Origin of the sequence: Streptomyces abyssalis, from assembly GCF_001751365.1 — a bacterium.
Classification (GTDB): Bacteria; Actinomycetota; Actinomycetes; order Streptomycetales; family Streptomycetaceae; genus Streptomyces; species Streptomyces abyssalis.
On record NZ_LJGT01000036.1, the window covers coordinates 115,344 to 173,014 of the forward strand.

Here is a 57,671-nt window from a genome sequence, read left to right on the forward strand (position 1 = left end):
CGCCGGTCCTCGGGGTCGAAGTCGAGCACCTGGCGCATCCTGGCGAGGGAGATCACCACCCCCTGCGCCACCGGCACGGCGCCACCCGACAGCCCCGTCCCGGCGCCCCGGGCGACGAAGGGCAGCCCGGCCTTCGCGCACAGGGAGACGGCGGCCGCTACCTCTTCGGTACTGCGCGGCAACACGACCAGAGCGGGGACTTCACGGAAGCCGGTCAGCCCGTCACACTCGTAGGTCCGCAGCTGGAGCGGATCGCTCAGTACGGATTCCGTTCCGAGTGCGGCTTCGAACTCCCGGCGCAGTACGGTGTCGATCATGGCACCGTGCCTCCTGACCCGTAGATCCTCCGACGGAACGGCAGTTCAGCGAATTCCGAAATCCGGTATTCAAGAACCGCGTCACGGAACCTAGGGTCCTTGCATCTATGGGTCAACCCTTCGTTGCATCTATGTTTCACAACTTCCGCGCCACCGCCGCGGCACCGCCACGCGTCCGTACGTCCCGTCCGGCGTGAGCACCCCGGGCCGCCGAGGGCAGGCTGCGACCGGGATTTGAGACTTCACGAGCGTCTTCGTGCCTCTGCCTTCGGGTGCGCCCGGGAAACCCTCAAATAGCACTTCAATGAGACGATTGAAGCATGCTCGTGAAGGCCTGCTCCGGGCTCCGGAGCAGGCGCGTGGATCCGGCGGGGAGGCCAGGGTGAAGTTCGTTCTCGAAGTCGACATGGGTGACACGGCGTTCGACGGCGACGCGGCAGCCGAACTGGGCCGCATCCTGCGGTACTGGGGCGGCAACCTCCGCCACTACGACCTCAAGCCGGGCACCGGCGAAGCCCTCTACGACTCCGGCTACCACGAAGTGGGCCGCTGGGCGGTCGTGACCGCGGACGGGTCCTGACCGCCGCGGCGGCGGCGAGCGGCGAGGGACCGAGGAACAGCGAGTTGCTCCGGGGCGCGTCGCGGGGAAGGTCACTCACGCGGCGCGGGCGCGGAACGACGCGCGGTAGGAGTGCGGCGTGACGCCGGTGACGCGCTTGAACCGTTCGCGGAAGGCGGTGGGTGAGCCGAACCCCGAGTGCGCGGCGATGCGCTCGACGCCGTGGTCGGTCGTCTCCAGCAGGAACTGCGCACGCCGCACCCTGGCCCGCAGCAGCCACTGCAGCGGGGTCGTGCCCGTCTGCTCCCGGAACCGGCGGTTGAAGGTCCGCTCGCTCAGTCCGCTGCGCCCGGCCATCTGCGCGAGGGTCAGCTCCTGTCCGAGGTTCTCCTCGATCCAGGACAGCACCGGTTCCAGCAACGACCCCCGGGGCACGGGCGGTTGGGCGTGCACCATGAACTGAGCCTGGCCGCCCTCCCGCTCCAGCGGCATCACCGCCAGCCGGGCCGAGTCCGCCGCGACCGCCGATCCCAGGTCCCGCCGGATCAGGTGCAGGCACAGATCCAGGGCCGCGGAGGCGCCAGCCGAGGTCAGGATCTGCCCGTTGTCCACGTAGAGCACGTCGGGGCGGACGTCGACGCGGGGGAACGCCGCGGCCAGCCGGTCCGCAGCCATCCAGTGGGTGGTCGCGCTCAGCCCGTCCAGCAGGCCGGCCGCGGCGAGGACGAAGGCGCCCGTGCAGACGGAGGCGATCCGGGTGCCCGCCTCCGCGGTCTCGCGCAGGGCGTCCAGCACGTCTCCGCCCGGCGGCGCGGCCCGCTCCGAGCACCCCGGCACGACCACCGTGTCCGCCTCCCGCAGGGCCTCCAGGTCGTGCGGGGCGACCAGCGTGAACGCCTCACTGGCCACCTGAGGCGTCGCCGCGCAGACCTGGACGCGGTAGGGACGGCGCCCGTCCGCCAGCCGGGCACGCCCGAACACCTCGATCGGCGTGGCCATGTCCGCCGCCACCACATGATCCAGTGCCAGTACCGCCACCTTGTGCATGAGGCCACGGTAGGCGAGAACGCGCCAGTCGTGAATGCGCACGTCACAACGGAGCTTGCGCTTCCCCGGCGGCCCTGCGCTGCTGGCGGGAATCCGTTGGAAGTTGTCGATCCAGCCACTGGGGAGCGCCTGGTCACCGGCCTAGCGTGACGCTGCGAGATCCCGGCCGTCCCATGAGACCGAGCCGGGAACCGGCGATCACACAAGGAGCAACAGCAGCCCATGCACGTACAGATCATCCTGTTCGACGGCTTCGACCCGCTGGACGTCATCGCCCCGTACGAGGTCCTGCACGCCGCCGGGCAGGCCGCGGAGGGAGCCGTGACCGTCGAACTGGTCGCCGCCGAGGGCACCCGTGAAGTCCCCAGCGGCACACCCCCGTTGAGCCTCCGGGCCGTCGGTGCGCCCGACCTGGACCGCGCCGACGTCATCCTTCTGCCGGGCGCCGCGGGCCGTCACACGCCCGAGCCGGAGGACACCGGTGAAGGGGGGCAGTGGGGAAGGAGAAGGGCCCGAACCGCAGGACACGATCCCGGCGCTCCTCGCCCGTACGCTCGGAACCGGCCTGCCCGCCGTGGCCGCGGAGGCGCTGGCACGTGAGGACACGCTGGTCGCGACGGTGTGCGGCGGCTCGCTGATCCTAGCGATGGCCGGGCTCGTCGAGGGCCGCCACGTCACCACACACCACCTGGGCATGGAGCTGCTCGCACCTGCCGGAGCCCGTCCCGTCGCCGCCCGCGTCGTCGACGACGGGGACCTGATCACCGGCGCGAGCGTCACCTCAGGGCTGGACCTCGCCCTCCACCTCGTCGAACGCGAGACCGGGCCCCGCGTCGCGCACGAGGTCGGGACGCTCTTCGCCCACGAGCGCCGCGGCGTCGTGTGGTCCCCGCGCGGGCCTGTCCCCGCCGGTGAGCGTGCCAGTGGGGCCGCGGGGCAGCGGACCGGGGCCGCCCGATGACGAAGTTCCTGCTCGCCGTCCACGTCCTGGCAGCCATCGTCGCGGTGGGGCCCGTGACCGTGGCCGCCAGCATGTTCCCCGCGGCGGCCCGCCGCGCACAGGCACAGGGCCAGGCTCAGGCACAGGGCCAGGGCCAGGGCCAGGCAAGGGCCGCCGGACCGGACGCCGGTTCCCTCGCCGCCGTACGGGTCCTGCACCGCATCTGCCGCGTCTACGGCGTGGCCGGCGTGGCCGTCCCGGCGTTCGGATTCGCCACCGCGAGCAGTCTCGGCGTCCTCACCGACGCCTGGCTGATCGTCTCGATCGTGCTCACGGCTGCGGCGGCCGGCGTCCTGGCGCTGGCCGTCGTCCCGCGCCAGGAGACGCTTCTGGAACAGCTCGACGGCACCGGCCAGGCCGGCGGTGCCCCGTCCCCGGCCGGGACAGGCCCGGGAGCCACCGCGCAACTGGCCATGCTCACGGGCCTGTTCAACATTCTCTGGGCCACCGTGACGGTACTGATGATCCTCCGGCCCGGATCGACCACGAGCGGGTGAGCACGCGGGCCCGGCCGCCCCGGTCCCGCCCGGCACGCACAGCAGTCCGCCCGGCGGCGGCTCCCCCGAAGTCACCGTGCATGTGCCGGAGTTCTTCCCGCTCCGGGAACCGGCGAGCGGCCCGGCCGGCCCGCGCCGCGCTCCGGACCTCCACGGTGGACCGCCTTCGCCGAGCACGTGAAGGCGCACCTGCCGGTGTGCCTCCCCACCGCTCACCGTTACTGGCGGTTACCCAGGCTCCGCACGCGGCACGGCCCGTCCTCCTGGGCCTCTGTACTGGGGTTCCGCAGGTGAGAGGCTCCCTTCCCTCACATTCCCTCCCCCGATTCCCCGCACGGGAAGATCCGTATTTCCCTAGGCAGCGGGCCGCGCAGCGAGGTAATTTTCGCCGTCAGTCACTGAACGTCGTGACAGGGAGCAGACGGGGTGAGGGCGGTGCGCTGTGCGTGACTACAGCCTTCCCCCGCTCGTGGAGCCGCTCAGATCCGGCGGCCTGGCCGACTCCGTGTACGAACTGGCCGCACGGGAACCGGGGTTGCCGCAGCTGGCCCGCCGTGACAGTTCCGACGGAAGCACCGGCGAGTGGCGTGAGATGACCGCCGCCGCCTTCGCGGCGCACGTGCTCAAGCTGGCGAAGGGCCTGCTCGCGGAAGGCATACGCTTCGGCGACCGGGTCGCCGTCATGACCCGTACACGGCACGAGTGGACGCTCTTCAGCTTCGCCCTGTGGTCACTCGGCGCCCAGGTCGTGCCGCTCTACCCGACGTCGTCCGCCGAGCAGTTGCGCTGGGTCCTGGGCGACTCGGGGGCGCGCGCCGTCATCGTCGAGCACGAGGACCACGCGATGACGGTCGGCTCGGTCGTCGACGGGCTGCCGCACCTGCGTCACATCTGGCAGCTCGACGCGGACTGTGTGGGGTGGCTGACGGAGGCGGGCCGCCCCCTCGAGGACAACCATGTGCACCGGCAACGCTGGGCCGTCACACCGGAGATGGCGGCCGCGGTCATCTACACGTCGGGCACCACGGGCCGCCCGCGCGGATGCGTCATCACGCATCGCAACCTCGCCTCGGAGTGCGACACGATCCTCGCCGGCTGGGGACGCCTGATGGGCGAGCCCGGTCAGCAGCCCTCCATACTCGCCTTTCTGCCCGTGGGTCATGTCTACGGACTGATGGTGACGGTGCTCTGCATCCGCGGCGGCTATCTGCTTGGACATCAACCGGACATCTCCGCCAGGGAGTTGATGCCCGCGATCAGGTCCTTCCGCCCGACGTGCCTTTATGCGGTGCCGTACTTCTTCGAGAAGTTCTACGCGGGTGCACGGATGATGGCCGAGAAGGCCGGCCGCGGCGAGACGTTCGACAAGGCGATGGCGCTCTCCAGGCGGTACGCGGAGGCGGCGGAGGCCCAGGCGTTCGGTGCCGGACCGGGTCCCGGCACCGCGCTGCGGGCCCGGCACGCGGTCTACGACCGCCTGGTCTACCGGCACTTGCGTGACATGCTCGGCGGCCGTACGAGGAACGTCGTCTCGGGCGGTTCCACCCTCGGACGCGAACTCGGGCTGGCGCTCGCCGGCGCGGGGATCGTCGTCTACGACTGCTACGGCCTCACCGAGACCACGGTCGCCATCACCGCGCAGCCTCCGGGCATGCCCCGGTTCGGCACCGTGGGGCGCCCCATGCCGGGCGCCTCGGTGCACATCGCCCGCGACGGGGAGGTGTGGGTCCGGGGACCGATGGTCTTTCCCGGATACACGGACGGCTCGCACGGCACCGCACAGCCGGACTCCCCGCATCCCGAGGGCGGCGGCGCCCACGCACGGCAGCCGTACGCGGAGACACTGCGCGACGGCTGGCTCGGCACGGGCGACGTCGGCTACCTCGACGACGGCTATCTGGTCATCACGGGCCGCAAGAAGGACGTCATCATCACCAGCGCCGGCAGAAGCGTCTCGCCCTTGATGCTGGAGACGCGGCTGCGCGCCCATCCCCTCATCTCCCAGGCGTTCGTGGTGGGTGACGACCGTCCCTACGTGGCCGCTCTGGTCACCCTGGACCCGGAAGTGCTCGAACAGTGGCGCAAGGGCCGTGAACAGTGGGGGCCTTCGGGCCCCGGTTACGGCAACACGCCCGCGGAGGAGCTGGAACGCGAGGTGGGGCGGGCCGTGGCAGCGGCCAACAGCGTCTTCTCACGGGCCGAGTCGATCCGATCGTTCCGCATACTCCCGGAGGAGTTCACGATGGCCGACGGCCTGGTGACGCCGTCGCTGAAGCTGCGGCGGGAAGCGATCACGCGCATGTACGCGACTGAGATCGAAGAGCTGTACCGGAGCTGACTGCTGCCGGGGACGGCACACGGCAGATACGAGTCGGCAATGTAGCAGCGTTGAACGCCGGAGGACCGGTTCTTGTCAGGTCGGGACGAAGCCTCGACCACATCCTCACACTCACGATTAACGTCCGTCGCACTTCAAAGATGAGTGTGAGAGGAGGGCGGATGGGGTCCGCCATCACGCCCGGGCGGGCGATCGGCACCGTGCTGGTCGTCCTTGGGCTCGTCGCAACGCTCTCAGCGCTGCTGGTGCCGGTGTACTTCTTCGACGGCAACCGCACCATCGCGCTGGCCCGTTCGGGATGGCAGGACGACGGTAAGGGAACCTGGAAAACGGAATACGGCCCCCTTACCCCATTGGACCGTGACTTCATACGCAAAGTGCGGGATGCCGGTCTGTGGGAAGTCCCCGCCGGCAAAGCCGCGCAGGAGCGCGGGACACGAAAGTCGGTGCGAATCGCGGGCGATCATCTCGTCGACGGACACACGGAGTTGGACCGACGGGCCATCGAGGCCGGTCGCACCCTGAAGGTCAAACTTCCGAATGAGCCTGCCAGTGCCAGCCAGAAGTCTCTGGAAGACATCAACAGCGCTCAGGGTGACGAATTCGACCAGGTTCTCGTCGACAGGCTGCGCCGGGCTCATGGCGTGGTCTTCGGCCTCGTGGGCCTTGTACGCGATCAGACCCGCAACTCAATGGTGCGGTCGTTGGCGACCCGGGCCAACGCCATTGTCCTCGATCACCTCACAGTCCTGGAGGACACCGGGCTCGTGGATTTCGAGGCGCTGAACGACGCGAAATGAGTGGAGTGAAGTCAATATGAGACAAAAAGGCCACAAACGCTCGCGCACGGCGAACAAAACGATAGCGATCGTCGCAGCGCTGGTGGTCGGTGGTGGCGGCGCGGCGGCGGTGGGTGTGACCGCCTTCGCGGGGTCGGGTGAAGACCCCGCTGCTGCCGCCAGCACGATCGACTGTCCTGATGTGAGCCTTGCACTGGGCCAGGTACCCGAGGGTGCCAAGGAGCCCGTGGGTCAGAAGCTCGCCACTCTGGACCAGCAGGTCGCGCAGGCCTACGGCCAGTGGAACTCCCAGGAGCAGAGCTCCGAGGAGGCCCTGGGCCAGTTGAACCAGCAGCGCTCGGAGACCATCCGGAGCATGGGTCAGGACATTCAGAACGCCGGCGGTGAAGCTCCCGGTGACATGGAGTCCATGGCTCAGTGCCAGATGATGCAGGACCAGGCCACGCAGGAGGGCCAGGAGGGCGGAGGCGAGGACGGGCAGCAGGTTCAGGGCCCGGTCGCCGAGGACTTCGTCAATATCGAGGACGTCGAGCCCAACGCCTCCGAGGAGGAGGCCCCGGGCGGCACCTTCACGACGGAGTGCGGCAACAACGAGGAAGAGCACTTCAACTCTGACAACGTGATCGCCGCTCCGGGTGTTCTGAACGGCGCCCACCACGTGCACGACTACGTGGGCAACGAGGACACCAACCAGGCCTCCAGCGACGAGTCTCTCGCCGCGGCGGGCACCACCTGCGCCAAGGGTGACCAGTCGACGCACTACTGGCCCGTGATCCGTTCTCTGGACGGCAACGAGGACCAGCGGGGCGCCGTTGACGAGGCCGACGTCCAGCAGCAGCAGGGCGGCGAGGGCCAGGAGGAGCAGCCCCAGGGTCAGCGCAACGGTGACGACGCCGGCCAGGACCAGGGTCAGGGTCAGGACCAGGGCCAGGAACAGCCCCCGGCCGAGGAACAGCCGCCGGCTGAGAACCAGGGCCAGGACCAGGGCCAGGAACAGCCCCCGGCCGAGAACCAGGGCCAGGAGCAGCCCCCGGCTGAGAACCAGGGCCAGGACCAGGGCCAGGAACAGCCTCCGGAGGAGGGCCAGGACCAAGGTCAGGACCAGGGCCAGGAACAGCCTCCGGAGGAGGGCCAGGACCAGGGTCAGGACCAGGGCCAGGGTGAGGGCGAAGAGGAAGAGCAGGTGGGTGGCGGTGAAGGTGCCGAGGCCCAGGTCGGCGACGGTGGGGCCAACGACCTCAACGTCGGCAGCATCCTGCAGCCCAACGCCACCCTGAAGTTCACCTCCGGCGGTGCCGAGCAGGTCGCCGAGATGCCGCGCTTCCTGCGCATCATCACCGGTGACGCGAAGGCCTTCACCAACGGCGACGAGAACGCCAACGCGTCGTGGAGCTGTGAGGGCTTCGAGGACCGCCAGCTCGAGGAGCAGTACCCGATCTGCCCCGAGGGCAGCGCCACGATCCGTACGTTCAACTTCCAGAACTGCTGGGACGGTCAGAACACGGACAGCGGCAACCACCGCGACCACATGGCGTTCTCGGACGACCAGGGCAACTGCCCCGAGGGCTTCCAGAACGTCCCGCAGCTGCAGCAGACGATCAAGTACGACATCCCTCAGGAGAACTTGCTCAACGCTGACACACCGTTCGCGGTGGACTCCTTCCCGGAGCAGCTGCACAAGCCCATCACCGACCACAGCGACTTCATCAACGTCATGCCCGAGGAGCTCATGACGGAGGCTGTGAACTGCATCAACGAGGACCAGGACTGCTGACATAGGACTCCGCCGCGGGGCTTCCGCCCCGCGGCGGAGGACTTGCAGGATCCAGGAAGCGGCCCGGACACAGATTCTGTGTCCGGGCCGCTTCCTGTTCTTCTGTGTTCTGTTGTCCTTTGTCTGCTGTGTTCTGTGTTTCTGTGTTCCGTTGTCAGTGCCTGTTGTCAGTGCCTCACTCGGAGGTTCCGGGCCGGCACCCGGTGCGTGAACACCGGGTGCCCGCGGTCACAGACCGTTTACCCGGGCCTCGCGTGCGACGCCCAGCGGGCGCACGCCCTGGGTTGCGGTGCGCGCCCTGCGGCCGGCGCGTGTGCGCTGCCGCCTGATCTGCCCCAGCAGCCGGCGGCCGCGAAGGGTCATCTCCAGTTCGAAGCGGGTACGCGGATCGCGCAGCGCCGAACCGAAGAGCTTCTCTATCTGACGCAGCCTGTACCGCACCGTCTGCGGGTGCACCTGCAACGTCTTCGCCGCCTCAGGTGCTCCCCCGCTCTCCAGCCACGCCAGCAGCGTGACTTCGAGGCGCTCACTCTGCCGCGGGGTGAGCTCGGCGAGGGGGCCGAGCCAGCGGGAGGAGAGCGCGCAGGCGAGCGATTCGTCCTGCAGCAGCAGAAGCATGGACAGATGGTCGTCGACGAAGAGGACCTTTCCGTCCGGGTTGTTTCCGATGTTCCCATTCATGCCGGCGCCACCCGGTGCCCCGGGTGGCGGTGTCAGCTCAAGCAGCCGCCGGGCCCAGCGCACCGTTGACCCCGCGTCGCTCAGCGGGACGGTGTGCCCGACCGCAGCGGTACGACCGCGCAGCACGTTCTCCAGTGCTTCGCGGTCGTCCTCGGGGTCGGGTATCAGCAGGCACAGCTCACTCTCGACGGGGCTCACCAGGGCGTTGCCGAGCGCCGCGGCGAGCTGGGGCACCTCGCTGGGTGAGGCGAGGGCTACAGCACGCACGGTCTCGGGCAGCGGCCACCTTGCTGACCTGGCCAGTTCCGTCAGTCGTGATTCCGGGAATTCCTCCTCTCCCATGAGTGCCGTGAACAGCTGTCGTCGCGCCCGGTCGATGGGAACCGCTGCTGTGACGTTGTCGGCCTGGGTTGCGGTTCCCGTGTCCGTGTTGTCCTTTGTCTCCGGGGAGTGATGTCCCAATGCGGCCAGCAATGCCTGTTCCACGGCCCATTGAGCATCCTCGCGGTCAATTTCCCGCAGAAAAGCGGACATTGCCGGTATGCTGCGCTGTAGAGCTTCCACCACCTGGTCTGCGACGGCGGGCAGCTCCTTTCTCTGAACGCGCGCCCACTCGCCACGCGGGCGAGACCGGATGCGGTTGAGAACGTCGCTCATCTCTACCTCGTTCCTGCCGGGTTGGGCCTGCCCGAGCACGGGAGGACAAGCCCGCGGAGGTTGCCTCCGGTAACCGGTATCCCGCCCCGGCCCCGGAGTTGAGGGTCCCCCTGCTTCCCCTGAAGGGGCATCATCGACACCGCGGGGTGCGGCGGCGATCCCACTGCCAGAATTTGTCACAGAGCGATAAAACCTGTGAAGGTCCCGGGGAGTTCCGAGATGCTTCTGCATCCCGACCACCGCATTTTGGTCGCGCAAAGTAGAGAGCTACACACCAGAACGTCACGGGTCATTCCCGATTCAACTGCTTTGCGGTATACGGCAGATGCGGGACCGAGGGTCAGGTCGGACTTCGGCGACAGTGCGATCGGAAGATCCGGATGCCCCCAGAACAGATCCGTGTCCCGCCGGCGAAGCGCCGTCCTACGGCGCCCGCGGCGCCCCGGCGAGGTGGCGTCACCCCTCGCCAGGGCCGTCAGCGCTCGGCTCCGCGCCCGGATCCCGGCCCCAGACTCGACGTCGAGAGCCCCGGGCGCGGCACGGCGGCACGCTTCGTTCCCCGGTACACGGCATTCGTGATCGCTTCTGCCCTGGCCATCGTCTTCGCGATCAGCAACCAGTCGCTGGACAGGCTGTGGGCGTTCATCGAGTTCGGCTCCGGGGTCTTCTCCCTGCTCCTGCTCAGCTTCTCGGTTCTGTGGGGCGTGGCTGCCGCGGACCGGCTGCTGCTGGACCCGAACCACCGGCTCATCGCCCAGGCCATCCACCGGGGCTCCGCCGTCGGCGGTATAGGTTTCCTCGGTCTGCACATCTGGTCGAAGGTCGCTCTCGGCTCCACGACCTGGCAGGCGACGGCGATACCGGGGCTCGATCCCGCCCAGCCGATCCTGATCGGACTGGGCACTGTCGCGGGTTATCTCTTCGTGGCGGTGACGGTGACAGGCGCCGTGCGGGGCGCCTTCGCACGCAAGGGACAGTCACGCATGTGGCGTGCCCTGCACATGACCGCCTACCTGGCCTGGGGCGCTTCCCTGGTCCACGGGCTGCGCGCCGGCCGCGCCGTGCAGGACTGGATCGACTGGGGATACGCCATAGCCCTGACCGGCGTGACCGTCGTCCTGATGATGCGCCTGGCTCCCGGGCGGAACGCGTCACCGGTCGACAAGCGCAAGAAGGAGCAATAGTGACATCTCTCGTGCCCTCCCCCGTCTCCGCGTCCAACGCGGACTCGGTGCCCTCCCTCGCCTCGTTCGGGCCGCCCCGGTTGCTCGCGGGCCTGGGCACCGGCGCGGGATGGACCAGGCGCCTGGACCGCGTCGGCCACCTGACGGTGCACGGAACGATGCCCGAACTGCGGCTCGAAGAACTGGTCGATCTCGCCGAGAACATCGATCTCCGCGGCCGGGGCGGTGCGGGCTTCCCCTTCGCCCGCAAGCTCAAGGCCGTCATCGAATCAGCCCACCGGCGCCAGCAAGCGCGTGCTGCCGTCGTGGTCAACGGCACCGAGGGCGAACCGAGCTGCCTCAAGGACACCGCGCTGCTCCTGTTCAGTCCGCATCTGGTGCTCGACGGAGCGATGCTCTGCGCCCGCGCGCTGAACTCGGACGAGGTCAACGTCGCCGTGGCACGCCCCGATGTGGAGCGATCCGTGCGGGACGCCGTCGCCGAGCGGGGTCCCGGCGGCCCGCGCATCCGCGTCGTCCGCATGCCGGAACGCTTCGTCACCGGTGAGTCCAGCGCGATCGTCAGCGGTCTCAACCAGTTGCCGGTGCTGCCCTCGGGCGACGGCATCCGGGCCAGCGACGCCGGAGTCGACGGCCTTCCCACGCTGCTGTCCAACACCGAGACCTTCGCCCAGTTCGCCGTCGCGGCACGTCTGGGCGCGCTGGACTTCCGCAACGTGGGACTGCCCACCGAACCGGGCACGGTGCTGCTGACCGTGGGCGGCGACAAGGTCGTGGAGACGCCGACCGGTGCCCCGCTGCCGTACATCCTGGGGCTGTGCGGCCTCGACCCGGGCCAGGGTGTGCTGATCGGCGGCTACCACGGGCGCTTTCTGGAGCGGGACTCCTGCTGGCAGGCACGGATCTCCCGCGACTCGCTGGACGCGCTGGGCTCGACTCTCGGGGCCGGCGCGGTGCTTCCGCTGCCCGAGGGCACCTGCCCCGTCGGTGAGGCCGAACTGGTCGCCCGCTGGCTGGCGGACGAGTCGGCCGGGCAGTGCGGCCCGTGCTACCTGGGGCTCCCGGCGCTCGCCGACACCGTGTCCTGGGTGGCCGACGGCGGCGGGCAGGAGGCCATGAACGCGGTGCGGGCGAGGACCAGGGGCGTCAAGGGACGCGGGGCGTGCAGCCACCCCGACGGCACCACACGCTTCGTGGAGTCGGCGCTGGAGGTCTTCGCCGAGGACTTCGAGGAGCACGCCTTCGGCCGCGGATGCGGCAGGCCGGTACTCGGCTGCCTTGCGGTGCCCGACGCGGTGCAGCTCTCGGCCGGCTACCGGCCTCCCGAGCGCACCGAACGCCCCCGGCGCGTCCCGCAGATCGAGCAGAAGCAGAAGCGGCTGGTCGTCGACTGGACGCTGTGCCAGGGACACGGGCTGTGCGCCGGAGTCGTCCCGGACATGATCGAGCTGGACATCGACGGCTACCCGGCGGGCGCATCGGCGACGATCCACCCGCACATGCACAAGCAGGCACAGCGCGCAGTGCGCCGCTGTCCGGCACTGGCGCTGCGCATCGTGGAGCGGTAGGGAGCGGGTGCAGCCGCGGGCGCGGCGGATTCACGGCGACGGCCTCAACGGGCAGCAGCCCGGGGGAACTTGGCCTGCAGCACATTTGTCCCGGTCGCGGTAGGCCGCGGTTTGGCACGATCGGACAACTTTCCGCCGCCCGGAAACCTCCTGCACCACACTCACGTCCCAGCTACACATTTCCAGTACCGAAGGAGCGGTCATGAGGAAGCAGCGTCGCGTGGCACTGGTGGGGACCGCGCTCGTCGTCGCGATGTTCGCTACGGGATGCGGTTCCAACGGCGATGACTACTCCGGTCAGAAGCTCAAGCCGGCCGGGCAGGCGGCGGACAACGACGACACCGGCTCCAGCGGCACCAGCAGGGCCAATGCCCCTGCGAAGTCCCTGCAGGTCAAGCCCTCGGCCAAGCTCGGCGACGTCGTCACCGACTCCAAGGGCTGGACGCTGTACCGGTCCGACGACGACACCGCTTCGCCCTCCCAGTCCAACTGCAACGGCAACTGCGAAGACACATGGACGGCGGTGCCCGCGAAGGACGCCAAGGCGACGGCAGGAATCGCCGAGGACCAGGTCGGCAAGGTCAAGCGCGCCGACGGCAGCTATCAGCTCACCCTCGGCGGCTGGCCCGCGTACCGCTACGCCAAGGACAAGAAGCCCGGCGACACCGAGGGCCACGGCGCCGGCGGCACATGGAACGCCCTCGCCCCCGACGGCGGCAAGGCGAGCGCCCGCAACGTCAAGCAGCTGAAGGCCGTCAAGAACCCGGAGCTCGGCGAGATCCTCGCCGACGCGGAGGGCCGCACCCTCTACCGGTTCGACAAGGACTCGGCGTGGCCGATGAAGTCCAACTGCAAGGGCGACTGCCTGAAGATGTGGGTGCCCGCGAAGCCCGTGGACAAGACCAAGGTCAGCGGCGTCAACCCCAAGCTCCTCACCACCTACGAGCGCGCGGACGGCACGAAGCAGCTGACCATCGACTGCTGGCCGCTGTACTGGTACAAGGGCGACAAGAAGGCCGGTGACATCAACGGCCAGGGCAAGATGGGTCTTTGGCACGCCGCCACCGAGGACGGCAAGAGGGCAGGCGCCTCCCGCTGATCCCCGGCACCCGACGGCACACGGCACACGGCACACGAGAAGTTCCTGAAGGGCCCGCACCCTCGCACCGTCCCCCACGGGGGGCGTCGAGGAGGCGGGCCCTGAGGAGTTCAGAGGGCCGGTACGCCCGGCCCCGCACCGCCCGGCCCCGCGCCGCCGGGCTCCGCACCGCCGAGGCAGGTCAGGGCCGCCGTCGTCATCGCGGTGACCGCCGTGGGCAGACCGGTGCGCACGTCGGGAGCGAAGCGGGGTGAGTGATTGCCCGGCGGGGGCCCGGGCGGCGGCTGCCCCGAACCGTTGCCGGACGCGCGTGACCACTCCCGCGCCCCGGTCGCCCCCACCATCCAGTAGACGGCGGCAATGCCAGTCGCTCCGTGGAGTCCCGCTCCGGCGTCGCCGTACAGGGCGAAGTCCTCGGTGGCCGCCGAAGGGAGCCAGCCGCAGACGCGCTCCGGTCCGTACAGCCTGCGGTGCGCCTCCCGCACAGCCGCGCCGGTCTCCGGGTCGGACACGGTGACCGGCGAGCGGGAGACGATCCTGATCTCCGGTTCGCGCGGGCAGCCGGCGGCTGCGCACTCGGCGGACACCGTCCGCTCCACGGCCGCGGTGAGCCGTTCCAGCGACGCCTGCGTCTGGGCGCGCACCGTGATCCCCAGCTCGGCCCGCTCCGCGATCACGTTGCTGCCCGAACCGGCGTGCAGCGACCCGGCGTTCACGACGGCCTGCTCCGCCGGGGCGGTCTCCCGCGCGGCCAGGCCCTGCAGGCGCATGACGACGGCGGCGGCCGTCACCAGGGGGTCGACGGCCAGGTGCGGGGCACCGGCGTGCCCGCCGCGTCCGTGGACGACCACCTCCATCCCGGCGCTGCCCGCCAGCACGGGGACGGACTCCCCGGCGTGGGCGACCATCCCGGCCGGGAGCGGCGCGGTGTGCTGCGCCAGTGCGGCCGCGGGGACACCGAAGCGTTCGTAAAGGCCGTCCCGCAGCATCGCGCGGGCTCCTTCGAGGGTCTCCTCCGCGGGCTGCCCGACCACCACCACGGTGCCGCGCCAGCCGCCGGCGGCCCGCGCCAGGAGGGAGGCGGCACCGGCCAGTGCCGCGAGGTGCATGTCGTGGCCGCAGGCGTGCATCGCCGGGCCCTCGGAGGCGTAGGCGAGTCCGGTGCGCTCCCGCACCGGCAGGGCGTCCAGTTCGGCCCGCAGCATCACGCGGGGGCCGTCGCCGTTGCGCAGCACCCCGACGACACCGTGGCCGCCGACGCCACGTGCGACGTCGTACCCCTCGCCTTCCAGCCAGCCGGCGAAGCGGGCCGCTGTGCGGCTCTCGCTCCCGGACAGCTCCGGGTTCCGGTGCAGATCGAGGTAGAAGGCGACGAGCGGCCGCAACAGCTCCTTCAGGGCGGCCAGTACGGGCACGTCGTCGCCGGTGAAGGCCGCGGGTCTGCTCACGGGAGCAACCCTGCAGCACTGCCGTGCGGCGGGCGCTGACACTCCGCTGACATCCGGTGTCAGCGGAGTGTCAGCGGCCTGTCACCACGACGGCGCCCGGTATGCCAGCGGCGTGGTCTGCAATGGCAGCACCGATGCCACCGGCAGTGCCCGTGGCCGACCACAAGGAGCCCCCATGGCTGACAAGTCCTCCCTCGACTCGCTCGCGGACGAGATCCTGGAGCTGGAGTCGGAGACCTTCGAGATCTCGGACTACTCGGACGCGAGTGAGGTCGTCCTCGCCGGTTCGACGAGCTGCTCGTCCACCTCGACGTGCTCCTCGACCACCAGCACCACCTCCTGCAGCGCCTGACCAACGGCCGCGCGGACACGGTGAATCCGTGAACGGCTCTCTCCCGCCCGGAGAGAGCCGTTTTCGATGTACGGGCCAATCGGCCCCCGCAAGGCCCTCAGAGAGCCTCCTGAGCCTCTTCCTGCCCCCACGTCACGGAAACGGGTGGGGCACCATCCGGATCTCTCCGTCCGGCAGGTCCGTGCCGCGCAGTCCCGCGCGGCGTGCCGCGGTGCGCAACCGCGGCATCAGCGGGGCGCGTTGGCGGGACCAGCCGAAGTCGATCGGGAGCAGCCCCGGCACGACCGTGCCGACCGTGCGCAGGCCGATACGTTCCTGCTCGGGCGTCGTCTGGTCCACCACGATCACGTCGTGTCCGGCGGCGGCCAGTTCGTCACGGCACACGGCCACGTCCTCCAGGAGGTCCCCGCCGCGCGGCCGTCGCCGCTCCTCCCATTCGGCGTACAGCACGGACAGCGGTTCCACCGCCGCCGGTTCCAGGTAGGGCCGGACGTACTCCGCCATCCGCGGCAGTCCGTAGAGCTGCGCGTGGTCCTTCAGGTGCAGCACCTTGGTGAAGTCCTCGGCCATGGCTTCCAGTTCGGCGCGGCGTTCCCGCACCTGCCGCGGCAGGTGCGGGATGTAGGTGAGCACCTCCGACAGCGCGGCCTCCAGTGCCGCGGCCGGGTCGAGGCTCGCGCCCGCGCCGAAGGAGAAGCTGCCCGGGCCGCCGTCCCTGCGGACCGCCAGCGCCGTCACGACGGGCACCGCCAGGTCGATGCGGTTGTCGAAGGCGTGCACGTCGTAGCCCTGCAGGGCGGCACGTGCCGTCATGGCGGGCACCGCGCCGCCCGCCGAGCCGAGGTCGATGGCGGTGAGCCGGGTGCCGCCGTACCAGGCGAGCAGGAAGGCGTCGCGTTCGATGAGTTCCAGCAACCCGCCCAGTACGGCCTCTTCGAGGCAGCTGCCGATGGCGCAGCCGTTGGAGCACTCGAAGACGAAGTCGTCCGCCGCGACGCCCGCGCTGTAGTGGACGAGCCGTGCCGGCACGAGGATTTCACGGTCGTCGCGCAGCGAGCGGCCCCGCACCCAGGGGATGGGACGGTCCGGGTCGAAGGGGCGGACCACCGGGTCGTCGCGGTAGGTGGCCGGCGGATAGAAACCGCATTCGGCCGGGTCCAGTGCCTCCTCGCCGAGCTCACGGTACGACCGGGTCAACAGGGCGCCACGGCGCCTGCGGTGGGTTCCGGCGTACCGTTCCAGGCCTTCCAGGAAGGCGAGTTCGCGGCTCGCGGCGAAGCTGTTGGCCTGCCCGCTCCAGGTCACGTCGGTGAGCCCGGCGTAGCCGCGCATGAAGACGCTGCCCGCGACGGGGGCGGTCGTGGGCGAGGTGACGTTGATCCAGGTGCCCGCGCCGAGGGCGCCGGCGACGGGATTGGCAAGCGCCGCCTCCGGCATCGGGTACGAGGAGGCCGGCCGCAGCCGGCAGGCGTCCGGGGCCGGTTTCCTGCGCGGGACCAGCCGGGGCGGGGCGGCCTCGCCCGCGCCGCCGCCGGGCAGCGCGCACCGGGGGCAGAGCGGTTCGGGCAGCAGCGGATGGGTGCTCACCGCGAGGGTGCGCAGGTCCAGCCGGGTCACCTGTGGCAGTTCGCGGTCGGCGGGACGCTGCGTGCCCGGAGGCGTCATCGTGCCCGCGAGGGCCGCGTCGCACAGGGCGCCGACGGCGTCGAGGACGTACGCCGGCAGCTGCGGCCACTCGCCTGCCGCCCCCGTGGCGCCGCCGGTCTCCAGAGCGTCCCGCTCGGTCCGGGTGCGCAGCCGCTGCCAGCGCATGCCGAGGCAGCGGCCGCACACCGGCGTCCCGGCGTCGCCGCCCCAGGGGCCCACCAGCACGGCCTGCGACGTGAGCTGTACGCGGGCGCGGGGCCGTACGTCCGAGTACGGGTCGCCGGAGCCCTCGCCGAGCACGTCGTGCGCTCCCAGCGGGACCACGAGCGGCGTTGACGGCTCACTCGCGGCGCCCTCCCCCTGGGCCGTCCCGGTGCGTCTGCCGCGACGGAGCGCGCCGGGTCCGTCGTGACAGCGCGCGTGGCGTTCGTCGAGGTGGCGCTGGAGGCGGGCGCGTGCCGCCTCCAGGGGTCTGCCGCCGGGGGCGGCGGTGGTGGTCATACCCGGTTGCTCCAGCGGAAGGTCTTCAGGCACACCGCGCCGAAGACCACGGTGAACACGACCAGTCCGGCGCACCCCAGGAGGACGTCACCGGTGCCGCCGCGTCCCGAAAGCGCCGCGGAGACCGCGTCGTTGAGGTATCGCAGCGGAAGCACCCGGGAGGCGGTCTGCAGCCAGGACGGCAGCATGTCCATCGGCAGGAACGAGCCCGACAGGAACGCCATCGGCACCATGAGGCAGTTGGCGATGGCGGCGACCGCCTCCGGTGTGTCGGCGAGCGAGCCGATGACGACGCCGATCGTCAGGAACGCGGTGATGCCGAGGACGAGGGCGGGCAGCGCCAGCGGCCAGCTGCCCTTCAGCTCCAGCCCGAAGGGCGGCAGCAGCGCCACCCCGGTGAACAGCACGGCCTGGACGACGCCGACGCCCAGCGCCAGCACGTACCGGGAACCGATCACGGCGGGCAGCCTCGTCGGAGTCATCCGGATCAGCCGCAGCAGGTCGTCACGCCGCCACTGCATGAGCGTGAAGGCCACGCTGAAGACGGCCGCGTTGGCCACGCCCCAGGACATCACGCCGGGCGCGATGTAGGAGATGTAGGGGCGGCCGGACTCCTGGACGTCCTGGCCGCTGAAGATCAGCCCGAAGACGACGAGGAAGATCAGCGGGAAGGCGAAGGTGAAGAAGAGGGTGGCCTTGTCCCGCACCTGTGCCCGGTAACCGGCTCCCGTCAGTGCTGCGTACGCGGTCATGACTGCTGCTCCGTGTCGTCCGTGCCGTCGGTGGTCCGGGTGCCGCCGGTGCCCTCGGCGGTGGTTCCCGCCGCCGCGCCGGTGAGTTCGAGGTAGACGTCCTCCAGGGTGGCCGTGCGGGTCTGCACCCCGGTCAGGCCCACCAGCCGGTCGACGGCGGTGAGGACCTGTCCGGACACCCGGGTCTCCAGTACGAGGGAACCGCCCCGCACTTCGGCCCGATCGACGCCCTCGATCTCCAGGGCCGCCTCGGGCGAGAGGCGCCCGGCGGGAAGCAACAGCCGGGTCGGCGCCCCTCCCGCGGCGACCAGGCTGTGCGGCGAGTCGAGGGCGGCGACCGCGCCGTCGACGAGGATCGCGACCCGGTCGCACAGGGCCTCCGCCTCGTCGAGGTGGTGCGTGGTGTAGACGATCGTGCGGCCCTGCCGTTTCAGGCCGCGCAGCACCTCCCACAGATCGCGCCGGGCCTGCGGGTCCAGAGCGGCCGTCGGCTCGTCCAGGAAGATCAGTTCCGGTTCGTGCACGAGGGCGGAGGCGATCGCCAGGCGCTGGCGCTGGCCTCCGGAGAGGTTCTCGACCATCACGTCGCGCTTGCCGGTCAGCCCGACGGCCTCCAGCGCCCGGCCCGCGGCGTCCTTCGGTGCGCCGAACAGGGCGGCGACGGTGGACAGATGCTCGCGCGCGGTCTGGCGTACGAAGAAGGCCGAGGACTGCGTCTGCACCCCGATGCGGGGCAGCAGGGCGACGTTGCGCGGCCACGGCGACCGGCCGAGCACCGTGACCGTTCCGGAGTCCGCTTCGCGCAGGCCCTCCATGATCTCCACCAGGGTGGTCTTGCCGGCTCCGTTGGGACCGAGCACGCCGAAGAACTCCCCTCGTCTCACCTCCAGGGAGACTCCGGCCACGGCCTCGTGGCCGCCGTAGCGCTTGCGGATCTGCTCGACGGAGATCGTCGTCTCCGTCCCGGTCCGGTGTGTCTCTGGCTGCAGAGCCCTTGCCTCAGTCATGTCAACTCGTGCTCCTCGTACGGGACTTCTCGCTTGTCGGACTGGAAGTACGGACTTGCGGAACTGCGGAACTGCGGATCGGCCGGACTGCCGAACCGCCCGGCGTCCTGCCGGAACTTGGCGCAACCGGACGTGCTCAGGCGGAACTCGGCGGAAGCAGAAGGAAATACACCGCGGCGGCCAGTCCTGTCAGGAGGACGCAGACGAGGACGGCCGAACCGATCCCGTACGCGGTGTAGAGGATGCGCGCCCGGCGCGGGTAGGAGGCGGCGGCAGCCCGGTCACGCAGCCGCAGCCTGAGATACCGGCCGCTCTCCGGTGCGTAGCCGGAGACCCGCAGAGCATGGCTGAGCATCGTGTAGCCGTCCAGGGGCGGGAGCGGCAGCAGATTGGCCAGGGCCTGGACGCTCCCGAGCAGCAGCAGTCCGGAAAGGACCCTGCGGGTGGAATCGTCCGGCGGCAGCACAGACCACCATGCCGCTGCGGGCAGCAGCAGCACCAGGTTCATGAAGGCGCCCGCCCCGGCCACCGCGAGCTGGTGTCTTCGGCGGCGCAGATGCACGTAGTCCTCGACCGTGCAGTACATGATCGCCACCGGCAGCCGCCAGCGGAGCCCGATCTCGCCGACGGTGCCGCCGAAGTGGCGCGCCGCGACCCCGTGGGCGAGTTCGTGGAGCGCGATGCTGAACCAGATGACGGTGCACACCGCCAGCAGCGCCACCGGGTGCCGCAGCAGCCACGCGGTGTCCCGCGCCAGCTCTGCCAGGTGCGCGGCGAGCAGCACCTCCATGGCGGCGGTCAGCGCGAGCAGCGTCAGCAGCAGCGGGGCGCGCAGCAGCGGCCTCAGCAGACGGTGCAGAGCCGTGGCTGTGGCCTGCGCGTCGGCCACCATCCGCATCCGGCCTTTGAGCAGGTTGCCGGTCACCGCGCCGCCGCCGGCCCCGTGAGCGACCGTTCCGGGACGGCCGGACGGTCCCGGCTGCGCGGGCCGTGCCGCCCCGGCATCCTCATGGGTGCCGTCCAGCAGGCCGCGGGAGCCGAGAAGTCCCAGCAGCTGCCGCCAGTTGGCCTCTCCGAGCCGCTTGCCGAAGCTGCGGGCGTAGGCGGCGCCGATCTCCTCCAGGCTGCTGGAGCCGTCGAGCCGTGAGATGAGGAAATGCTCCCTGGGGCCGACTTCGAACGTCGCTCCGGTGCCCGGGTTCCGGATGACGTGGATGGTCGCGGCGGCACGCAGCAGCGGCGGACTGACCAGCACGTCCCGCCGCAGTGCCGGGCGCTGGGCGCTCAGGTCGTACGGCCGCGCGGTCACGGGCTCACCGCCGGCGCTTCGCGCAGCCCGGCGCCGTCGAGGTCCTCCCGCAGCACCCGGCCGAGTATGTGGGCGAGATACGCCTCGTCGCGGATCGTCACATGAAGTCGGTTGTTCGTCATGTGCATGTACGGGGAGAGAAGCGTCGGCAGCACCACGGCCAGGTCCCGCGTGGGGACGGCCTGTTCGTCTTCGGGTGAGGCGAAGACCAGCTCACCGCGCGATGCCGCCGCCACGACCCTCTCGCTCAGTTCGGTGCAGTGCCGCGACCATCCGCTGAGGAACGCGGGCAGCCGGACCGCCCGCCCGCCGGGGCCCTGACCGCCGCCGGGCCCGGAGCGCGTGGCCGCGACGGCCTGTCTGATCTCCCGGTAGCGGCGGCCGAGCCCCGGGGCGGTCTGCGCGTAGTTCCGGTCGTACTCCTCGGAGCCGATGAAGCCCGTGCCGGGGAAGGCCCGGTGCCAGAACTCGTAGTACTGGTCGAGGTATTCGGCCTGCTTGCGGGCGTCGGGAAGGAAGCAGCTGAGCATCACCATCATCAGCTGCGCGGAGGTACCCAGGAGGACCGTGCGCAGGTGCAGGTTCATCGAGCTGAACGCCTCCGCGACCAGATCGCTGGAGTGCGCGAAGTGCCATTCGGCGAGTTCCACCCCGGCCGGGCCGCCGTATTTCCGGTACTCGGGTGAATAGGGCTCCCAGGAGCGGGAGTTGTTCGGGCGCAGGTTCATCCGGCCGTCCTCGCCCATGAAGGCGCTGCGGTCGCCCTCCGGGAACTCGATCTCGAACAGCGCGTTGTAGAACTCGTTGAGGAAGCCGGTGTCCACCTCGTACAGCGCGGGCCGGGCGCGCAGGAAGGCGTCTATCGCCTCCTCGGCCCGCCCGCGCACCTCCTCGGTGTCCTCCGCTCTGGCCGGTCTGAGTCTCAGCCGCACATGAGGCCCCTCCAGCCAGTAGTTGAGGAAGAAGTGCCCGGCGAGCAGCCCGTCGTCCCGCAGGGACGCGACCAGCGGGCGGATGCAGTTGACCAGCAGGGGCTGCGGGTTGGCGGCGTAGAAGACGTGCACGGCCTGCCACTCTCCGGGTTCCCGGGACTCCTCCGGCATCACGGTGCCTCCTTCGGGGACGGGGTGAAGGTGAAGGTCTCGACGGCCAGTTCGGCGACGTGGGCGCCCCGTTCGGAACGCACGTGCAGGCCGTCCTCGGCGGGGAGCATCTCGCGCAGCACGACGCGGTCCTCGCCGTCCTTGACCAGGCCTTCGAAGGCGGCGAGGGACAGGACGCTGGCGAAGTCGACGAACACGGGCTTGCTCGCGGACTTCGACGCCCCTCCGCCGCGCGGCCCCGCCGCCGTCACCGTCGCGAACACCTGCGCGGGCAGGGCGTGTTCTCGCCTGAAGCGCTGCCATTCCAGGAACCAGCGGTGCTCGCCTTCGCCGTTCGTACGGGCACGTGCCGGCAGGTGGGCCGCGGTCGTGCTCCAGCTGCGGCGGCTCAGTACGAGAGACCCGTGCCGCACCCGCGGCCGTACCGTCACGCCGCGGTGGGCCGGACCTTCGGGGACTCCGCCCCACACATCCGTGCGGGCCATCGACGTCGGTGAGAGAAGCAGCAGCGTACGGGGGATCTCGGGGAGCGCGAGGGGCACCAGGTAGCCGAGATAGACAGGTACGACCTCGCGCCCGAGGCGGCGCGAGCGCAGCACGAGCCGGTCGGCCGCCTCGTCGTGCTCCGCGTACAGGTCCTCCAGGTGTATGCGGGACTCCTCCGGGACGGTGGAGGTCTCGCCGGGGCAGACGATCTCGTGGCCGGTCAGCCGGCCGTGCAGGTTGAGGTTGCTGGTGACGGCGCCGCCGGTCACTTCGGCGAGTACGGCGCCGGGCGGTGTCACGGCTTCGGCTGTCCCGCGCAGACCGGCCGCGAGGCCGGCGTCCGGACCCTCCTCGTCGTAGAGGTGCGTGAACCGGCTGAAGGGGAAGGAGAGGCCGCCGTATGAGCGGTTGACCACGACGAGGGGCGTTCCGTCCTGCTGTCCCAGCTGAAGATGGTGGGTCTGCGGCGCGAAGCGGGCGGAGAGCGGGGCGAGTTGCGCGGCCACCTCCTCCAGGTGCTGCTCTTCCAGGTGGAGTTCGGCGTCGTCGCGGCCGCGTTCGCGCCATCCGTCCCACAGCTCCCGCATCCGCCTGACGAAGGTACGGCGGGCGGAGTCGACGGCCCTGATGCCGGGCAGGCCCAGCCAGTTCTCCTCGGGCACGTACTCGCCGTCGTCGCCGAACGGGCGGCGCTTGGCGGTGAAGGAGAGGTACTGGTCGAAGAAGTCCTCATGGAAGTCGTGGACGAGCCCGAGCAGGTCGTCGCAGCGTCCGCCGGTCCCGTACCGCGCGACGAAGAACCCCTTGAAGGTGACCCGTTGCGGCAACGTCACGTCGAAGGCGGGCAGGACGCTCTCCAGGCGCCGCAGTTCGCGGCCGGTTCGGCCTCCGAGTCCCCGCCAGCGGCAGGGCAGACCGGCCCCGGCCCGGGCGTCCTCGTACAGGACGGTCTGCGGCAGTGCCGCCCGCGAGGCTCCCAGCCCGGACTGGACACGGTGCAGCATCTCGCGCAACTCCCGCAGCAGGCGGGCACGTTCACCGGCGTCCGCCCGCGGATAGGCGGCGAGGACCGCGGCAGGTCCCTCGAGCTCGTCGGCCACACGGTCCGCCCACGGGCGGCCGACGCCGCGCAGCGCACGCTGGAAGGAGAGCAGCGGGTCGCTGCTGTGGACGTCGGTGTCGAGGCAGGGCACCTGGATCATGCCGAGCTGGTGGAGAGCGGAGAGGTAGCTCTCGCACTGCTCCGGCGGCGCGTCGTGCTCACGGCTCAGCCAGTCGGCCAGCTCGTGGTGGCGCAGCTCCGTGCGGTCCTCGAAGAGGCCGAGCAGCCGGTCCAGGATGCCGCTGCGCCGGAGGAAGTAGAGCCGGTCCTCCGCGGCGTCGAAGGTGACCGTCGCGCTGTCGTCGCCGGCCGTCACCGAGCGGCGCACGTAGCGCACCCGGTCGGCCTCGCGCCCCCAGCCGGAGGCGAGACGGACGGGAAGACCGGCGCGCCGTGCGGGGTCGGCGACGATCAGCTCGGTGAGCCTGCCGAGCACCACGACACTGAGCCGCACATGGCTCTCCCACCGGTCGCCGAGGCTGATCACCGCGTCGTCGCCGTCCTCCTCGAAGAGGCCGGTGGCCACTCCCGTGAACGTGCTGAAGGGGCTGGTCTTGCAGGCCGTCCGGTAGACGTACGCCATCAGGGAGCGCTCGATCTTGCGCATGCGCTTGTCGGGCTGCTCCCCCGCCGCCCTGCGCAGATAGCCCTCCAGCTGCCCGTCCAGAGTCGGGGAGGCGAGCAGCAGCCCCAGCCGCAGCCGGGGTTCGGCCATGAGCTCCCGCAGCGCGGCGCGGCTGCGTTCGCCGTCGGCGGCGAGCAACTGCGCCCCGCGGTCGCGCAGTTCCTGCAGGCGCCGCCTCTCCTCCAGCCACTCGGCGGTCCGTTCACCCGCGCCGGCGTCCAGTGAGCGGACCAGCTCCGCCGCCGCAGCCGGGTCTTCGGGAAGCCGGTTGTTGAACATCTGCCGCCGCAACGTGAGCAGTCTGCGCCGCAGTTGGTCCCCCGGGCCGCGCTCCGCTGCCCCGGTGGTGGTCACGAGGCCGTGCAGGACGTCGGAGAGTGCTGCGGCGCGCCGCAGCAGTCGCTCCTCGGCCGCGAGCACCTCCTCCGCCCATTGGACGCTGCCGGAGGCGCGCAGGGCGTGCACGGACTCCAGGGGCAGGCCGGCGGTGCGGAGCATGAAACGGCGTCCCGGTTCCCACACCGTCGTCGCCGCCGTCGCTTCGGCGGGAACCGGGGTGGTGACGTCCGTCGTGGTCGTCGGCACAGAGGTCATGGCGGGCTCCCCCATCGCTTCTCAGGCGATCTCGTAGCGGAAGTCGGCGGGCCGGGGCCGCTCGTGGCCCAGCGGCATGATCAGCAGCGGCGTCTCCCCCGTACGCTCCAGGCGCAGCCGTTCGATGTAGGAGACGTTGTCGAAGCCGAGGGCGACGCCCGCGCCGAGGCCCATGGCGGTGCAGACCGTGTAGAAGGCCTGGGAGACGGCGCCGGTGGCAGCTCCGTACAGCCGGTATCCGCGGTCGCCGACGGCGTCGAGCACCGCGGTCGTACGGACGGCGGGCACGAGCACGGCACCGCTCTGTTCGAGGTTGTAGTTGGCGAGGAAGTAGTTCCGCTGCAGGAACTCGCCGTGCGGGCCGCCCGCCACCAGGCGGAGTGCGTGCGCGGCGGGATCGTATTCGTACGCTCCCGGCTCGATGTCCTCGACGTGGTTGACGAAGGCGTAGAGCTTCAACAGCTGTGCGCCTCCGGGCGGTTCGGCGTCGGTCTCCAGCGTCACGGCTGCCGACGCGGCCAGCGCGGTGCCCAGCTGCCGTGCGCCGAGCGGGCGTCGTGCGTCGAAGCGGCCGAAGCTGCTGCGCCGGCGCCGCAGGGCTTCACGCATGGTGACCGGTTCGGTGCGCGGCGGCGGGAGCGGGAGCGGGTCCCCGGTGTCCGGCAGGGGCCGCGCCCCGGCCGGGGCGAGTGCGCCGGGCGCGGGCCGGGACGCGGAGTCCTCCGCGGTGGCGGCGCGGACCCGTTCGAGGATGCCGAAGCCGAGGACCCTGCGGGAGAGTTCGACGTCGGTGTGCGGGACGCGCACGTCGTCCCGGTGTTCCCCGGGCTGCTCCAGCGGGCGGCTCTCCCCCGCCGGTCCCGCTTCGTCCCATCGCAGCGGTACGACGGCGAAGACGCCCTCCTGCTGTTCCCGTAGCCCCAGCAGCCGGTTCAGCTGCGGCTCGTCGAACCACATCAGCGGCTCGACGCTCAGGCCCCGCGAGCGTGCCCACATGCGCCAGCTCTGCAGGACCGTTCCGATGTCCATGCTGACGACGTGGAAGGAGAAGCTGTTGTACTTGAAGGAGTTCTGCCAGTACTTGACGCCGAGGACGAGGAACTGGTCGGTCTCCGGACCCGGTCCGCCGCAGCCTGCCGCCTCCCTCACCCGGCCGGACACGTCGCCCGTCAACAGCCTCTGCATGGCGTGGCGTTGACTGGCGTAGTAGTGCACGCCGGGTGTGAGCGGCCCGCTGGGCCCGTTCACCCAGTAGACGCTGACCGGGTAGAGCCCGCCTCCCGAGGCCACTCCCCGCGACCAGTTCGTCTGTGTGTAGTGGGGCAGCGCGGCGAGGTCGGTGTTGGCCTGTACGCCGAGGCGGCGGCCCACGAGTCCGCAGGTGTCCTGGAGCATCCCTGACAGCGCCGGGAGTGTGAACCGTCCTTCTGCCTGCGGTGCTTCGCCCGGCAGGCAGCCCGCGGCGGCGCCGGCCGTCCCGGGGAAGCCGGTGCGGGGAAGCGGGAAGGTGCCCGCTCGCGGATAGTGCTTGCCCTTCCTCGGACGGTCGGCCCAGTCGGGTACGAAGTCGGCCGGCTCCATCGGGACTCGGGCGCGGTGCTTGATGGCATCCGCGTAGTCACGGGCGTAACCCACGTGAGGTCTCCTTGTCTGAGCGTCGGGCCGGGTCAGGGGAACGGGTGCGGGGCGGGATTGAGGTCGTCCGGGTTCAACTCACCCGTGCGCAGCCCCGCTTCACACAGCGCGGTGCGCATCCTCGGCATGGTGCGGGCACGCTGGCGCGACCAGCCGAAGTCGATGGGGAGCAGGCCGGGCACGAGGACGCTGACGGTGTGCAGGCCGAGCGTCCGCTGCTCGGGCAGGGTCTGGTCGACCACGACGACGTCGAATCCGGCGTCGGTCACCCACTGCACGCAGCGCGTCAAGTGCCCGCGGATGCCGTCCCGCACGGGGGCACCGGCCGGCCGCAGCCCGGCCACGCTCCGCGCGGCGGACGGCCCCGGCTGCCGCAGCAGGAAGTCGGCGAAGCGACCCATCTCCGGTACGCCGTACAGCAGCGGATGATCGTGCAGCGCCGTGACCTTGCCGAAGTCGGCGGCCATGGCGAGCAGACGGGCCTCATCGCTCTCCGTGCGCGCCTGGAGGTTGACGGCGTCGGTGGCGATCTCGCACAGCGCACCCTCCAGTGCCGATTCCGGGTCGATGCCGGCGCCCGCGCCGAAGCACATCCGGCCCGTACCGCCGTCGAACCGCTCGGCCACGGCGGTGACCACGGGTACGGGGAAGGAGATCCTGGTGTCGAAGAAGCGCGCCCGGTATCCGTACATGGCGAGCCGGTCGGTCATGTGGCGGGTCGCGGCCCGTCCGCTCGTGGCGGGGTCGATCTCCGGCAGCGGCTGCCGCCCGTACCAGGCCAGCAGGAAGGCGTCGCGTTCGATGACCTCCATCAGCCCGAAGTAGACGGCCTCCTCCAGGGAGCCGCCCGACGCGCAGCCGTTGGAGCTCTCCTGCACGAACCGGTTCTCCAGGCCGGGCGCGTGGTAGTAGGTCAGCACCTCGGGCACCAGCCTGGGCGTCTCGTCACGCAGCGAGTACCCCCACACCCACGGGATGCTGCGGTCGGGTGCGAAGGGCGTGACCCGCGGGTTGTCCCGGTGGAACTCCTCGGAGTACAGGCCGGCTTGCCGGGGGTCGACGGCCTGCTCCCCTGCCTGCTCCAGCTCTTCCAGCGAGCGGCTGACCCGGGTCAGCTTGGCCCGCGGGCGCATCCCCGCGTAGCGCTCCAGGCCTTCCAGCACGCCGATGCGGACGCTGTCCGAGAAGGACGGCGCGTGCCCGCCCCAGAACGTCTCCCTCAGGTACTCGCCGGAACGCATGGAGAAGCAGCCGATGGCCGCGGAGGTCGACGTCGAGGAGACATCGTGCACGACGGACGGCCCCAAGGCCCCGCACACGGGATTGGCGAACGCGGACACGTCGATGCCGTACGAGGAGAGCGGGCGCACCCTGAACGTCCCCGGCCGGTGTTCGGGAGCGGGCCGCAGCACGATGCGGGCCGCTTCGTCGGTGTCGGCCGCGGGGGTGCCGCAGCGCGGGCACTCCGGGTCCGGTACGAGCGGGTAGTGACGCACCGTCAGGGTGCCCAGGTCGAGCAGATGCACCTCGGGGAACGGGCCGGACCCCCTCCGCCGCCCCAGAGCGGTGACGAGCGCCGCAATCGCGTCCACGGCGAAGGCCGTGCCGTGCGGCCACGCGCCGGCGGCACGTGTCCCGCCGCCGGTCTCCAGCGCGTCGCGCAGGGAGACGGAACGCACCGCCTGCCACCGGCGCGCGAGGCAGCGGCCGCAGGCGGGGGCACGCCCGCCGGGCCCGCCGTCGCGGTGCGGGCCGGGCCCGATGATCGCGTGGTGCCCGTAGATGTGCACGGGGTACGCCTCGGGTCCGCGGGCTCCTTCGGCTCCGTCCCCTGCGTCGCCTCCGGGGGGCAAGCTACCGCCGCGCGCAGCGAGTTCGTCGCGGCAGCCCAGCGCCGAGACGTACGCCGCCGGACCGCCGAGCCGTGCCAGGCTGCGGCGCAGCAGCCCGGCCAGGGCCTCCTCGTCGAAGCCGGCCTGCTCTTCGGAGCCGGCCTGCCCGTACGGCTGGCGGTACGGGGCGGCGGCGGGCGCCACCGCGTCACTGAGCGCCATGACCGGTGCCCTCGGTGAGCAGCACGCGGACGGTGGTGATGCCGGCGCCCGCCAGGTCGGCCGAGCCCGTGGGCACCAGCAGTGCGTCCCGTCCGGCCGCCCGCAGCCTCTCCAGTACGTCCGTCCAGGTACCCGGCTCCTCGTGCCCTTCCGCGGCGGGTGCGGAGGGGGTGACTGTCAGGGTGCCGGGGGCGAGGTCCTTCAGCAGCGGGTCGCCGGTGTCCGGGCAGGCGGGGCGCCCGGACTCCTCCTGTTCCGCGTACTGCTCCGGATTCCCGTACTCCTCCGGCTTCCCGTACTCCTCCGGCTTCCCGTGTTCCGCCTGCTCGCCGCCGAGTTGGATCTGCCCGAGCAGATCCCGGAGCGCGGCGACGGCGGCGGCCCCGCGGCTCGTCTCGCTGCCGAGCGCCCACAGCGCTCCCGAGCGGGCCAGCAGGACGCTGACGCCGCTCCGCCCGCTCTCCCCGAGGTCGAGCAGCTCCCAGCCGAGGCCGAGCTGCTCCATCGACCGTACGAGAAAGGTCAGTTCGGGTCCCGTTCCCGCGTCGGCCCCCTCCGTCCCGCCCTGTCCGCCCTCCGGTGGACCCGGGATGTCCACGGGCGCGGCGGCCGCGCCGCGGACGGCCCGCATCAGGGCGTCGTAGGCGAGCGCCGAGAGAAGACCTCGTGCGGCGGCGTCCGGCAGGGACCGGCCGGCGCCCGTGCCGGCACTCGTCGGCTCGAAGAGCCGGTCGGCGTTCCGCCCGGTGAAGGGCCGGACCGCGGCGGCGGGCACCAGCAGCCGCTCCTTGGTGATCAGCGAGGTCGCCACGGTCCAGGCCGTCACATCGCCCGCGGCGGCGCCCGTACCGCTCGAAGTGGTCAGCTCTGCGGGGCCGGTGACGCGCAGCGACCGGCGCGCCGCCAAGGGTGCCGCACCGCCGGGGAGCACGGGGACGGGTACGACGTGCTCGGCGTAGACACCCGCGGCCGCGTCGAGCGCCCGCATGCGGGCACCGGCCACATGGTGCACGTCGAAGGCGGTGATGCGGCGGAACGAACCGTGGCCGAGCCCGAGTTCGACGACTCCGGCCTTGAGCGGAAGCTGGGTGAGTTCCTCGTCAGCGAAGCGGGTGAAGACGCCCGCATGCGGATGTACGAGCGCGGAGCGCCGGTTCAGCTCGTCGACGAGGGCGTCGGCATCGCGTGCGGTCGCCGCAGTGGGCATGGGCACTTCGGCCGTGCCCGCCGACGACAGGTCCACGGCTGCCGCGTCCGCGCCGTCCCCGGCCGGATCGGCGGACCCCGCGGACCCCGCGGCCCCGGCCAACTCGCCCTCCACAGCGGCGGTCTGCCGGCCTTCCCTCCCCGCACCGGTGCCCTCTCCCGTGCGGGCAGCGGGGGTGCACATGGTGCAGCGCGGGTGCGGCAGCAGCGGCTCGGACGTGACGTCGAGAGAGGCCATGTCCTGGAGGACGAGGCGGCCGTCGGTCTCGGCCCCGAGGGCTCCGGTGGTGTACCGGAAGACCTCGTATCCGAGCATGTTGCCGATCATCGCCGCCTGCGGCCCGTCGGGGCGCCCGCCCGCCGGGTCCGCGCCGGGCAGCGCGAGCGCGCTCCACACGTCCGCCGCCGCGGCGGCGGAACCGGCGCGGGGTCCGCCGCCCGCTCCCAGCCGCAGCACGGCGCAGGAGAAGCAGCCCGTACGCGTACGGTCCATCAGCGGCCCCATGACGGCGAGTTCGCCGAACGACCAGGCCGGTACGAGCACGGTCCCCTCGGGAATGCCCTCGCGCAGAAGCGGGAAGAGCCGCTGCGCCGCGCGCGGCCCTCCGGTGACCACGACGGTGTCGAAGCGGCGCAGCTCGCTCCAGGACGGCGCGCCGGGGTCGCCGCCGTGTGCACCGGTGAGCGTGGTCAGCTCCACCGGGCAGCCGCCGGCGGCCGCTTCCGCCGCCTCCGCGTCGATGCCGGTCCGCTCGACCCCGGGCAGCAGTCCGATGGCCGACCCGCCGTTGCGTATGAGGCTGAGGACGCACCAGCGGGCGGTTTCGTCGTCGCCGACGACGGCCACGCGTGCTCTGCGGAACCGCTCGAAGCGGCGCTCGGGCGCATCGGCGTAGTGGTCCACGTAGGCGATCTGTGCCGCGAACCGGCGAGCCGCCTGCGGCGTGGGAAAGCCTTCGTCGCCGGGTGCGCCGTCGGGCACGGGGACGTCCCGCGCGAAGCCGCGGGTGTAGAGCGTCCTGACCAGTTCGCCGAGCATCGCGCGCTGCCGTTCGCCGAAGCCCGCGCTGATCTCCGCGACGGTGTGCTCGCCGTCCAGGTGCGGAACGATGAGCGTCGCGAAGCGGTAGGCCGACCTGGCGGTCAGCTGGAAGCCGCCGTCGGCGGTGTGGAAGAGCACCCCGTCGGGTGTCTCGGTGAAGAGCACGTCACGGCGTATGCGCGGACGGGACGCGGCTACGGCGTCGTAGGCGGCTGTGGCCATGTGGTGACACCCCTGGGTGGTCGGTGGTCGGTCGGCCCGCTTGGCGGGCGACGCTGCGGGGGCGGTGCTGGTGCTGTGCGGGTGCGAAGCAGTGCGGTCCGGTGCTGTACGTGCGGTGCGGTGCGGTGCCGAACGGTGCGGTGTGGTGCGGCGGTTCGGTCGACGTGGTGCGGGCGTGCGGTCAAGACGGTGCGGGCGGCGCCGTGTTGCGGCCGTGAGCGTGCGGCGGGGGCAGGGAGGGTGGGCACCGGGGCTGTCAGAGCCGGGCGGCGGAGCCCTTGCCGTCGGCCGCCCGGTGCGCCTCTCCCCCGCCGGGGTCACGGCCCGGATCGCCGGAGAGGCGGCGCGCAAAGCACCGCAGCAGTCCGTGCATGCGGTACGGGCCGGGCGGGCCTTCCTCCAACAGCCCCGCGTCCGCGAGCTGTTCGAGGATCTGCTCCGTCGCCGCAGGCGGGCCCGCACCCGTGATCCCGGCATCGTCCAGGCCCGTGAAGGCGGCGCTCTCACCGCTGCCGACGCGGACGAAGACCTCGGCAAGGCGCGGCTCGATGCGGTCCAGCGCCTCCTGGAAGATGTTCGGGACGGACATCCGCGGGTCGTCGGCGAGCGCGAGCCGCACCGGCAGGTCCTCGGCGAGCCAGTCGGCACAGTCGGCGATCCGCAGGGTCGGCCGCGTCAGCAGCCGGGCCGCTGCGATGCGCAGGCTGAGCGGGAAGTGACCGCACAGCACGGCAAGCCGGTCGGCGGCCTCGGGCTCCGCCTCGACCCGCTGAGCGCCGAGCGTGTTCACCAGCAACTGCCGTGACTCCTCGGCCCGGAAGGTGCCCAGCCGGTGCACGTGGCCGCCGTGGGTCGCCACGAGACCGGCCAGCCCTCGCCTGCTGGTCACGATCACCGCGCTCCCTGCGGCAGCGGGCAGCAGCGGACGCACCTGGTCGGCGGCGGTCACGTCGTCGAAGACGATCAGCCTCCGTCCCGCCGGCCCGCCGGACGCCCCCACCGGGTCCCCCGCTCCCGCCGGGCCCAGGGCGTCCAGCGCTTCGTGGGCCTCATCGGCGGTGACCGCACTGCCGTCGCCCCGCACCATGGGAAGTACGAAGACGCCTCCGGGGAACGATCCGCGGATGCCGTGGGCGGTGTGGAGCGCGAGCGCCGTCTTGCCGATGCCCGGGGCGCCCGTGACGACCACGAGGTCCGGGGCGGCGGCCTGTTCGCGCGTCAGCCGCTCGCCGATCGACTCGCAGTCGGCGGCACGTCCGGTGAAGCACGAGACGGGGCGTACGGGAACGGGCACCGTCAGGGCAGCCGCGGACGGAACGGCTTCCGGCACGGCAGCGGACGGCGGCCCGGCAGAGGGCAGTTGGACAGAGGGCAGTTCGGCAGACGGCAATTCGGCAGACGGCGGGACCGCCGGCGCACCGGGCGGCGGGGCGGCCGGAAGGGCAGGCGGCCCGTTGCCGACGCTTCCGCCGAGGTCGTCGCCCCGGAGGATGGACAGTTCCAGCCGTTGCAGCGAGGGGCCCGGGTCGACGCCGAGTTCCTCCTTCAGACGGGTCTTGACCCGGCGGTACTCCGCGAAGGCCTCGGCCTGCCGTCCCGTACGGTACAGCGCCTCGATGAGCTGCTCGGAGAACCGTTCGTGCCCGGGGTGCGTGCGTGCCGCCTCCCACAGCTCCACGAGGACCTGGCGGCACCGGCCCAGCGCGAGTTCGATGTCGCAGGCCCGTTCGAGAGCACGCAGCCGTTCCTCGGTGAGGCGGGGTACTTCGTCGCGGTGGAGCATCTGCGAGGAGACGTTCGCCAGCAGGGGCCCCTGCCACAGGGCCAGGGCCTCCTTGAGCAGGTACAGCTCGCTCTCGACGTCCGCCGCCTGGCGCGACCTGCCGACGAGTTCACGGAAATGGACGAGGTCGAGCGTGCCGGCGTCGGCGGGCATGCGGTAGCCGCCGGGAACGGCCTCTATCGCGCTGTCGGCGATGCCGTACTTGGAGAAGATCCTCCGCAGCCGCAGAACGCAGGTCTGCAGGGCGGCTCTTGCCGTGGCGGGCTGTTCATCGTCCCACAGTGCCCTGAGCAGATAGCCCGTGGCGACAACGGTGTTGGGGTGCGAGAGCAGGGCGGCGAGAAGGCTCGTGGGCTTGGACGGCTGGAGAACGACGGCATTCTCTCCGTCTGCGATACTCAACGGCCCGAGCAGCTGAAAGCGCATCCGTCTGTCCCCCGGTTTCCTTCTGGTCCAGGCCTGTTGCGGCCGGCATCGGAACAGAACCGGATTCGCCGCAGATGGTCGTCGGTGCCAACTGGTCTTTCTTCACGTGCTGGTCGTCTTTCACGTGCTGCACCCCCGTCTTCGCACCCGTGAGTGCGAAGTGATCGCAGTGCCATGGGAATTGGTCCGGGAGCTTCGCCCTGCTTCGGAAATGCGTTGTGGTCCGTACCACGGCGGCGCGGCAGCGCAATACCGGGCATCATCGGCAAGTCCGACAAGTGGGAAGTCCCGACGGCATTCTAGGGAGCACGGGAATGCCGGTCGAGACTTCTGTCAAAGCACATGCAATTCTGGACGCACATATGGGCCATGTCCGGGCAAGTCACGCCTGGGACACCGCAGTTCGCTCCCGCCGGCACCTGCCCGCTCCCGCCCCGCAGGACGGACCGGCTTCAGCTTCACCGCTGCGCCGGCCGCGCCTCGTCCACCGTCGCGGCAGGGGGCCCGGCCCCGGGGCCGTCCCCCTCGCCGCCGCTGCCACGGAGGGCCCGGCGTCGCCGCATCCACCCCCGCAGGGCGCCGGCCGCGGGCTCGGTCCAGCGGGCGGCCGGCGGTCCGGCGACGACCAGGAGCAGCACATACGCCGTCGCGAGCGGCCCGATGCGCGGCTCGGTGCTCACGGCGAGCCCGGCGACGACGATGGAGAACTCGCCACGCGCGACGAGGGCGCCGCCCGCCCGCAGCCGCCCGCGGCGGCTGATCCCGGCACGCCGCGCCGCGTACCAGCCGGTGACGATCTTGGTGGCGATGGTGACGGCGGCCAGCAGCAACGCGGGGAACAGCACCGGCGGGATCTCTGACGGCGTCGTCGACAGCCCGAAGAAGACGAAGAAGACGGCGGCGAACAGGTCCCGCAGCGGCGTGAGCAAAGCCCGCGCGTTCTCCGCGGTCTCCCCCGAGAGCGCGATGCCGACGAGGAACGCGCCGACCGCTGCGGAGACTTGGAGCTTCTGCGCGATCCCGGCGACGAGCAGCGTCAGGCCGAGAACGACGAGCAGCAGCAGCTCCGGCGTATCGGAGCTGACAGCCCGGCTTATGACCCGCCCGTGCCGCAGGGCGACGTACAGCACCGCTCCGACGGTCCCCAGCGCCACCAGCAGGGTGACGCTGCCGCCCGCCACGCCCGCGCCGGCGAGCAGCGCGCTGAGCAGCGGGAGATACACCGCCATGGACAGGTCCTCCATGACGAGTACGCCGAGGACGACCGGGGTCTCGCGGTTGCCGAGACGGCGAAGGTCCGTGAGGACCTTCGCGATCACTCCGGACGAGGAGATCCAGGTGACTCCGGCGAGTGCCAGCACTCCGGCGGGCCCCCAGCCCAGCAGCAGCCCGGCGAGGGCGCCGGGTGTGGCGTTGAGCAGGAAGTCGACCATTCCGGAGGGGTATTGGGTCTTCAGGCTCGTCACGAGTTCGGACGCGGTGTATTCGAGGCCGAGCAGCAGCAGGAGCAGGATCACCCCTATCTCCGCGCCGACCTCGATGAACCCCTCGCTGGCGCTGAGCGGGAAGAAACCGCCGTGCCCGAAGGCGAGACCGCCCAGCAGGTAGAGCGGTATCGGTGACATGCCGATGCGCCCGGCGAAACGTCCCACGAGGCCGAGGCCGAGGATCACGGCGCCCAGTTCGATCAGCAGAACAGTGGTGTCGTGCACGCGCCCGGCCCGTCCCTTCCGTCCTCACGGGACCGGCCGGGACGGCCCGTCCCTCCGTGTCGCCCCTGTGCCGTCGCGGCGCCTGGGTCCGGCCCGTCGCACGGCCAGGTGTCAGGTGTCAGGTGCCGCTGATGATGCGCGCCAGTTCGTCGACGCCCTCGCGGGTGCCGACCGCGACCACCGCGTCACCGGCTTCGAGCCGGAACTCCGGCCCGGGAGAGGGGTGCGGTCCCGTGCGGCGGAGCACCGCCACGATGTAGGCGCCGGTGCGGGTGCGGGCGCGGGTCTCCCCCAACGGGCGGCTGCGGTACGGGGAATGGGTCGTCACCGGAATCCGCTCGGTGACCAGGTCCAGGTCCATCTCGCCGGTACCGAGCCCGGGGGTGTCCGGGGGTGCGAGCAGCTCGGCCAGGGACGCCGCCTCATCGGTGTCGAGCGGCACCGTGGCCTGGCAGGCGTCGGGGTCGTCCGGCTCGTAGAAGCCGAGGAACCGCCGCCCGTCCTGATGGGCGACGACGGAGATGTGGCGGCCCGCCCGGGTCTCGATGTCGTACTGCGTGCCGACTCCCGGCAGCTTGGTGCGCTGCGTGGTCATGGCTGCCTCTGCCTCCTCGGAGAGTGCGATACGGGCCGCACACGGGCGGCGAGGACGAGAGTAACCCGCACGGCGCACCCGCCTCGAACCGCACCCTTCACCCGCAACCGCGTGCTCGGTCCGGCTTCGGTCCCGCCGCACGCGGCTGTCACGCGCACCAGCAGCACGCGGCGGCAGCACGCACCCGCCGCACCAGGTGCCCGCCGTCAGGTGACCGCCGTCAGGCGGTCGCGTCAGGAGCCGTCCGGGTCGGCGCGCTCCAGCGCCGGCTTCGGCCCCGGCTCGGCCTCCGTCAGCAGATAGTCGGCCGCGGCGGTGTCGGTGACGATGCTGGTGACCAGGCCGGAGCGCAGCACCGCTCCGATGGCCTCCGCCTTGCGCTGCCCTCCGGCGATGGCGATCACCTCGGGGACGCGGCGCAGCCGCTCGGCCTCGACGGTGATGCAGCGCTCCCCCAGGTCACGTCCGATGCGGCGGCCGCTCTTGTCGAAGAGGTGCGCGGACATCTCCGCCGCCACTCCCAGCGAGGAGTAGTGCTCGCGCTCGGAGTCGCTGAGCATGTCGTGGACGGTGGAGATTCCCGGTTCCCAGGAGCCGATGGAGACGGCGGCGACGGTGACCTTGTCGAAGTACTCGAAGGCGCGCGCGATGCCCGTCTGGCTGCGCAGAGCCGCGGCGGTCGCGGGGTCGGGCAGCAGCATCGGGGCGTACACCGGGTGCGCCTCGCCGCCGGCGACCTCGGCTGCCCGCCGTACGGCCTCGACGGATCCGCGGTCGGCGGTGCCCGCGTCGTAGACACCGGTGAGCTGCACGACCGTGCAGGGCGGCAGCTGGCGCAGCGCGGCCGCCATGTGTGTGGTGGAGCGGCCCCAGGCGAGGCCCAGCACATCTCCTTCGGTGACGAGTTCACCGAGGAGGCCGGCTGCGACCTCGCCCAGGTTCTCGGGGTCGGCGCCGTCGTCGGCTGCCTCGGACGGCGACTCGACGACCACGACGTGCCGCAGCCCGTAGCGGGCGCGGAGCGCGTCCGAGCGGTCGGCGTCCAGTTCCGCGGGGACTCTGATCTCGATACGGACCAGGTCCCGCTCCAGCGCCGTCTCCAGAACCCGCGCCACTTTGAAGCGGCTCACGCCGAACTCGTCCGCGATCTGGATCTTGGATTTGCCCTCAAGGTAGAAGCGGCGTGCCATGGCCGCCGCCTGCATGAGCTCGGCGGGTCCCATACGTGTGGTCCGACCCGACGACACCGCACTCACCTCACTGTCCTGCCGTACGTACGCATCAGCGCTGAGCGTTCATCCTTGCAGATCCCCGGTTGCCTCGATCCCACTCTGCGTCCCCGGCCGGCTCCGGACGGCATGTCCGGTGCCTGAATCCAGTGTGCGCACACGCCCACGCGCGCAGAACCGGAGGCGGTGCGGATACGGGGGTCAGCTCCCCGGCACGCGGGTCACCGGGGGGCCGTGCCGGATCCGCCGGCTCTGCGGGCCGCCTCCTCCGCCTGCTGGCGCAGGCCCCGTACGGCCGCCGCGGGGTCGTCGGTGCCGTAGACCGACGAGCCGGCGACGAAGACGTCCGCACCGGCCTCGGCGCACTGCTCGATGGTGGAGGCGGAGACCCCGCCGTCGACCTGGAGCCACATCTCCAGGCCGTGCTTGTCCATCAGCTGCCGGGCGCGGCGGATCTTCGGCAGCATTATGTCGAGGAATGCCTGCCCGCCGAATCCGGGTTCGACCGTCATCACCAGCAGCATGTCCAGCTCCGGCAGCAGATCCTCGTACAGCTCGACGGGGGTGGCGGGCTTGAGGGCCATCGACGCCCGGGCGCCGAGTGCCTTGATCTCGCGCGCGAGCCGTACGGGAGCTGCCGCCGCCTCCGCGTGGAAGGTGACGGAGCGGGCACCGGCGTCGACGTACTGCGGCGCCCAGCGGTCCGGTTCCTCGATCATCAGGTGGCAGTCCAGCGGGATGTCGGTCGCCTTGCTCAACGCCTCGACGACGGGTGTCCCGAGGGTGAGGTTGGGGACGAAGTGGCTGTCCATGACGTCGACATGGAGCCAGTCCGCGCCGGTCACCGCATCGGCCTCGTCGGCGAGACGCGCGAAGTCGGCCGAGAGGATGCTGGGGCTGATCTGAGCCATGTGCCTGCTGCCTGCCTGTCCGGACCGTCGGGCCGGGGCGTGTTCCGCCCGTCCCGTCTGAGCTGCCCCCGGGCCGTACGGCGCCGGGCGTGCGGCCCCGGGGCGTCCGGGTGCCGCACGCCGGATCATGTCATCCGCCGGGCGGTGCCTCTCGCGCGGCCACGGCTTACCGGCCGGGTGCCCGCGTCGGGGCGCACCGTGCGACCCTCACGGCGGCTCGCACGGTGCGTGAACACGCGGCCGCCCGCAGCGGAACCGTCCGCCGCGGGCCGGGCCGTCCGCCGGAGTGTGCTCAGAGCCAGCCTGGGACGACGAAGAACAGCCACGTCACCGGCGGTGCGATGGCGACCATGCTGAATCCCCAGACCATCAGCCGCCGGAACACCATGTCCCGTTGTTCCTTCGGGGAGTTCGCGGTGACCAGCGCGCCGCTGGTGGAGAAGGGCGAGGAGTCGACCACGGACGAGGAGATCGCGAGAGCGACGATGAGCCCGACCGCACCCACGTGACCGTCCTGCAGGAAGGGCACGGCCAGCGGGATGAGCGCGCCCAGGATGCCGGTGGTGGAGGCGAAGGCCGACACCACTGCGCCGATGAAGCAGATCAGCAGCGCGCCCAGCAGCGGAGCGTTGATACCGGCCACGCTCTCACCGAGGTAGTCGATGGTCCCCATGTTCTCCATCATCGTGACGAACGTGACGATGCCGCAGACGAGAAGGACCGTGGACCAGGCGCAGGCGTCGACCGCTCCCTTGGCGGACGCCGGGTTCACCAGGGTGAGCACGACGCCGACGGTGAGCGCCATGAGACCGGGGTCGGCCTCGAAGAAGAGCGTCCCGACGACCATGCCGACGAGCCCGACGAGTGTGAGGATCCGGATGCCGTTCAGCTTTACGGCTTCTTCCTCCTCCACGTCGGCGTCCGCACCGCTCCCGCCCGCGGGAGCTGTCACCGGCGCCGGGGAACCGCCGGTCCTGGTCGCCGTCGCCGCTGTGCCGCCCTCCGCACCGGGCTCTGTCTTCCCGTCGCCGGCCGGTGCGCCGGCCGTGACCAGCGAACCGCCCTCGTCCTCACCGGAGTCCGCCGCCGGGTCCTTGGATTCGCCGTCGGCACGGCGTCCGATCAGGCTGCGCCCGCCGAACAGGAAGAAGACGACGAGGCTGAGGACGACGTTGAAGAGGAAGGAGGCAACGAAGAGGAGAGTCGGATTGGCCTCGAGTTCGCTCTTGGCCACGACGCCGTTCGTGATACTGCCGAAGATGCTGATCGGCGAGAAACCGCCGGCGCTGGCTCCGTTGATGATCAGCAGGCCCATGAGGACGGGATTGATCCGGTAGCGCACGCAGAATCCCATGCCGATGGGGGCGATGATCCCCACGGCTGCCGGAACGACCGCGCCCGTGGCCGTGAGCACCGCCGTGACCAGGAACATCACCCAGGGGATGAGTGCGATCCTGCCGCCCACGGCCTGTGTCGCCGAATGGACGAGCCAGTTCACCGTTCCGTTGTTCGTGGCGATGGCGAAAAGGAATGTGACACCGACGAGCACGACGAAGAGGTCGCCCGGGAATCCGCCGAATATGTCGTCCGCGGACTGACCCATGAAACCGCTTCCGATCACAAAGGCAGCGACAATGGCCAGTGCGCCCATGTGGACCGATGTAAGGGTGGCGATGGCGAATACCAGGACCAACCCGATGATGGATATGACATGAACTGACACGAGGCTTCCTCGCCTTCGGTCGAACGGTCACTTCAAAGGCGTGCCGGCGCAAATCCGAGCCGGAATCAGAAACCTTTCCGGGCCCTGTGACTCCGCCGTTGCGAGCGCTTCTGGGGATTGCCCGCAAAACGCCAAACCATTCCGCGATCCGGAATCCGATTTTCGCCTTGGGTGAGTATGAGAGGGGGGTCGGGGCCCGTCAAGACTTCGCGCGAGGATCCTTCATCCGCCGTCGCCCTCCTCGTGCGCGCGTCCCAGAGCTGTGCTGATTCTCTTGGCCGCCTCGTTGACGAGAGCGCCGTAGACGGGTCTCGCCTCGTCCGTCATGCGGCTCGTCGGCACGTTGATGCTGATGCTGGCGACCGGAAGCCCTGCCTCCCCGATGACCGCCGACGCCACGGCCGAGACGTCAGCGCGCCACTCGCCGCTGTTGGTCGCCCAGCCCCGCTCCCGCGTCCTGGCCAGTTCGGCGCGCAGCCGGGCCGCATCGGTGATCGTCGTGTCGGTGAACTCCCGCAGACCCTCGGCGATGTAGCGCTCGACGGCTTCCTGCGGGTCGGCGGCCAGCACCGCCTTCCCGTTGGCGGATGCGTGCACGGCGAGGTTCTGCCCGAGCGGCAGGATGATCCGTACGGGCTGCGACGTCTCGAGGCGCTCGACCAGCACCACCTTGCTGCCCTCGCGGACCGCCAGGTGAACCGTCTCGTCGGTACGGCGGCGCAGCTCCTCCATCACGGGCAGCGCGATGTCGCGCAGGCCCAGCTCGTCGGTGGCGTGCCGGCCGACGTGCAGCGCCTTGGTGGTGACGACCCAGCGCGTGGGGACGGAGCCGGTCGGCCGGATCCACCCCGCCTCCTTCAGCGTGACGAGCGTGCGCTGCACGGAGGACTTGGGCAGGCCCATCGCCCGTGCCAGGTCGGCGACGCCGATCGGCTGGCGGACGGCGAGTTCTTCGAGAGCCCGGAGGGCGTTGAGGACGTTCTGCATCCATTGACTCGTTCCGTGGGGGAACCTTAGGCTCCGGTGTGCCGCCAGACGATACAGCGTGCCGTATAACGGCACAAGCCCTTGCGAGGAGCCGGCTCATGACGCCGCGTACCGGTCGCCACTTCCTGCAGATCCCCGGACCGACCAACGTCCCCGACCGGGTGCTGCGCGCCATGTCGGCGCCGACGATGGACCACCGCGGGCCGGAGTTCTCGGCACTGACGCACCGTCTGCTCGACGGACTGGGCCCGGTGTTCGGCACGACAGGGCCAGTCGTGATCTATCCCGCCTCCGGGACGGGCGCCTGGGAGGCGGCGCTGGTCAACACGCTCAGCCCCGGCGACCGGGTGCTCAGCTTCGAGACGGGTCACTTCTCCGCCCTCTGGCGGGAGATGGCCGGTTCGCTCGGCCTGGAGACCGCCACCGACTTCGTGCCCGGTGACTGGCGGCACGGCGCCGACCCCGGCGTCCTCGCCGAGCGGCTCACCGCCGACAAGCAGCACGCGATCAAGGCGGTCTGCGTCGTGCACAACGAGACCTCCACGGGGGTGGCAAGCCGCATCCCGGAGATCCGCCGGGCCATGGACGAGGCGGGACACCCGGCGCTGCTGCTCGTCGACACCATCTCCTCGCTCGGATCCATCGACTACCGGCACGACGAGTGGGGCGTGGACGTCACCGTCGCCGGCTCGCAGAAGGGTCTGATGCTGCCGCCGGGCCTGAGCTTCAACGCCGTCAGCGACAAGGCGCTCGCCGCCTCCCGCACGGCCCGGCTGCCGAAGGTCTTCTGGGACTGGAAGCCGGTCATCGAGGCGAACCGGCAGGGCTCGTTCCCGTACACCCCTGCCACCAACCTGCTCTACGGACTCGAAGAGGCGCTGGGCATGCTCCGCGAGGAGGGCCTGCCGCAGGTCTTCGCCCGGCACGCCCGGCACGCCGCCGCCACCCGCGCCGCGGTGCGCGGCTGGGGCCTGGAGGTCCTCTGCCTGGACGAGCGGGAGCACTCCGGGTCGCTCACGGCGGTGCTGATGCCGGACGGACACGACGCCGACAAGCTACGCAAGATCATCCTTGAGCGGTTCGACATGTCGCTGGGCGCCGGCCTCGGGAAGCTGTCCGGCCGGGTCTTCCGCATCGGTCACCTCGGCCAGATCGGCGACCTCACCCTTGCGGGGACGCTCGCCGGTGTGCAGATGGGGCTCGAACTCGCCGGCGTGCCCGTCGGCACCGGCGGCCTCGGTGCGGCGCTGGACACACTGCGCGCGGAATGACCGGCCGCGCCGCCCACGCCGTGCCCGCCCGGCCCGTCCCCCTGCTCCTCCCTCTCCTCGCCTCTCCCGCTTCTTCCTCCGTCCCGCCCACGCCGGTTCCGCGGCGTCCACGAGCACTTGGAGTCCGCAGCACATGACAGCGATCAGCGGCGACGCACCGTCCACGGGCGCCGGCCCCGCGGCCCGTGAGGTGGAGGCCCGCCTGCGCGGTGAGGTCGAGGGAGAGGTCGACTTCGACGACTACACCCGCCACCTCTTCTCCCGCGACGCGAGCATGTACGCCATCGAGCCGCTGGGCGTCGTCTTCCCCCGTCACGAGGGCGACGTGCAGGCGGCGGTGGCGGCGGCAGCCGAGGCGGGCGTCCCCGTCGTGCCGCGCGGCGCCGGTACGTCCCTGGCCGGGCAGACCATCGGCCCAGGTCTCGTACTGGACCTGTCCCGCCACATGAACCGCGTCGTGGAGATCGATACGGAGCGGCGCACGGCGCTGGTCGAGGCCGGCGTGGTCCAGGACCAGCTCAACCGGGCCGCGGCCGGGCACGGTCTGATGTTCGGGCCGGACACCTCCACCAGCAACCGCGCCACCGTCGGCGGGATGATCGGCAACAACTCGGCCGGCAGCGGCTCGATCCGTTACGGCATGACGATCGACCACGTCCGCGAACTCGACGTCGTGCTCTCCGACGCGACGACGGCCCACCTGGCCCCCGTCGACGAGGCCGAGCGCGTACGCCGCGCCGGACTGCCGACGCTGGAGGGGCGGCTCTACCGCGAACTGCCGCGCATCGTCGAGGAGAACGCCGAGGCGATCGCCGAGGGCATGCCCCAGTTCTGGCGCCGCGCCTGCGGCTACCGGCTCGACAGACTGGCCCGCCCGGGCGCGGAGTTCGACCTGGCGAAGTTCACCGTCGGCTCCGAAGGCACTCTGGTGCTGGCCACCCGCGCCCTCGTCGACCTCGTGCCCAAGCCCGCCCGTACGGTGATCGCCGTCGGGCACTTCACCTCCGTCGCCGGGGCGGTCGCCGCCACCGAGGACGCTCTGGCCTGCGACCCGTCGGCCGTGGAGATGATGGACCGTACGATCCTCGACCTGTCCCGGAAGAAGATCGAATACGCCTCCCTGAGCACCATCCTCGAAGGCGACCCGGAAGCCCTCCTCTTCGTCAGCTTCACCGGCGACGACGAGCGCGAACTGACCGGCAGGCTGGAGGAGCTCACGGCCCTGTGGCGGCGGCACGGCCACGGCTACCACACGCTCCAGGCCGTCACCCCGGCCCAGCAGAGCTCACTGCTGAAGGTCCGCAAGTCCTCACTCGGGCTGCTGATGGCGGCCAGCGAGGGCACGCGCCGGCCGCTCGCCTTCATCGAGGACACCGCGGTCGACCCTGTCCACCTCGCCGACTACACCAGGCGCTTCAAGCAGGTGCTGGACAGCCACGGGCTGGACGCGGGCTTCTACGGCCACTGCTCGGTCGGCTGTCTGCACATCCGTCCGTTCGTCGACACCGCCGACCCGGCGCAGGTCGCGACGATGCGCACCGTCGCGGAGGAGATCAAGGACCTCGTGCGGGAGTACGGCGGCGTCAACTCCAGCGAGCACGGCGACGGCCTGGCCCGCAGCGAGTTCAACCGCGAGATCTTCGGCGACGAGTTGTACGAGGCGATGCGCCGCGTGAAGGGCCTCTTCGACCCGGACGACCGGCTCAACCCCGGAAAGATCGTCGACGCCCCGTCCATGACGGACAACCTCCGTGACCCGGCGCTCCCGCCGGCCCGGGAGCTGCGTACCCGGCTGGACTTCGAGGTCGTCGGCGGCATGCGCGGCGCCGCGGACCGCTGCATGAACATCGGGCTGTGCCGCAAGGCCGACGCCGGGACGATGTGCCCGTCGTACATGGCGACCCTCAAGGAGGAGGACTCCACCCGCGGACGGGCCAACGCGCTGGTCAAGGCGCTCTCGGACCCCGACCCGCACCGCGCGCTGGGCGACGGGCGCCTCCACGAGGTCCTCGACCTCTGCCTGATGTGCAAGGCGTGCAAGAGCGAGTGCCCCCTCGGCGTCGACATGGCCAACCTGAAGGCGGAGTCCCTCGCCCACCACCACGACGAGCACGGAATCCCGCGCAGATCACGGCTGTTCGCCTCCATCCGCAGGCTGAACCGGCTCGGCTCGGCCACCGCCCCGCTGTCCAACCTCCCGGGACGTCTCCAGTTCCTGCGCACCCTGATGGACCGGTGGCTGGGCATCACACCGTCCCGGCCGCTGCCGGTGTTCGAACGGCACAACCTCGTGCGCTGGTTCCGGCGGCGCAGGCCCGCCGCGGGTGACCGGGCGGCACCGGCAGGGCAGCAGACGGCCCCCGGATCACAGGGCACGGTCACCTACCTCGCCGACTCCTTCACCACCTACACCGAGCCCGGGATCGGCCGCGCCGCCATCGAACTGCTGGAACGGGCGGGCTGGCACGTCGCCCTGGAGTCCCGGGGCTGCTGCGGCCGTTCGGCCTTCTCCAAGGGCCTCCTCGACGAGGCGAAGGAACAGGCGCGCGGGCTTGCCCGGCTGCTGTCGGAGACGGCACCGGCCGGCTCTCCCGTAGTCGGCTGCGAACCCTCGTGCCTGATGACGCTGCGCGACGAGCACCGGGCCATGCTGCCGCAGGACGCGGCGGTGGCGGACATCTCGGGCCGCGTACGCCAGGTCGAGGAGCTGCTCGGCGAGGCGGTCGACGACGGAAGGCTGAGCCTCGACGCGGACTCCTGGCCCGCGGGGCGGCGCATCCTGTACCACGGTCACTGCCACCAGAAGGCCGAGGTCGGCACCGCTGCCACGGTCGCGCTGCTGAAGCGGATCCCGGGTGCGGAAGTCGTCGAACTGGACGCCGGCTGCTGCGGAATGGCCGGCTCCTTCGGCTTCGAGTCCGAACACTACGAGACGTCCATGACCGTCGGCGGCGACCGCCTCTTCCCCGCGATCGAGGCCGAGGCCGACGGGACCGTCGTCGCGGCCAGCGGAGTCTCCTGCCGGCAGCAGATCTTCCACGGCACCGAACGCAACGCCTGGCACCCCGTCGAGCTGCTGCGCGCGGCGCTGCCGAAGACCGGAGCCCGGAGCGGAACCGGAGCCGGTGGCGGAACCGGCACCGGCGCAACCGCCACCGCACCCGAAGGAGAGAAGGCGCAGTGACGACCGGCCAGAGCACGGGCGCCCTCGACGGCGTACGCGTCGTCGACCTCACCCAGGTGATGGCGGGCCCGTACTGCACGATGCTCCTCGCCGACCTCGGGGCGGACGTGATCAAGGTCGAACCCCCCGGCACCGGCGACCAGACCCGCAGCGGCTGGGACTCACCCGGGCCCGGCCACGACAGCGCCTCCTTCCACGCCCTGAACCGCAACAAGCGCAGCGTCGCCCTCGATCTGCGCTCCGAGGAGGGGCAGCGGCACTTCCGCACGCTCGTCGCCGACGCGGACGTCGTCGTGGAGAACTTCCGCCCCGGAGTCGCCGACCGCCTGGGCGTCGGCTACGAGGCCGTGCGCAAGACCAGGCCGGACATCGTCTACGCGTCGATCTCGGGCTTCGGGCAGTACGGCCCGTACGCCCAGCGCCCCGGCTACGACCTGATCGCCCAGAGCATGGCCGGAGCTCTCAGCGTCACGGGCGAGGGAGACGGGCCCCCCGTCAAGTGCGGCCTGCCCGTGGGCGATCTCGGCGCGGGGATGCTGTGTGCCGTGGCCGTCCTGGGCGCGTACGTGCACCGCACCCGCACCGGAGAGGGCCAGTACCTGGAGACTTCGCTGTACGAAGCGGTGCTGGCGATGTCGGTCTGGGAGTCCACGGAGTTCTTCTCCACCGGGCAGGCGCCGCGCCGCCTCGGCTCCGCGCACCGGATGACAGCGCCCTACCAGGCCGTGCGTACCGCGGACGGATACGTCACCGTCGCCGCCAACACCCAGCGCCTGTGGGAACGGCTCTGCACCGCGCTCGGCCTCGAACACCTCACCGGCGACGGCCGGTTCGCGACGAACACGGCACGCATGGAGCACCGGGCGGAGCTGATCGCCCTGCTGGAGGGACGGCTGGCGACCGAGCCGACCGGCGAGACCGTGGCCAGGCTCCTCGACGCCGGTGTGCCCGCCGGGCCGATCCTGGACTACGAGCAGCTGCTCGGAGACGACCCGGACCCGCACGCCGAAGCACGCGGCATGGTCGAGGAGTACGACCACCCCGTGGCCGGCCGGAAGCGGGTCCTCGGCTTCCCCGTCAAGCTGGGCCGCACCCCGGCGCGGATGCGCCGCCATCCGCCGCTCCTCGGGCAGCACAACGACGAACTCCTGGGGGACGCATGAGCGCCGTGGAACAGCTTCCGACCGTCAGCTGGAGCGAGGAGAAGGTGCCGGGAACCGGCGGCTCCGTCGCCCGTCTCGTCCTCTCCAACCCGGCCCGGCGCAACGCCCTCACGCTGAGCATGTACGACCAGCTCCACCAGGCCTGCGAGGAGATCGACGCGGCCCCGCACCTCCGGGTGACGGTGCTGCGCGGAGCGGGCGGTGAGGCGTTCGCCGCCGGCACCGACATCGGCGAGTTCCGTGACTTCACCGGCGCCGACGGCGTGGACTACGAGCGGCGCGTCGGACGTGCCGTCGAACGCCTCGCGGCGCTGCGCATGCCCGTGATCGCAGCCGTCGAGGGCCCCGCCGTCGGCGGCGGGCTGGCCCTGGCCGCGTCCTGCGACATCGTGGTGTGCACTCCCGGTGCGGTCTTCGGAGCGCCCATCGCCCGCACGCTGGGGAACTGCCTCGCCCCGGCCGTCGTCGCCCGGCTGTACGCCTGCCTGGGCCGGGCCCGCACGCTGCGCGCCCTGCTCACGGCCGAACTGATCGGCGCGCAGGAGGCGTACGAGGCGGGCTTCGTGGGCCAAGTCGCGAGCCAGGCCGACGACGGCACCGGCGGCCTCGACGACCACGTCGCCCGGCTCACCGCCCGCATCGCGGCCTGCGCGCCGCTGACCCTGGCGGCGCTGAAGGAGGCCGACCGGCGCGTGCTGGCCGGTTCGGTGCCCGGACCCGCGGACGATCTGTACGAACTGTGCTACGGCAGCCGCGACTTCCGCGAAGGCGTCTCGTCCTTCCTCGGCAAGCGAGCCCCCGAGTGGCAGGGCCGCTGACGCACGGAGCGGGGGCAGGTCCGTGTCGCCGGTCCGGTCCCGTCCCGCCGATGCCCGTCCCCGCGATGCCCGTCAGCCGCCGTCGGCCGTGCGTCGCAGCAGCGCCAGGTACATCGCGTCGGTGCCGTGCAGATGCGGCCACAGCTGTACGTCGGGGCCGTCGCCGAGGCCCGGCATGTCCGGCAGCAGCGGGCGCGCGTCGATCAGTTCCGCGCCGGTCTCCTTGACCAGGTCGTCGACGACCGCGCGGGTCTCCGCCGGGTGCGGCGAGCACGTCGCATAGCCGACGGCTCCGCCCACGCGCACCGAGTTCAGCGCCTGCCGCAGCAGGTCCCGCTGGAGCGGCGCGAACCCCGGCACGTCCTCCGGGCGGCGACGCCAGCGCGCCTCGGGGCGGCGGCGCAGCGCCCCGAGCCCCGTGCACGGGACGTCGACGAGCACGCGGTCGAAGGTGCCCGGACGCCAGGCGGGGCGGGTGGCGTCGGCGGTGACCACCGCGTACGGACCGGGGTTGCCCTCCAGGGCGCGGCTCACGAGCCCCGCCCTGTGCGGCTGCTTCTCGGCGGCGACGAGCACCGCGCCGCGCTGCGCCGCCAGGGCGGCCAGCAGCGCCGCCTTGCCGCCGGGGCCGGCGCAGCCGTCCAGCCACAATTCGTCCCGGGGCGTCCCACCGGCACCGTCCGTCTCGTCCGCCGCGCCCGCGACGCCCGGCCGCAGGGGTGCGGCGGCCAGCGCGAGAGCGACGAGCTGGCTGCCCTCGTCCTGCACCCCGGCGCGCCCTTCCCGTACGGCCCGCAGCTCGCCCGGGTCGCCGCCCTCGGTGAGCCGGACGGCGTGCGGCGACCAGCGTCCGGGCACGGCGTCGCCGGTGAGCAGCTCCTCGGCGGTCGCGCGGCCGGGACGTGCGACGAGGGTGACTTCGGGCCGTTCGTTGTCGGCCTCCAGCAGCTCCTCCATGCCGGCGCTGCCGCCGCCGAGCGCGTCCCACAGCGCCGAGACGATCCACCGCGGGTGTGCGTGACGGATGCCCAGGTGCTCCTCGGGGTCCTCGTCGTAGGGCGGCGCGACCTTCTCCAGCCAGCCCTCGAGGTCGTGCGTGGTGATCTTGCGGAGCACGGCGTTGACGAACTTGGCGCGCCCGTCCCCCAGTACCACCCGTGCGAGTTCGACCGTGGCGCTGACCGCTGCGTGCGCGGGGACTCGGGTGCCCAGGAGCTGGTGGGCACCGAGACAGAGCACGTCCAGCACGGGCGGGTCCACCTCGCGCAGGGGCCGGTCGACGCACTCGGCGATGATCTCGTCGTAGGTGCCCTGCCATCGCAGCGTTCCGTAGACGAGCTCGGTGGCGAGCGCCGCGTCCCTCGCGTCGAACTGCCCCTCGGCGCGGGCCTTCTGCAGCAGCGGCGGCAGTACGAGGTTGGCGTAGGCGTCGCGCTCGCCGACCGCCCGCAGCGCGTCGAAGGCGAGGACGCGGACGGGGTCCTTGCGGGGGCGGCGGTACGGCTTGGAGGGGCGGCGCGGCCGGTTGCTCAAGGGAAGGTGCTCCGGTGCTGGGATGACGAGTGTCCGGCCGGGCGGCCGGGGTTCACTGGCCGGCGGGGCGGACGGGATCTTCTCCCAGCGTACGCCCGCACGCGCGCCGGCCGGGCGCCGGTACGGAGCGCCCGCGACCGCGCGGTGCCGGGCGGCCGGGGTGCCTGCCGCGACCCGGTGGCTTACGGGAAGCCGGCACGCAATCCGCGGCGGGCCCGCTACTGCTTCCGCGTGCCCGTCACCGCCCGAGCCGCTCGCCCTCTCCGACGCGCACGCCCCGTGCCCAGTCGGCCGCCTTCATCGGCTTCTTGCCCTGCGGCTGCACCCACTGCAGCTCGACCGGGTGCGAACCGGTGCCCGCCCACACGGAGTTCTTGCCCGCGAGCAGCTCGGCGGGGCCCAGCTCGGTGCCCTCGGGCACGGAGTGTGCGGGGTGCTGCGTCAGCGAACGGATCTTCAGCCGCTCCCCCCGGAAGAGCGTCCACGCGCCGGGAGCGGGCGTGCAGCCCCGTACGAGACGGTCCACGCGCGGCGCCGGCGCGGCCCAGTCGACACGGGCGTCCTCGACGTCCAGCTTGGGCGCCACGGAGATGCCTTCCGCCGGCTGCGGCACGGCGCGCAGAGTGCCGTCCTCGATGCCGTCCATGGTGGCCGTGAGCAGCCCGGCGCCCGCGAAGGCGAGGCGCGTGAGGAGGTCGCCGCTGGTGTCGCTCTCCCGTACCTTCTCCGTGATCACGCCGTAGACGGGCCCGGAGTCCAGGCCCTCCTCGATGAGGAAGGTGCTGGCGCCGGTCATCTCGTCGCCGGCCAGCAGTGCGTGCTGCACGGGAGCGGCGCCGCGCCAGGCGGGAAGCAGCGAGAAGTGCAGGTTGACCCAGCCGTGGGCGGGCACGTCGAGCGCGACGCGTGGCAGCAGCGCACCGTAGGCCACGACAGGGCAGCAGTCCGGCTCGATCTCGCGGAGCCTGGCCAGGAAGTCCTCGTCCCGTGGCCGGGCCGGCTTGAGCACCTCGATGCCCGCCTCCTCGGCCCGCTGCGCGACCGGGCTGGGAACCAGATGCCGTCCGCGTCCCGCACGGGCGTCGGGCCGCGTGACGACCGCCGCCACCTCGTGCCGCTCCGAGGCGAGCAGTGAGTCGAGAGCGGGCACGGCGACCTCGGGGGTGCCGGCGAAGACGAGCTTCATCGGTGGGAACCTCTCACTGGACGGCGGCGCCGCGGTTGCCGCGGGCGGACGACGACGCGCCAGTCTACGGTCCTCACATTCCGTCATATTGCGCCGCCCGAGGGGGCGTACGGGCCGACGCGCAACCCTGCCGCCTCAACCACGCCCCGTCGGGGCGTGACCCGGGCCGCCGTTACCGCGTTGGTCAAGTCATATTGACCGAAACGAGCCGTTCCGCGGCTCCTGTTCCCTGCAAGACGGTTCGAGAGGCTTGTTCATGGCCGACCACGCAACCCACGACGCCCAGGCGAGGGCCAGCCTGCACCTGCTGGTGCGGGACATCGAGCGGGTCCGCCGCCAGGTGGACGCGCTGCGTACCCTCACCGCTCAACTCGGCAATGTCTACCGCCCGCGACGGTCCGCCCCGTCCGCGGGCTTCGTCGTCTACGGACGTGCTCCCGCTCCCACGGTGCGGCTCGCTCAGGAGCTGCGCGACAGCGTGGAGACGCTGGTCACCGCCGCAGTGGACTTCGACCGTTCGCTGGGCTTCTCCTGGGACGCGGTGGGCTCCGCGCTCGGAGTCACCAAGCAGGCGGTGCACCGCCGTTACGGCTCGCGCCGCAACGCCTCGCGCGAACAGGCCGAGGCGGGCGGGCCGTCCGCCGACGCCCCGGCTCCGCCGGCGTCACTGCCGTCGCTGCCCGGCCCGGCGGGCAGCGGGAACGCACTCCCGGCTGCCGCCGCCGCTTCCGGTGCCGGGTCCAGGTCCGCGGCGGCAACGGGCGGTGCGCTGCCGGCGTCCACGCCCGCCGCCCGGCCCGTGCCCGGCCAGCCGGGCCGCGGCCGCGACCACAGACCGGGGGCCCTCCCCGGCCCCCGCAACGGCTGACTCCTCCACGGCCGTTGCTCCACCGCCCGGTGCGCGTTCCCTGCGCCACCGGGCGGTGTGACGTCCACGTACGGAAGGAACGGCTGCCCCGCCGGCCGCCGTTGGCGCCGGGGGCTGCCGGGGTCCCACCTGGGCCCGTACGACCGCTCGTTCGACCGCTCGGCCGCAGACCGCCCGGGTCTGCCGCGCCCCCGCCGGCCCGTACCGTCAGCCGATGTCCGGCGGGTCCACCCGGATCTGCACCGGCGTCCCCTCACGCCGCGTCAGCCGTGCCACATGCGCCGTCTTCAGCGCCGACGCCAGTGCCGCACCCGACCCCTGAGGCACCCGCACCAGAGCGCGCACCCACTCCTCCCCCGCCGGCGGGTCGCCCGGGCGCCGGGGCCTGCCCTGCTGGATCACCGGAACGGGCACCGGCCCCAGCACCTCCGCGTCTCCGGGCAGCCGTGCCTGCGCGAGCAGCCCGGCCACGGCCTCGGCCCGCCCGCTGACCGCCGCCATCCGGGAGACCGGCGGGAAGCCCAGCTCCGCGCGTTCGGCGAGCTCGCGCACCGCGAAGCCCGCGGGGTCCCAGCGCACCAGCGCCTGAACGGGGCGCAGCGTGGGCTCCGCGACGATCAGCACCGTGCCGTCCCCGTCCTCGCCCCCTGCCCGGCTGCCGTCCTCGCCCTCGCTGCCCTCGCCGCCGCCTCCCGGCCGTACGAGCGCGGCCGCCGAGAGCCACCGGCGCAGCGCCTCCTCGCCTGCCCGCAGATCGGGGCGGCCCAGCAGCGCCCACGCGTCCAGCAGCACCGCCGCCGCATAGCCGGGGCCTTCCGCGACGGGCTCCGCACCGGGCGTGGAGACGATGATCGCCGGAGAGCCGGGGACGGTCTCCAGCACATGGTCACGCCCCGAGGTGCGGACCGGCACCTGGGGAAACGCCCGCCCGAGCTCCTCTGCGGTGCGGCGCGCTCCGAACACCTGACCGCGCAGCCGCGCGCCACCGCACTGTGAGCAGTGCCAGCCCGGCGACTCGCGGGCGCACCAGCCGCAGCGCAGCGCACCGTTCGCCTCAAGCGCCTCCAGCGGCCCCGAGCAGTGGGCGCAGCGGGCCGGGGCCCGGCACCGCTCGCAGGCCAGCCGCGGTACATAACCCCGCCGCGGGACCTGCACCAGGACGGGGCCGCGCCGCAGGGCGTCCCGGGCGGTGTTCCAGGCGAGGCTGGGAAGCCGCGCCGTGCGGGCCGCCGGATCACGTGCCTCGTCGTACTCGCCGACCGTACGGATCAGCGGCGCCGTCCTCCGCAGCGTCTCCCGGGCGGCCTCCAGCGGCCGGGCCCATCCCGACTCGACGAGCTGCGCGCCCTCGACCGTGCAGCTGTGCCCGCCGAGCAGGAAGCCCGCACCTTCCGTGACGGCCCGCTGGAGCAGCACTTCACGGGCGTGCGGCTGGGGCGCGTGGTCGTCGCTGTGCGCCGCGTCCCCGTCGTCCCAGAGGACTGCCAGACCGAGATCGTGCACGGGCGCGAACATCGCCGCCCGCGTGCCCACCACCGCGCGCACCGATCCGCGGTTGACGGCGAGCCAGCGCCCGTAGCGCTGCTCGGGGCCGGACTCGGCGGTCAGCAGCACATGCCGCCCCGAGCCGAGCAGCGAGGTGAGCGCGGCGTCGACGCGTTGCGCGGCCCGCCCGTCGGGCAGCACCGCCAGCGCGCCCCTGCCCGAGGCGAGCGCCGCGGCGACGGCACGCGCCAGCTCCTCCGGCCACTGCGGACCGGGCAGCGCCGTCCACACGGCCCGAGGTGTGCCGCCCTCGGCCAGGGCGCTGAGATATCCGGGCCCTTCCACATACCTCTCCCAGCTCCCCGGTGCAGGCGGTCCGGGCGGAGGCTGCGCATCCGGTGACGTGCGCTTCTCGGCACGGGCCATGCGCGGAGGCACCGCCAGCTGCACGACGTCCGCGAGCGATCCGGCGTACCGGTCGGCGACGGCGCGGCACAGCCTCAGCAGCGGCCGCGTGAGCACACGCTCCGGTGAGAGCACCTGCGCGATGGGAGCGAGCGCACCGGAGTAGTCGCTGCGCGCGGCCCGCTCCACGATGAACCCGTTGATCAGCCGGCCGCCCTCGCGGCGCCCCTCCTTCTCCCCCGCACCGAAGCGCACCCGCACCCGCACGCCGGGCTGCGCCTCCTCGTCCATCGCGGCGGGCACCGCGTAGTCGAAGTACCGGTCGAGATGTACGAGCCCTTTGTCCACCAGCACCCGCGCCACGGGCAGTTCACCGGCGAGCGCAGCCCCGCGCCACGTCCGGGGCTTCGCCTTGGGCGGCTTGCGCCTGCGCACGGTCTCCCTCAGCAGCGCAAGCTGCTCCGGCACCTCACCGGAGGACTCCCGCTGCCCGTCACCGCTGCTCACAGCGTTCAGTCATAGCAGACGGCTCGGACATGACGACCGGGTGGCAGCCCGCCCCGGCGGCCCGGGACACGACGAGGCCCGGCCACCCCAGGAGGGGCGGCCGGGCCCGTGAGTCCGTGCGCCGCGGCGCGTGGTGCCGGTGTTACAGCCCGGCGGCCTTGCGCAGCGCGTCCACGCGGTCGGTGCGCTCCCAGGTGAAGTCCGGGAGCTCACGGCCGAAGTGGCCGTACGCAGCGGTCTGCGCATAGATCGGACGGAGCAGATCCAGGTCGCGGATGATCGCGGCCGGACGCAGGTCGAAGACCTCGCTGATCGCCTGCTCGATCTTCTCCGTGTCGATGGCGGCGGTGCCGAAGGTCTCGACGAAGACGCCCACCGGCTCCGCCTTGCCGATCGCGTAGGCGACCTGGACCTCACAGCGGGTGGCGAGCTCCGCAGCGACCACGTTCTTCGCGACCCAGCGCATCGCGTACGCCGCCGACCGGTCGACCTTGGAGGGGTCCTTGCCGGAGAAGGCGCCGCCGCCGTGGCGGGCGTAGCCGCCGTACGTGTCGACGATGATCTTTCGGCCGGTCAGGCCGGCGTCGCCCATCGGGCCGCCGATCTCGAAGCGGCCGGTGGGGTTGACGAGCAGCCGGTAGCCGCTGGTGTCCAGCTTCACGCCGTCCTCGTCGACGAGGCGCTTCAGCTCCGGCTCCACGACGTACTCGCGGATGTCGGGGGCGAGCAGCGAGTCGAGGTCGATGTCCGCGGCGTGCTGCGAGGAGACGACGACGGTGTCGAGACGGACGGCCTTGTCGCCCTCGTACTCGATGGTGACCTGCGTTTTGCCGTCGGGGCGCAGGTAGGGAATGGTGCCGTTCTTGCGCACCTCGGAGAGGCGCTCGGAGAGCCGCTGGGCCAGCTGGATGGGCAGCGGCATGTACTCGGCGGTCTCGTCGCAGGCGTAGCCGAACATCAGGCCCTGGTCGCCCGCGCCCTGCTTGTCGAGTTCGTCCTCGTCGCCCTCGACCCGGTTCTCGTACGCGGTGTCGACGCCCTGCGCGATGTCCGGGGACTGCGCGCCGATGGACTCCGAGACGCCGCAGGAGGCACCGTCGAAGCCCTTCTTCGAGGAGTCGTAGCCGATGTCAAGGATCTTGTTGCGCACCAGCGAAGAGATCGGCGCGTAGGCCTTGGTGGTCACTTCACCGGCGACGTGCACCAGGCCGGTGGTGATCAGAGTCTCGACGGCGACCCGCGAGTGCGGGTCCTCCTTGAGCAGCGCGTCGAGGATGGTGTCGCTGATCTGGTCAGCAATCTTGTCAGGATGACCCTCGGTCACGGATTCCGAGGTGAACAGACGGCGGGACACATCGCTCCCTGGGGTTGCAGCGGCTGCTGGCTATTCATGGGCGGACCGGTCGGGGGCTGCGCGTCAAGCACTGACTCGATCAGTGATACGAGTCGGGGCCCAAGCACGGTCCGCCGCCAGTTTATCCATCTACGGCCGCATCCAATCACGTCGTCTCGAACTTCGATACCACGGTGACCTGCGTAACCCTGTCCCGAGCGGACCCCGAGGCGCTCTTGACGCGTTCGCGGACGAGCGTCCACTTCGTGACATACCACACAAGCCGGACTCCCCGGAACCCTTGGTTCCGCCCTGCTGCCGGGCCCGTGTCCGGATCAGGGAAAACGCAGCGCGACCAGGTCCCAAACCGTATCGGACAGCTCTTCCTTGGGGCCGTACGGGACCGGGGTCTCGCTTCCGTCCGCGGCCAGCACCACGGCCTCGCTCTCCTCCGCTCCGAAAGTCTTCCGCTCCCCCACCTCGTTCACCACGAGCAGATCGCAGCGCTTGCGCGCGAGCTTGGCGCGGCCGTTGGCGAGGACGTCGTCGGTCTCGGCCGCGAAGCCGACCACGATCTGTCCGGCGCGCGGGCGGTCGGTGGACAGTTCGGCGAGGATGTCCGGGTTGCGGACGAGGGCGACGGGGTCGGGGTCGACGCCGCTGCGCTTCTTGATCTTGCCCGAGGCGTACACGGCGGGCCGGAAGTCCGCGACGGCGGCCGCCATCACGACGGCGTCGGCGTCGGCGGCGGCCTTGATGACCGCCTCGCGCAGCTGCACGGCTGTCTCCACGGGCACCACGTCGACGCCCGCGGGAGCCGGCAGCACGCTGTTCGCCGCGACCAGGGTGACGCGCGCTCCGCGGGCGGCAGCCGTACGGGCCAGCGCGTAGCCCTGTTTCCCCGACGAACGGTTGCCCAGGTAACGGACCGGGTCGAGCGGTTCGCGCGTACCGCCCGCGCTGATCACCACGTGACGCCCGACGAGGTCGGCGGGCACCTCCGCGCTCGCCCGGCTCAGCACGCGCCGGCACAGCTCGAAGATCCTCTCGGGGTCCGGGAGACGCCCCTTGCCCGTGTCGGCCCCCGTCAGACGGCCGACGGCCGGCTCGACGACGAGGCAGCCGCGGCGGCGCAGCGTGGCGACGTTCTCCTGCGTGGCCGGGTGCTCCCACATCTCGGTGTGCATGGCGGGCGCGAAGATCACCGGACATCGCGCGGTGAGGAGCGTATTCGTCAGCAGGTCGTCCGCGAGGCCGTGTGCCGCCTTGGCGAGGACGTCGGCAGTCGCGGGGGCGACCACGACCAGGTCGGCGCTCTGCCCGATCCGTACGTGCGGGACCTCGTGGACCGAATCCCACACGTCCGTCGCCACGGGGTGGCCGGACAGCGCCGCGAACGTGGCTTCGCCGACGAAGCGCAGCGCCGACGCCGTCGGCACCACCCGCGTCTCGTGGCCGCTCTCCGTCAGGTGCCGCAGCAGCTCACACGCCTTGTAGGCGGCGATGCCTCCGGTGACTCCCAGAACGACCCTGGACCGCTCCTGCTGGCGCTGCTCCATCGCTCGCCTCTCCCCACGAGAGCCCGTCTGTCCGGGCCGGCCTGCACTGCATCTGCGTTTCCGCTTTCCCGCACATGACACACCACGGGCCCGGCAGCCGCGCTGCCGGGCCCGTGTGAAGCCTGATGTCCCGCGTGCTCGCCGGGAGCCGCTACTGCGTGACCGGCACGTCGACGGCCTCGGAGGTCAGCAGCCCCGCGTTGATCTCGCGGAGAGCGATCGAGAGCGGCTTCTCGTGGACGTGGGTGTCCACCAGGGGGCCCACGTACTCGAGGAGGCCCTCACCGAGCTGCGAGTAGTACGCGTTGATCTGCCGCGCGCGCTTGGCCGCGTAGATCACCAGGCTGTACTTCGAGTCGGTGGCTTCGAGCAGCTCATCAATCGGCGGGTTGATGATGCCCTCGGGCGTGGAGATGGAAGAGGACACGCTCTGCCTTCCGGAGGGTGTGTGAAGGTGGAAAAAGATCAAGAATCAAGCGATCCGCATCAAGGCTAGCAGCTCGGCACTGACGTCCTCGACGGAGGTATTGACAAGGGTGACATCGAACTCTTCTTCTGCCGCCAGCTCGGTGCGGGCGACGGCGAGGCGGCGCTCGATCACCTCGGGCGCCTCGGTGCCCCGGCCGGTCAGGCGGCGTACGAGCTCATCCCAGCTGGGGGGCGCGAGGAAGACGAGCCGGGCCGAGGGCATCGCCTGCTGCACCAGCCGCGCGCCCTGGAGATCGATCTCGAGCAGGACGGGCTCGCCCCGCTCGAGATGCTCCAGTACGGCGCCGCGCGGGGTCCCGTAGCGGTTCCCCGCGAATTCCGCCCACTCCAGCAGCTCGCCGTTGGCGACCAGCTTGTCGAACTTCTCGTCGTCCACGAAGAAGTAGTGCACACCGTGCACCTCGCCGGGCCGCGGTCTGCGCGTGGTCGCGGAGACGGACAGCCAGACCTCGGGGTGGGCCTTGCGCAGATGCGCGACGACCGTGCTCTTGCCGACGCCCGAAGGGCCGGAGAGCACGGTCAGCCGCGGCGTGCCGGCGGGAGGTTCGGGGGTGGCCCCCCGGGGTGCTGCTGTACTCATGCAGCGATTATCCCGGTTTTCGGCGGTGCCTTGCCACCACGGCACCGCAGGCCGCAGCCCGCGGTGCCGTGCAGTGCGAGGTCAGGCGGACGCACCGCCGAACTCCCGCTCCAGAGCGGCGATCTGGTTGGAGCCGAGGCCGCGTACACGGCGGCTCTCGGAGATCCCGAGACGCTCCATGATCTGCTTGGCGCGGACCTTGCCGACGCCCGGCAGACTCTCCAGGAGAGCGCTGACCTTCATCTTGCCGATGACGTCGTTCTCCTGGCCCTGTTTGATCACATCGTGAAGGGTCGCGCCGGAGTGCTTAAGCCGGTTCTTGACCTCGGCGCGCTCCCGGCGAGCCGCGGCGGCCTTTTCGAGCGCGGCTGCGCGCTGTTCAGGGGTAAGGGGCGGAAGAGCCACGCCTACGTCACCTCAGTTAGAACTGTCGGAAATGGATTCGGTGAGGAACCTCGCAGCCCCGCATGGGCGGAGCCGACGAGCAACGCGCCTGTTCACGCTGCTCCCGACGGAGACTAGCGGGCGACAGCGCCTGAGTCAGCGAGAACTGCGGAAAAGTCCTGGTCAGACTCCAGCCGATCGGTACATACAGGGACAAAACAACCCAGTTTTTTGCCCAACTGCGCGTTTTTTCACGGGCGTCGGCCTTCGGATACCGCATTGCCGCAGGTATGGCGCGGGTGCGGGGCGGCGGCAGAAGCGGTGTTGTGAAGGGGCGCCGGGGGCGGGTGACGGCCGCATCAGTCGAGCGGTTCACACCGTTGTGTGCAGATCTGCATGGTTCGTGCAGCTACATACAGCTACGTACGGACGCGTACCGCCCGTGCGGCTTCACGCGACCGTCTCGGCCATCAGACCTGCTTCGCGGGCTGCCGCCTCGCGCAGCGCCGCGGGCGACGGCCCATGCCGCAGCACCCCCCTGCTGATGCTCGGCAGGACGTTGCCCACGGCCGGGCCGAAGACACCCGGCAGATCGCCGGCGGTGGCGCCCTGCGCCCCGATACCCGGGGCGAGCAGCGCGCCGCCCATGTCGAGATCGACGCCCAGTTCGTTCAGCGTGCCGCCGAGCGTCGCTCCGACGACCGCGCCGAAGGAGCCGAGCGGGGCTTCGCCGGCGTTCTCCGCCGCGAGGTGTCGCAGCACGGTGGCCGCGACGGTGCGGCCGCCGCCCCGTACGGCGTGCTGCACCTCGGCGCCCTCCGGGTTGGAGGTCAGAGCGAGCACGAAGAGCCCGCATCCCGCCGCGCGGGCACGGTCGAGCGCCGGACGCAGCGACCCGAAGCCCAGATAGGGGCTGACGGTGAGCGCGTCCGAG

Annotated in this window: 45 protein-coding genes (2 of these 45 cut by a window edge); 16 read left to right on the forward strand and 29 right to left on the reverse strand. The window is 71.7% G+C overall.

Annotation, left to right across the window (positions count from 1 at the left end; translation table 11 throughout):
• Window positions 1–317, reverse strand: partial view of an FAD-linked oxidase C-terminal domain-containing protein gene (locus AN215_RS01300; protein ID WP_070012672.1) — the beginning only. The gene continues 1,135 nt to the left of window position 1, outside the view; 317 of the gene's 1,452 nt are visible here — the first part of the coding sequence; it begins with the start codon at window positions 315–317; the stop codon falls past the left edge of the window.
• Window positions 318–699: 382 nt separating this feature from the next.
• Here AN215_RS01300 and AN215_RS01305 point away from each other — a divergent pair, with 382 nt between their 5' ends.
• Window positions 700–897 (forward strand): hypothetical protein, encoded by a 198-nt coding sequence (locus AN215_RS01305; protein WP_070012670.1) that lies wholly within the window; start codon window positions 700–702, stop codon window positions 895–897.
• 75 nt (window positions 898–972) lie between these two features.
• Here AN215_RS01305 and AN215_RS01310 read toward each other — a convergent pair whose 3' ends face one another.
• Window positions 973–1,923: a GlxA family transcriptional regulator gene (locus AN215_RS01310; protein WP_070012767.1), complete on the reverse strand. Its 951-nt coding sequence runs from the start codon at window positions 1,921–1,923 to the stop codon at window positions 973–975.
• Between the two features lie 222 nt (window positions 1,924–2,145).
• Here AN215_RS01310 and AN215_RS30720 point away from each other — a divergent pair, with 222 nt between their 5' ends.
• The 6 genes from AN215_RS30720 to AN215_RS29475 all read left to right on the forward strand — a co-directional run bounded on the left by AN215_RS30720 (window position 2,146) and on the right by AN215_RS29475 (window position 8,332).
• On the forward strand, window positions 2,146–2,523 hold the full coding sequence (locus tag AN215_RS30720; RefSeq protein ID WP_338057903.1) for a type 1 glutamine amidotransferase family protein: 378 nt from the start codon (window positions 2,146–2,148) through the stop codon (window positions 2,521–2,523).
• Entirely contained in the window at window positions 2,498–2,884 is a 387-nt protein-coding gene (locus AN215_RS30725) for a DJ-1/PfpI family protein (RefSeq protein WP_338057904.1), read from the forward strand. Before AN215_RS30720 ends, AN215_RS30725 begins: the two co-directional genes overlap by 26 nt.
• The gene (locus tag AN215_RS01320) at window positions 2,881–3,420 is read left to right on the forward strand and encodes a hypothetical protein (protein WP_070012669.1); all 540 of its coding nucleotides are present in this window, start codon (window positions 2,881–2,883) and stop codon (window positions 3,418–3,420) included. The genes AN215_RS30725 and AN215_RS01320 overlap by 4 nt, the downstream gene beginning before the upstream one ends.
• Window positions 3,421–3,862: 442 nt before the next feature.
• The gene (locus AN215_RS01325) at window positions 3,863–5,758 is read left to right on the forward strand and encodes an AMP-dependent synthetase/ligase (RefSeq protein WP_070012668.1); all 1,896 of its coding nucleotides are present in this window, start codon (window positions 3,863–3,865) and stop codon (window positions 5,756–5,758) included.
• 161 nt (window positions 5,759–5,919) lie between these two features.
• Window positions 5,920–6,558: a DUF4142 domain-containing protein gene (locus AN215_RS01330; protein WP_107374251.1), complete on the forward strand. Its 639-nt coding sequence runs from the start codon at window positions 5,920–5,922 to the stop codon at window positions 6,556–6,558.
• Between the two features lie 16 nt (window positions 6,559–6,574).
• Entirely contained in the window at window positions 6,575–8,332 is a 1,758-nt protein-coding gene (locus AN215_RS29475) for a DUF1996 domain-containing protein (RefSeq protein WP_245694139.1), read from the forward strand.
• A 228-nt stretch (window positions 8,333–8,560) separates the two neighbouring features.
• On the opposite strand, the gene AN215_RS01340 is transcribed toward AN215_RS29475, so the two are convergent.
• The gene (locus tag AN215_RS01340) at window positions 8,561–9,355 is read right to left on the reverse strand and encodes a PucR family transcriptional regulator (protein WP_245694141.1); all 795 of its coding nucleotides are present in this window, start codon (window positions 9,353–9,355) and stop codon (window positions 8,561–8,563) included.
• 890 nt (window positions 9,356–10,245) lie between these two features.
• On the opposite strand from AN215_RS01340, the gene AN215_RS01345 reads away from it, so the two are divergent.
• From AN215_RS01345 to AN215_RS01355, 3 genes are all read left to right on the forward strand, one after another.
• On the forward strand, window positions 10,246–10,854 hold the full coding sequence (locus tag AN215_RS01345) for a hypothetical protein (RefSeq protein WP_070012664.1): 609 nt from the start codon (window positions 10,246–10,248) through the stop codon (window positions 10,852–10,854).
• On the forward strand, window positions 10,854–12,422 hold the full coding sequence (locus AN215_RS01350) for an NADH-quinone oxidoreductase subunit NuoF family protein (protein WP_070012663.1): 1,569 nt from the start codon (window positions 10,854–10,856) through the stop codon (window positions 12,420–12,422). Before AN215_RS01345 ends, AN215_RS01350 begins: the two co-directional genes overlap by 1 nt.
• A 202-nt stretch (window positions 12,423–12,624) precedes the next feature.
• Entirely contained in the window at window positions 12,625–13,521 is an 897-nt protein-coding gene (locus AN215_RS01355; RefSeq protein WP_070012662.1) for an SCO0930 family lipoprotein, read from the forward strand.
• A 110-nt stretch (window positions 13,522–13,631) separates the two neighbouring features.
• Here the strand turns inward: AN215_RS01355 and AN215_RS01360 are convergent, their stop codons facing one another.
• The gene (locus AN215_RS01360; RefSeq protein WP_245694143.1) at window positions 13,632–14,969 is read right to left on the reverse strand and encodes an amidohydrolase; all 1,338 of its coding nucleotides are present in this window, start codon (window positions 14,967–14,969) and stop codon (window positions 13,632–13,634) included.
• A gap of 175 nt (window positions 14,970–15,144) precedes the next feature.
• Here AN215_RS01360 and AN215_RS01365 point away from each other — a divergent pair, with 175 nt between their 5' ends.
• Window positions 15,145–15,321 (forward strand): thiazolylpeptide-type bacteriocin, encoded by a 177-nt coding sequence (locus tag AN215_RS01365; RefSeq protein WP_070012661.1) that lies wholly within the window; start codon window positions 15,145–15,147, stop codon window positions 15,319–15,321.
• A gap of 132 nt (window positions 15,322–15,453) precedes the next feature.
• Here the strand turns inward: AN215_RS01365 and AN215_RS01370 are convergent, their stop codons facing one another.
• From AN215_RS01370 to AN215_RS01445, 16 genes are all read right to left on the reverse strand, one after another.
• Complete coding sequence (locus tag AN215_RS01370) at window positions 15,454–17,469, reverse strand: TOMM precursor leader peptide-binding protein (protein WP_070012660.1); 2,016 nt, start codon at window positions 17,467–17,469, stop codon at window positions 15,454–15,456.
• Window positions 17,466–18,221, reverse strand: coding sequence for an ABC transporter permease (locus AN215_RS01375; RefSeq protein WP_070012659.1), 756 nt, complete (start codon window positions 18,219–18,221; stop codon window positions 17,466–17,468). The genes AN215_RS01370 and AN215_RS01375 overlap by 4 nt, the downstream gene beginning before the upstream one ends.
• Window positions 18,218–19,228: an ABC transporter ATP-binding protein gene (locus tag AN215_RS01380; protein WP_079122586.1), complete on the reverse strand. Its 1,011-nt coding sequence runs from the start codon at window positions 19,226–19,228 to the stop codon at window positions 18,218–18,220. The genes AN215_RS01375 and AN215_RS01380 overlap by 4 nt, the downstream gene beginning before the upstream one ends.
• Window positions 19,229–19,364: 136 nt before the next feature.
• Window positions 19,365–20,537, reverse strand: a complete 1,173-nt coding sequence (locus tag AN215_RS01385; protein ID WP_070012658.1) for a M50 family metallopeptidase — start codon at window positions 20,535–20,537, stop codon at window positions 19,365–19,367.
• Window positions 20,534–21,640, reverse strand: coding sequence for a lantibiotic dehydratase C-terminal domain-containing protein (locus tag AN215_RS01390; RefSeq protein ID WP_070012657.1), 1,107 nt, complete (start codon window positions 21,638–21,640; stop codon window positions 20,534–20,536). The genes AN215_RS01385 and AN215_RS01390 overlap by 4 nt, the downstream gene beginning before the upstream one ends.
• Entirely contained in the window at window positions 21,640–24,447 is a 2,808-nt protein-coding gene (locus AN215_RS01395) for a lantibiotic dehydratase (RefSeq protein ID WP_420856211.1), read from the reverse strand. The genes AN215_RS01390 and AN215_RS01395 overlap by 1 nt, the downstream gene beginning before the upstream one ends.
• A gap of 21 nt (window positions 24,448–24,468) precedes the next feature.
• On the reverse strand, window positions 24,469–26,082 hold the full coding sequence (locus tag AN215_RS01400) for a nitroreductase family protein (RefSeq protein WP_070012656.1): 1,614 nt from the start codon (window positions 26,080–26,082) through the stop codon (window positions 24,469–24,471).
• 32 nt (window positions 26,083–26,114) lie between these two features.
• Window positions 26,115–28,136: a TOMM precursor leader peptide-binding protein gene (locus AN215_RS01405; protein ID WP_079122588.1), complete on the reverse strand. Its 2,022-nt coding sequence runs from the start codon at window positions 28,134–28,136 to the stop codon at window positions 26,115–26,117.
• Window positions 28,123–30,606, reverse strand: a complete 2,484-nt coding sequence (locus tag AN215_RS01410) for a TOMM precursor leader peptide-binding protein (protein WP_070012655.1) — start codon at window positions 30,604–30,606, stop codon at window positions 28,123–28,125. The genes AN215_RS01405 and AN215_RS01410 overlap by 14 nt, the downstream gene beginning before the upstream one ends.
• A gap of 256 nt (window positions 30,607–30,862) precedes the next feature.
• Complete coding sequence (locus AN215_RS01415; protein WP_070012654.1) at window positions 30,863–32,815, reverse strand: AfsR/SARP family transcriptional regulator; 1,953 nt, start codon at window positions 32,813–32,815, stop codon at window positions 30,863–30,865.
• Between the two features lie 458 nt (window positions 32,816–33,273).
• Complete coding sequence (locus AN215_RS01420) at window positions 33,274–34,527, reverse strand: cation:proton antiporter (protein ID WP_070012653.1); 1,254 nt, start codon at window positions 34,525–34,527, stop codon at window positions 33,274–33,276.
• 118 nt (window positions 34,528–34,645) lie between these two features.
• Entirely contained in the window at window positions 34,646–35,122 is a 477-nt protein-coding gene (locus AN215_RS01425) for a cation:proton antiporter regulatory subunit (protein WP_070012652.1), read from the reverse strand.
• Between the two features lie 233 nt (window positions 35,123–35,355).
• A complete protein-coding gene (locus AN215_RS01430) occupies window positions 35,356–36,345 on the reverse strand; it encodes a sugar-binding transcriptional regulator (protein WP_171904108.1) in 990 nt (329 codons plus the stop codon).
• A gap of 227 nt (window positions 36,346–36,572) precedes the next feature.
• Entirely contained in the window at window positions 36,573–37,262 is a 690-nt protein-coding gene (gene rpe / locus AN215_RS01435; protein WP_070012651.1) for a ribulose-phosphate 3-epimerase, read from the reverse strand.
• A 292-nt stretch (window positions 37,263–37,554) separates the two neighbouring features.
• The gene (locus AN215_RS01440) at window positions 37,555–38,985 is read right to left on the reverse strand and encodes an SLC13 family permease (protein WP_070012650.1); all 1,431 of its coding nucleotides are present in this window, start codon (window positions 38,983–38,985) and stop codon (window positions 37,555–37,557) included.
• Between the two features lie 222 nt (window positions 38,986–39,207).
• Complete coding sequence (locus AN215_RS01445) at window positions 39,208–39,972, reverse strand: IclR family transcriptional regulator (RefSeq protein ID WP_070012649.1); 765 nt, start codon at window positions 39,970–39,972, stop codon at window positions 39,208–39,210.
• A gap of 98 nt (window positions 39,973–40,070) precedes the next feature.
• Between AN215_RS01445 and AN215_RS01450 the strand changes: the two genes are divergently transcribed.
• The 4 genes from AN215_RS01450 (at window position 40,071) to AN215_RS01465 (ending at window position 46,408) form a co-directional block, all read left to right on the forward strand.
• On the forward strand, window positions 40,071–41,243 hold the full coding sequence (locus AN215_RS01450) for a pyridoxal-phosphate-dependent aminotransferase family protein (protein WP_070012648.1): 1,173 nt from the start codon (window positions 40,071–40,073) through the stop codon (window positions 41,241–41,243).
• Window positions 41,244–41,376: 133 nt separating this feature from the next.
• Complete coding sequence (locus AN215_RS01455) at window positions 41,377–44,427, forward strand: FAD-binding and (Fe-S)-binding domain-containing protein (RefSeq protein WP_079122589.1); 3,051 nt, start codon at window positions 41,377–41,379, stop codon at window positions 44,425–44,427.
• Entirely contained in the window at window positions 44,424–45,590 is a 1,167-nt protein-coding gene (locus tag AN215_RS01460) for a CaiB/BaiF CoA transferase family protein (RefSeq protein WP_216093859.1), read from the forward strand. Before AN215_RS01455 ends, AN215_RS01460 begins: the two co-directional genes overlap by 4 nt.
• Window positions 45,587–46,408, forward strand: a complete 822-nt coding sequence (locus AN215_RS01465; protein WP_079122590.1) for an enoyl-CoA hydratase — start codon at window positions 45,587–45,589, stop codon at window positions 46,406–46,408. The genes AN215_RS01460 and AN215_RS01465 overlap by 4 nt, the downstream gene beginning before the upstream one ends.
• 72 nt (window positions 46,409–46,480) lie before the next feature.
• Here the strand turns inward: AN215_RS01465 and AN215_RS01470 are convergent, their stop codons facing one another.
• Window positions 46,481–47,941 carry an RsmB/NOP family class I SAM-dependent RNA methyltransferase gene (locus tag AN215_RS01470; RefSeq protein WP_070012647.1) on the reverse strand — a complete coding sequence of 487 codons (1,461 nt, stop codon included), beginning with the start codon at window positions 47,939–47,941 and terminating at the stop codon, window positions 46,481–46,483.
• Window positions 47,942–48,179: 238 nt separating this feature from the next.
• Window positions 48,180–49,127, reverse strand: a complete 948-nt coding sequence (gene fmt, locus AN215_RS01475; protein ID WP_070012646.1) for a methionyl-tRNA formyltransferase — start codon at window positions 49,125–49,127, stop codon at window positions 48,180–48,182.
• Window positions 49,128–49,383: 256 nt separating this feature from the next.
• On the opposite strand from fmt, the gene AN215_RS01480 reads away from it, so the two are divergent.
• Window positions 49,384–49,995 (forward strand): hypothetical protein, encoded by a 612-nt coding sequence (locus tag AN215_RS01480; RefSeq protein WP_070012645.1) that lies wholly within the window; start codon window positions 49,384–49,386, stop codon window positions 49,993–49,995.
• Window positions 49,996–50,202: 207 nt separating this feature from the next.
• Here the strand turns inward: AN215_RS01480 and AN215_RS01485 are convergent, their stop codons facing one another.
• The 7 genes from AN215_RS01485 to pyrF form a co-directional block, all read right to left on the reverse strand.
• Entirely contained in the window at window positions 50,203–52,392 is a 2,190-nt protein-coding gene (locus AN215_RS01485; RefSeq protein WP_070012644.1) for a primosomal protein N', read from the reverse strand.
• Between the two features lie 142 nt (window positions 52,393–52,534).
• Window positions 52,535–53,746, reverse strand: a complete 1,212-nt coding sequence (gene metK, locus AN215_RS01490) for a methionine adenosyltransferase (protein WP_070012643.1) — start codon at window positions 53,744–53,746, stop codon at window positions 52,535–52,537.
• Between the two features lie 314 nt (window positions 53,747–54,060).
• Window positions 54,061–55,284 (reverse strand): bifunctional phosphopantothenoylcysteine decarboxylase/phosphopantothenate--cysteine ligase CoaBC, encoded by a 1,224-nt coding sequence (gene coaBC, locus AN215_RS01495; RefSeq protein ID WP_070012642.1) that lies wholly within the window; start codon window positions 55,282–55,284, stop codon window positions 54,061–54,063.
• Between the two features lie 151 nt (window positions 55,285–55,435).
• The gene (gene rpoZ / locus AN215_RS01500) at window positions 55,436–55,711 is read right to left on the reverse strand and encodes a DNA-directed RNA polymerase subunit omega (RefSeq protein ID WP_028431631.1); all 276 of its coding nucleotides are present in this window, start codon (window positions 55,709–55,711) and stop codon (window positions 55,436–55,438) included.
• A 45-nt stretch (window positions 55,712–55,756) separates the two neighbouring features.
• A complete protein-coding gene (gene gmk, locus AN215_RS01505) occupies window positions 55,757–56,353 on the reverse strand; it encodes a guanylate kinase (RefSeq protein ID WP_070012641.1) in 597 nt (198 codons plus the stop codon).
• An 81-nt stretch (window positions 56,354–56,434) separates the two neighbouring features.
• A complete protein-coding gene (gene mihF / locus AN215_RS01510; RefSeq protein ID WP_028431629.1) occupies window positions 56,435–56,758 on the reverse strand; it encodes an integration host factor, actinobacterial type in 324 nt (107 codons plus the stop codon).
• A gap of 429 nt (window positions 56,759–57,187) precedes the next feature.
• Window positions 57,188–57,671: the 3' portion of an orotidine-5'-phosphate decarboxylase gene (gene pyrF, locus AN215_RS01515; protein WP_275520712.1), read on the reverse strand. 356 nt of this gene lie beyond the right edge of the window; 484 of the gene's 840 nt are visible here — the last part of the coding sequence; its start codon lies beyond the right edge, outside the window; its stop codon occupies window positions 57,188–57,190.

Coding starts and splice junctions, on each gene's coding strand:
- AN215_RS01310 (WP_070012767.1), bottom strand. CDS start 1,923: ATGCACAAGGTGGCGGTACTGGCACTGGATCATGTGGTGGCGGCGGAC.
- AN215_RS30720 (WP_338057903.1), top strand. CDS start 2,146: ATGCACGTACAGATCATCCTGTTCGACGGCTTCGACCCGCTGGACGTC.
- AN215_RS01320 (WP_070012669.1), top strand. CDS start 2,881: ATGACGAAGTTCCTGCTCGCCGTCCACGTCCTGGCAGCCATCGTCGCG.
- AN215_RS01330 (WP_107374251.1), top strand. CDS start 5,920: ATGGGGTCCGCCATCACGCCCGGGCGGGCGATCGGCACCGTGCTGGTC.
- AN215_RS29475 (WP_245694139.1), top strand. CDS start 6,575: ATGAGACAAAAAGGCCACAAACGCTCGCGCACGGCGAACAAAACGATA.
- AN215_RS01340 (WP_245694141.1), bottom strand. CDS start 9,355: ATGGGAGAGGAGGAATTCCCGGAATCACGACTGACGGAACTGGCCAGG.
- AN215_RS01355 (WP_070012662.1), top strand. CDS start 12,625: ATGAGGAAGCAGCGTCGCGTGGCACTGGTGGGGACCGCGCTCGTCGTC.
- AN215_RS01365 (WP_070012661.1), top strand. CDS start 15,145: ATGGCTGACAAGTCCTCCCTCGACTCGCTCGCGGACGAGATCCTGGAG.
- AN215_RS01370 (WP_070012660.1), bottom strand. CDS start 17,469: ATGACCACCACCGCCGCCCCCGGCGGCAGACCCCTGGAGGCGGCACGC.
- AN215_RS01375 (WP_070012659.1), bottom strand. CDS start 18,221: ATGACCGCGTACGCAGCACTGACGGGAGCCGGTTACCGGGCACAGGTG.
- AN215_RS01380 (WP_079122586.1), bottom strand. CDS start 19,228: ATGACTGAGGCAAGGGCTCTGCAGCCAGAGACACACCGGACCGGGACG.
- AN215_RS01390 (WP_070012657.1), bottom strand. CDS start 21,640: ATGCCGGAGGAGTCCCGGGAACCCGGAGAGTGGCAGGCCGTGCACGTC.
- AN215_RS01395 (WP_420856211.1), bottom strand. CDS start 24,447: ATGACCTCTGTGCCGACGACCACGACGGACGTCACCACCCCGGTTCCC.
- AN215_RS01405 (WP_079122588.1), bottom strand. CDS start 28,136: ATGGCGCTCAGTGACGCGGTGGCGCCCGCCGCCGCCCCGTACCGCCAG.
- AN215_RS01410 (WP_070012655.1), bottom strand. CDS start 30,606: ATGGCCACAGCCGCCTACGACGCCGTAGCCGCGTCCCGTCCGCGCATA.
- AN215_RS01415 (WP_070012654.1), bottom strand. CDS start 32,815: ATGCGCTTTCAGCTGCTCGGGCCGTTGAGTATCGCAGACGGAGAGAAT.
- AN215_RS01425 (WP_070012652.1), bottom strand. CDS start 35,122: ATGACCACGCAGCGCACCAAGCTGCCGGGAGTCGGCACGCAGTACGAC.
- AN215_RS01430 (WP_171904108.1), bottom strand. CDS start 36,345: ATGGGACCCGCCGAGCTCATGCAGGCGGCGGCCATGGCACGCCGCTTC.
- rpe (WP_070012651.1), bottom strand. CDS start 37,262: ATGGCTCAGATCAGCCCCAGCATCCTCTCGGCCGACTTCGCGCGTCTC.
- AN215_RS01445 (WP_070012649.1), bottom strand. CDS start 39,972: ATGCAGAACGTCCTCAACGCCCTCCGGGCTCTCGAAGAACTCGCCGTC.
- AN215_RS01450 (WP_070012648.1), top strand. CDS start 40,071: ATGACGCCGCGTACCGGTCGCCACTTCCTGCAGATCCCCGGACCGACC.
- AN215_RS01455 (WP_079122589.1), top strand. CDS start 41,377: ATGACAGCGATCAGCGGCGACGCACCGTCCACGGGCGCCGGCCCCGCG.
- AN215_RS01465 (WP_079122590.1), top strand. CDS start 45,587: ATGAGCGCCGTGGAACAGCTTCCGACCGTCAGCTGGAGCGAGGAGAAG.
- fmt (WP_070012646.1), bottom strand. CDS start 49,127: ATGAAGCTCGTCTTCGCCGGCACCCCCGAGGTCGCCGTGCCCGCTCTC.
- AN215_RS01480 (WP_070012645.1), top strand. CDS start 49,384: ATGGCCGACCACGCAACCCACGACGCCCAGGCGAGGGCCAGCCTGCAC.
- coaBC (WP_070012642.1), bottom strand. CDS start 55,284: ATGGAGCAGCGCCAGCAGGAGCGGTCCAGGGTCGTTCTGGGAGTCACC.
- gmk (WP_070012641.1), bottom strand. CDS start 56,353: ATGAGTACAGCAGCACCCCGGGGGGCCACCCCCGAACCTCCCGCCGGC.